General features: G+C 64.0%; 44 protein-coding genes and 2 pseudogenes (2 of these 46 running past the window's edge). 23 read left to right on the top strand and 23 right to left on the bottom strand.

The annotated features are described in order from the left end of the window. A protein-coding gene (locus PPA02S_RS06945; protein WP_028633808.1) for a LysR family transcriptional regulator crosses the window boundary here: on the bottom strand, positions 1–232 show its 5' portion. 677 nt of this gene lie to the left of the window's left edge; 232 of the gene's 909 nt are visible here — the first part of the coding sequence; its start codon is at positions 230–232; its stop codon lies off the left edge, out of view. 147 nt (positions 233–379) lie between these two features. Here PPA02S_RS06945 and PPA02S_RS06940 point away from each other — a divergent pair. Next, positions 380–1550, top strand: a pseudogene (locus tag PPA02S_RS06940) (YeeE/YedE family protein). Positions 1551–1661: 111 nt separating this feature from the next. On the opposite strand, the gene PPA02S_RS06935 reads toward PPA02S_RS06940, so the two are convergent. Continuing rightward, entirely contained in the window at positions 1662–1991 is a 330-nt protein-coding gene (locus PPA02S_RS06935; protein ID WP_028633809.1) for a hypothetical protein, read from the bottom strand. A 40-nt stretch (positions 1992–2031) separates the two neighbouring features. After that, the gene (locus tag PPA02S_RS06930; RefSeq protein WP_028633810.1) at positions 2032–2685 is read right to left on the bottom strand and encodes a DUF998 domain-containing protein; all 654 of its coding nucleotides are present in this window, start codon (positions 2683–2685) and stop codon (positions 2032–2034) included. Positions 2686–2828: 143 nt separating this feature from the next. Between PPA02S_RS06930 and PPA02S_RS06925 the strand changes: the two genes are divergently transcribed. Further along, positions 2829–3578, top strand: coding sequence for a FadR/GntR family transcriptional regulator (locus PPA02S_RS06925; RefSeq protein ID WP_028633811.1), 750 nt, complete (start codon positions 2829–2831; stop codon positions 3576–3578). A 58-nt stretch (positions 3579–3636) separates the two neighbouring features. Here PPA02S_RS06925 and PPA02S_RS06920 read toward each other — a convergent pair whose 3' ends face one another. The 5 genes from PPA02S_RS06920 to PPA02S_RS06900 all read right to left on the bottom strand — a co-directional run bounded on the left by PPA02S_RS06920 (position 3637) and on the right by PPA02S_RS06900 (position 10348). Continuing rightward, positions 3637–5223, bottom strand: coding sequence for an aldehyde dehydrogenase (NADP(+)) (locus PPA02S_RS06920; RefSeq protein ID WP_028633812.1), 1587 nt, complete (start codon positions 5221–5223; stop codon positions 3637–3639). A 23-nt stretch (positions 5224–5246) separates the two neighbouring features. Continuing rightward, on the bottom strand, positions 5247–6800 hold the full coding sequence (garD, locus tag PPA02S_RS06915) for a galactarate dehydratase (protein WP_028633813.1): 1554 nt from the start codon (positions 6798–6800) through the stop codon (positions 5247–5249). 78 nt (positions 6801–6878) lie between these two features. Beyond that, positions 6879–8243, bottom strand: coding sequence for an MFS transporter (locus PPA02S_RS06910; protein WP_028633814.1), 1365 nt, complete (start codon positions 8241–8243; stop codon positions 6879–6881). Between the two features lie 101 nt (positions 8244–8344). Next, positions 8345–9256 (bottom strand): 5-dehydro-4-deoxyglucarate dehydratase, encoded by a 912-nt coding sequence (gene kdgD, locus PPA02S_RS06905; protein WP_028633815.1) that lies wholly within the window; start codon positions 9254–9256, stop codon positions 8345–8347. A gap of 282 nt (positions 9257–9538) precedes the next feature. After that, on the bottom strand, positions 9539–10348 hold the full coding sequence (locus PPA02S_RS06900) for a gamma-glutamyl-gamma-aminobutyrate hydrolase family protein (RefSeq protein WP_028633816.1): 810 nt from the start codon (positions 10346–10348) through the stop codon (positions 9539–9541). 373 nt (positions 10349–10721) lie between these two features. Between PPA02S_RS06900 and PPA02S_RS06895 the strand changes: the two genes are divergently transcribed. From PPA02S_RS06895 to PPA02S_RS06855, 9 genes are all read left to right on the top strand, one after another. Beyond that, entirely contained in the window at positions 10722–11747 is a 1026-nt protein-coding gene (locus PPA02S_RS06895; RefSeq protein ID WP_028633817.1) for an Ldh family oxidoreductase, read from the top strand. 146 nt (positions 11748–11893) lie between these two features. Further along, positions 11894–13090: an amino acid aminotransferase gene (locus tag PPA02S_RS06890; protein WP_028633818.1), complete on the top strand. Its 1197-nt coding sequence runs from the start codon at positions 11894–11896 to the stop codon at positions 13088–13090. Positions 13091–13299: 209 nt separating this feature from the next. Next, positions 13300–14580 carry a serine/threonine transporter gene (locus PPA02S_RS06885; RefSeq protein WP_028633819.1) on the top strand — a complete coding sequence of 427 codons (1281 nt, stop codon included), beginning with the start codon at positions 13300–13302 and terminating at the stop codon, positions 14578–14580. Between the two features lie 164 nt (positions 14581–14744). Further along, positions 14745–15245: a thiol peroxidase gene (gene tpx / locus PPA02S_RS06880; protein WP_028633820.1), complete on the top strand. Its 501-nt coding sequence runs from the start codon at positions 14745–14747 to the stop codon at positions 15243–15245. Between the two features lie 221 nt (positions 15246–15466). Further along, positions 15467–16732 carry an MdtA/MuxA family multidrug efflux RND transporter periplasmic adaptor subunit gene (locus PPA02S_RS06875; protein ID WP_028633821.1) on the top strand — a complete coding sequence of 422 codons (1266 nt, stop codon included), beginning with the start codon at positions 15467–15469 and terminating at the stop codon, positions 16730–16732. Continuing rightward, positions 16729–19824: an MdtB/MuxB family multidrug efflux RND transporter permease subunit gene (locus PPA02S_RS06870; protein WP_028633822.1), complete on the top strand. Its 3096-nt coding sequence runs from the start codon at positions 16729–16731 to the stop codon at positions 19822–19824. Before PPA02S_RS06875 ends, PPA02S_RS06870 begins: the two co-directional genes overlap by 4 nt. Positions 19825–19855: 31 nt before the next feature. Further along, positions 19856–22963 carry an efflux RND transporter permease subunit gene (locus PPA02S_RS06865; RefSeq protein WP_028633823.1) on the top strand — a complete coding sequence of 1036 codons (3108 nt, stop codon included), beginning with the start codon at positions 19856–19858 and terminating at the stop codon, positions 22961–22963. Beyond that, positions 22960–24447: an efflux transporter outer membrane subunit gene (locus tag PPA02S_RS06860; protein WP_028633824.1), complete on the top strand. Its 1488-nt coding sequence runs from the start codon at positions 22960–22962 to the stop codon at positions 24445–24447. The genes PPA02S_RS06865 and PPA02S_RS06860 overlap by 4 nt, the downstream gene beginning before the upstream one ends. Before the next feature lie 109 nt (positions 24448–24556). Next, positions 24557–26644, top strand: coding sequence for a putative bifunctional diguanylate cyclase/phosphodiesterase (locus tag PPA02S_RS06855; RefSeq protein WP_028633825.1), 2088 nt, complete (start codon positions 24557–24559; stop codon positions 26642–26644). Here PPA02S_RS06855 and PPA02S_RS06850 read toward each other — a convergent pair. Together PPA02S_RS06850 and PPA02S_RS06845 are read right to left on the bottom strand one after the other, a co-directional pair. Continuing rightward, complete coding sequence (locus PPA02S_RS06850) at positions 26641–26901, bottom strand: DUF1652 domain-containing protein (protein WP_028633826.1); 261 nt, start codon at positions 26899–26901, stop codon at positions 26641–26643. The two genes, PPA02S_RS06855 and PPA02S_RS06850, sit on opposite strands and share 4 nt — an antisense overlap. A gap of 272 nt (positions 26902–27173) precedes the next feature. Then, entirely contained in the window at positions 27174–27821 is a 648-nt protein-coding gene (locus PPA02S_RS06845; protein ID WP_028633827.1) for a DUF1345 domain-containing protein, read from the bottom strand. 158 nt (positions 27822–27979) lie between these two features. Between PPA02S_RS06845 and pgm the strand changes: the two genes are divergently transcribed. The 4 genes from pgm (at position 27980) to PPA02S_RS06825 (ending at position 33637) form a co-directional block, all read left to right on the top strand. Then, positions 27980–29617, top strand: a complete 1638-nt coding sequence (gene pgm, locus PPA02S_RS06840) for a phosphoglucomutase (alpha-D-glucose-1,6-bisphosphate-dependent) (RefSeq protein WP_028633828.1) — start codon at positions 27980–27982, stop codon at positions 29615–29617. Positions 29618–29696: 79 nt separating this feature from the next. Further along, positions 29697–30209 (top strand): sigma-70 family RNA polymerase sigma factor, encoded by a 513-nt coding sequence (locus PPA02S_RS06835; protein WP_028633829.1) that lies wholly within the window; start codon positions 29697–29699, stop codon positions 30207–30209. Continuing rightward, complete coding sequence (locus PPA02S_RS06830; RefSeq protein ID WP_028633830.1) at positions 30206–31165, top strand: FecR domain-containing protein; 960 nt, start codon at positions 30206–30208, stop codon at positions 31163–31165. Before PPA02S_RS06835 ends, PPA02S_RS06830 begins: the two co-directional genes overlap by 4 nt. A gap of 66 nt (positions 31166–31231) precedes the next feature. After that, the gene (locus PPA02S_RS06825; protein ID WP_028633831.1) at positions 31232–33637 is read left to right on the top strand and encodes a TonB-dependent receptor; all 2406 of its coding nucleotides are present in this window, start codon (positions 31232–31234) and stop codon (positions 33635–33637) included. A gap of 13 nt (positions 33638–33650) precedes the next feature. On the opposite strand, the gene PPA02S_RS06820 is transcribed toward PPA02S_RS06825, so the two are convergent. Together PPA02S_RS06820 and PPA02S_RS06815 are read right to left on the bottom strand one after the other, a co-directional pair. Beyond that, on the bottom strand, positions 33651–34067 hold the full coding sequence (locus tag PPA02S_RS06820; protein WP_028633832.1) for a RidA family protein: 417 nt from the start codon (positions 34065–34067) through the stop codon (positions 33651–33653). Then, positions 34067–35386, bottom strand: a complete 1320-nt coding sequence (locus PPA02S_RS06815; RefSeq protein WP_028633833.1) for a flavin-containing monooxygenase — start codon at positions 35384–35386, stop codon at positions 34067–34069. Before PPA02S_RS06815 ends, PPA02S_RS06820 begins: the two co-directional genes overlap by 1 nt. Before the next feature lie 299 nt (positions 35387–35685). Between PPA02S_RS06815 and PPA02S_RS06810 the strand changes: the two genes are divergently transcribed. Beyond that, the gene (locus PPA02S_RS06810; protein ID WP_028633834.1) at positions 35686–36363 is read left to right on the top strand and encodes a DUF1028 domain-containing protein; all 678 of its coding nucleotides are present in this window, start codon (positions 35686–35688) and stop codon (positions 36361–36363) included. Next, positions 36356–37534: an acetylornithine deacetylase gene (gene argE, locus PPA02S_RS06805; RefSeq protein ID WP_028633835.1), complete on the top strand. Its 1179-nt coding sequence runs from the start codon at positions 36356–36358 to the stop codon at positions 37532–37534. The genes PPA02S_RS06810 and argE overlap by 8 nt, the downstream gene beginning before the upstream one ends. On the opposite strand, the gene PPA02S_RS06800 is transcribed toward argE, so the two are convergent. From PPA02S_RS06800 to PPA02S_RS06790, 3 genes are all read right to left on the bottom strand, one after another. Then, a complete protein-coding gene (locus PPA02S_RS06800; RefSeq protein ID WP_028633836.1) occupies positions 37518–38786 on the bottom strand; it encodes a carbohydrate porin in 1269 nt (422 codons plus the stop codon). The genes argE and PPA02S_RS06800 overlap by 17 nt on opposite strands. A 167-nt stretch (positions 38787–38953) precedes the next feature. After that, positions 38954–41371 (bottom strand): glucose/quinate/shikimate family membrane-bound PQQ-dependent dehydrogenase, encoded by a 2418-nt coding sequence (locus tag PPA02S_RS06795; protein WP_028633837.1) that lies wholly within the window; start codon positions 41369–41371, stop codon positions 38954–38956. Between the two features lie 211 nt (positions 41372–41582). Beyond that, a complete protein-coding gene (locus PPA02S_RS06790; protein ID WP_028633838.1) occupies positions 41583–42194 on the bottom strand; it encodes a LysE family translocator in 612 nt (203 codons plus the stop codon). Positions 42195–42296: 102 nt separating this feature from the next. Between PPA02S_RS06790 and PPA02S_RS06785 the strand changes: the two genes are divergently transcribed. Continuing rightward, complete coding sequence (locus PPA02S_RS06785) at positions 42297–43265, top strand: GlxA family transcriptional regulator (RefSeq protein WP_028633839.1); 969 nt, start codon at positions 42297–42299, stop codon at positions 43263–43265. 31 nt (positions 43266–43296) lie between these two features. On the opposite strand, the gene PPA02S_RS06780 is transcribed toward PPA02S_RS06785, so the two are convergent. The 6 genes and pseudogenes from PPA02S_RS06780 to PPA02S_RS23600 all read right to left on the bottom strand — a co-directional run. Further along, the gene (locus PPA02S_RS06780) at positions 43297–44148 is read right to left on the bottom strand and encodes a CAP domain-containing protein (protein ID WP_028633840.1); all 852 of its coding nucleotides are present in this window, start codon (positions 44146–44148) and stop codon (positions 43297–43299) included. 246 nt (positions 44149–44394) lie between these two features. Then, a complete protein-coding gene (locus PPA02S_RS06775) occupies positions 44395–45312 on the bottom strand; it encodes an AEC family transporter (RefSeq protein WP_028633841.1) in 918 nt (305 codons plus the stop codon). 86 nt (positions 45313–45398) lie between these two features. Further along, the gene (locus PPA02S_RS06770) at positions 45399–46247 is read right to left on the bottom strand and encodes an ABC transporter permease (RefSeq protein WP_028633842.1); all 849 of its coding nucleotides are present in this window, start codon (positions 46245–46247) and stop codon (positions 45399–45401) included. Beyond that, entirely contained in the window at positions 46244–47260 is a 1017-nt protein-coding gene (locus PPA02S_RS06765; RefSeq protein WP_028633843.1) for an ABC transporter substrate-binding protein, read from the bottom strand. The genes PPA02S_RS06770 and PPA02S_RS06765 overlap by 4 nt, the downstream gene beginning before the upstream one ends. Before the next feature lie 72 nt (positions 47261–47332). Next, complete coding sequence (locus tag PPA02S_RS23605; RefSeq protein WP_371262495.1) at positions 47333–48088, bottom strand: methyl-accepting chemotaxis protein; 756 nt, start codon at positions 48086–48088, stop codon at positions 47333–47335. Positions 48089–48190: 102 nt separating this feature from the next. Continuing rightward, positions 48191–49156 (bottom strand): annotated as a pseudogene (locus tag PPA02S_RS23600) (methyl-accepting chemotaxis protein); the annotation flags it as partial. A 535-nt stretch (positions 49157–49691) separates the two neighbouring features. On the opposite strand from PPA02S_RS23600, the gene PPA02S_RS06755 reads away from it, so the two are divergent. Further along, entirely contained in the window at positions 49692–51011 is a 1320-nt protein-coding gene (locus tag PPA02S_RS06755; RefSeq protein ID WP_028633845.1) for a Na+/H+ antiporter family protein, read from the top strand. A gap of 9 nt (positions 51012–51020) precedes the next feature. On the opposite strand, the gene PPA02S_RS06750 is transcribed toward PPA02S_RS06755, so the two are convergent. Further along, on the bottom strand, positions 51021–52025 hold the full coding sequence (locus PPA02S_RS06750; RefSeq protein WP_028633846.1) for a FecR family protein: 1005 nt from the start codon (positions 52023–52025) through the stop codon (positions 51021–51023). Between the two features lie 277 nt (positions 52026–52302). Here PPA02S_RS06750 and PPA02S_RS06745 point away from each other — a divergent pair, with 277 nt between their 5' ends. The 4 genes from PPA02S_RS06745 (at position 52303) to PPA02S_RS06730 (ending at position 56376) form a co-directional block, all read left to right on the top strand. Next, positions 52303–52776 (top strand): MarR family winged helix-turn-helix transcriptional regulator, encoded by a 474-nt coding sequence (locus PPA02S_RS06745; RefSeq protein WP_028633847.1) that lies wholly within the window; start codon positions 52303–52305, stop codon positions 52774–52776. A gap of 30 nt (positions 52777–52806) precedes the next feature. Beyond that, positions 52807–54000 (top strand): HlyD family secretion protein, encoded by a 1194-nt coding sequence (locus PPA02S_RS06740; protein WP_028633848.1) that lies wholly within the window; start codon positions 52807–52809, stop codon positions 53998–54000. After that, positions 53997–55532 carry a DHA2 family efflux MFS transporter permease subunit gene (locus PPA02S_RS06735; protein ID WP_028633849.1) on the top strand — a complete coding sequence of 512 codons (1536 nt, stop codon included), beginning with the start codon at positions 53997–53999 and terminating at the stop codon, positions 55530–55532. The genes PPA02S_RS06740 and PPA02S_RS06735 overlap by 4 nt, the downstream gene beginning before the upstream one ends. A gap of 97 nt (positions 55533–55629) precedes the next feature. After that, the gene (locus PPA02S_RS06730; protein WP_028633850.1) at positions 55630–56376 is read left to right on the top strand and encodes an SDR family oxidoreductase; all 747 of its coding nucleotides are present in this window, start codon (positions 55630–55632) and stop codon (positions 56374–56376) included. On the opposite strand, the gene PPA02S_RS06725 is transcribed toward PPA02S_RS06730, so the two are convergent. Continuing rightward, a protein-coding gene (locus PPA02S_RS06725; protein ID WP_028633851.1) for a PAS domain-containing hybrid sensor histidine kinase/response regulator family protein crosses the window boundary here: on the bottom strand, positions 56360–57671 show its 3' portion. The gene runs 305 nt beyond the window's last position; the window shows 1312 of its 1617 coding nt (coding positions 306–1617); the start codon falls outside the window, past its right edge; its stop codon occupies positions 56360–56362. The two genes, PPA02S_RS06730 and PPA02S_RS06725, sit on opposite strands and share 17 nt — an antisense overlap.

Genomic DNA, 57671 nt, shown 5'->3' with positions numbered 1-57671 from the left:
AGGCGTCTTCCAGCGGTTGCTCAAGGGTCTGCGCCAGGGACGTGAGCACCATCTTGCCCTGTTGGCGTATCAGCAGCGGGTCATTGAAGTGTTTGCGCAGTTGGGCGAGGGCGTGGCTGACTGCCGGTTGGCTGCGGTGCAGGCGCAGGGCTGCGCGCGTCACATGCTTTTCGCTCAGCAGGGCGTGCAAGGCCAGCAGCAGGTTGAGGTCGATTCTGCGAAGTTCATCCATGGGGCGAATAGCCATCGGCTGTGAAGGTGGCGCCCATCAGCTTAACAAATACGGGTTGCGGGGGTAGCGCTACGCCACTGCGGCCGCGACCTGTCGGCCGCTTGAAGGTATACTCACCGGCCGTTTGACTGTTATCCGAGTATTTCGATGGGTCTTTCTGCAACCGCTTCACCTGAACCGCGCCGCCTGGGCGCACCCCTTGTTGCGCTCGGGCTGCTGGTAGCCGGCGCCTGGTTCCTTGATTTGAACGCAGGGTTCAAGCAGGTACTGTTGCTGCTGGTTGGCGCTGCCTTGGGCCTGACCTTGTACCACGCCGCCTTTGGCTTTACCTCAGCGTGGCGGGTGTTCATCAATGAACGCCGTGGTGCTGTTCTTCCCGGCGCTGTCGGCGGGCACCCTGTTTGGCAACCCTGTCAATGGGCTGGTAGCGCCTGCGGGCGTTTCGGTCGTGTTCGGGGCGTTCATCTTCGGTATCGGCATGCAGCTCGGCGGCGGATGTGCCTCGGGCACACTGTTCACCGTAGGGGGTGGCAACGCGCGCATGCTGGTCACGCTGCTGTTCTTCATCATCGGTTCGGTGACGGCTACCCACCACGCGGATTGGTGGTTCGCCCTGCCATCGTTCCCGGCCACGTCGATCGTGCAGGCCTGGGGGCTCGTGCCCGCCCTGGTGGTGAGCGTGGCCGTGTTTGCGCTGATTGCATGGGCCACGGTGGTGCTGGAAAAACGCCGGCACGGTGCGCTTGAAAAGCCCGTGCCCAGCGAGCATGAAGGCTTGCGGCGGTTCCTGCGAGGCCCGTGGCCTTTGCTGTGGGGGGCCATTGCCCTGGCGCTGCTCAACTATGCCACGCTGGCGCTTGCAGGCCGGCCCTGGGGTATTACATCTGCCTTCGCCCTGTGGGGGGCCAAGGTACTGGACGCGGCAGGCGTGCAGGTGGGTACCTGGGTGTTCTGGCAAGCGCCTGCCAACGCCAAGGCCCTGGCCTCCCCACTGTGGCAGGACATCACCACGGTCATGGACCTGGGCATCGTGCTGGGGGCACTGCTGGCAGCAGGGCTGGCGGGGCGGTTCGCACCTAGCCTGAAAATCCCATTGCCTTCACTGGTAGCAGCAGTGATCGGCGGGCTGTTGCTCGGCTACGGTTCGCGGCTGGCCTATGGCTGCAACATCGGCGCCTACTTCAGCGGCATTGCCTCGGGTAGCCTGCACGGCTGGCTCTGGCTGGTCGCCGCTTACCTGGGGAACGTGATTGGCGTGCGCCTTCGCCCGATTTTTTTCGCCGGGGAACGCCGCCCGGTAACGCTGACCGGCTGCTGAAAGATTATCAATGCGCGGGGCGACCGATGGGCGCCCCAAGACAGCGCTCAACGCTGATTCCTAAAATGATAATCGGCATTAACTTCTAGCCATAACCCTATGATTAGGAAGTTATTTTCTGGCAGCAGCATGCTGCACGCACTGCTCATAGTAGGTTTGCCCGATGGCCGCAGGCTTGAGCCTGGAGCGGCTGTTGAACGTCTGCTCCGTAATCCCGAAGGCGGTCATGCGCATCCAGGGCTTGGCAAACCTACGCACCTGCAGCTTTTTGCGCGAGGCATACAGCGTTACCCCTGAAAGCTTCGCCTTCTGCGCCTCGGCTGCAATCTGCGCACCCCATTTGCAAGTGTGGCGATCATTCTGGGTCAACGGCCGAGCCTGCGCGCCCATGGTAGCTGAGGCCAACAGGCACCCTGCCGCCATTGCTAGAAATACTCGCATGTTGCTGTCCTAAGCATCTGAAGAGAAAAGAAGTTTGCCTTCAGATAATTCGTACAGGGGCCAGCACTTTGCCCTCAGTTGCGTTCAGGCTGGCGATAGCTAGGCCCGCCACCCAGAGCACCGCCACACCATAGTTGAGCCGCTGATAGAGCCCGAACAGCTCACCCTGCTGAGCGGCCTGGCCCATCAAAACCACAGTGAAAACTGCCAGCACGGTGCACGCCAGTGAGAACCAGGCGAGGGTGCGCAAGCCTGCCAAGCGCATGCCTAGCCAGGCCCAGAGCGCGCTAGCCAGCGTCAGGCTGACGAACATCATCAGCCCGGAGAGGTTATGCAGTTGTTGCGCGGTGGACGGCTGTGCTGGTGTGCAGCCTTGGTCGCAGGGGAATACCCCCGTGCCGAAACTGCCCAGGCCGTGCAGCAATACCAATGCGGCGCTCAGCAGCGCCAGTTTCGAATACTGCCAGCGTCGCGCCAGGCCCCAGGCGAACAACATGAACAGTAGGCCCAATGGGAAGTTGTTAAGCAGAGGTGACCACTGCTGGGTGGGCGCCCCGGTTGCGCCCAGCTGGCTCATGGCCATTTGCAGGTGGCTGTACCCGGGGTACCCCTTGGCGGTCAGCCATACGCCGATGGCCAGCCAAAACGGGATGAGCAGGCCGCAGGTGAGCAGTGATCGATCGAGCAGTTTCATGCAGTACACTTCCGTCCGTGGAAACCTGGGACCCTAGCAAAATGCGCAGGTACAGTGCCAGCGCCGATAGCGTGTCAGGCGTATGTGATCGTACAACTGCCTGCGCTATCATGGCGGCTGTCATTCAAGGTGAAGTACAGGGCATGTCAGAGCAACAGCCACAGGCACGGGCCCGGCGCAAGCCGCGTAGCCTGGCGCAGGAACTGGTCACGGTATTGACCGAGCGCATCCGCAGTGGCCAGCTGAAGCGCGGGGATAAGTTACCGACCGAGTCGCAGATCATGGCCGAGGAGGGCGTAAGCCGCACCGTCGTGCGTGAAGCTATCTCGCGCCTGCAGGCTGCCGGCCAGGTCGAGACCCGTCATGGTATCGGCACCTTCGTGCTGGACGCCTCGCCTGCCGCGGGCTTGCGTATCGACCCGGCCACGGTGGTCACACTGCGCGAGGTGCTGGCAGTGCTGGAGTTGCGTATTGCCCTGGAAGTGGAGTCGGCCAGCCTGGCAGCGCAGCGGCGTAGTGACGAGCAACTGGCCGGCATGCGTGCGGCGCTGGACGAGCTGAATGAGGGCGCGGCCCATGCCCTGGATGCGGTGTCAGCGGACTTCCAGTTCCACCTGCGCATCGCCCAGGCCAGCGGCAACCACTATTTTGCCGACATCATCCATCACCTGGGCACCAGCATCATCCCGCGCACGCGCCTGAACTCCGCGCGCCTGGCCCACGATGACCAGCCCCATTACATGAGCCGGTTGATGCATGAGCACGAGGCGATCTTTGAGGCGATTGCGCGGCAGGACAGCGAGGGGGCGAAGATGGCCATGCGCATGCACCTGAGCAACAGCCGCGAGCGGCTGCGCCAGGTGCATGAACGGGTGCAGGGGAACGAGGGGTAAAGGGGGCGGCGCTCGATCTACCGGGCGGCGCAATTTCACCCGCCCCCAACGGCCTCAGTTATTGCTCAAGGCCTCCCTCACACCACTCCCCATTCACCAGCCGACGCAACCCCAGTGGGTTGTCGTCACGCAGCGCCTCGGGCAGCAGCGCCTGCGGGTAGTTCTGGTAACATACAGGCCGCAGGAACCGGTCGATTGCCAAGGTCCCCACGGACGTACCCCGGGCATCCGAGGTGGCCGGGTATGGCCCACCGTGCACCATGGCGTCGCAGACTTCGACGCCGGTGGGGTAGCCGTTGACCAGAATGCGCCCGACCTTTTCCTCAAGTAGCGGCACCAGCCAGGCAAACGCGGCAAAATCCTCTGGCTCGCCGATCAACGTCGCGGTCAACTGACCCCGCAGGCCGTGCAGGGCACTGCGCAACTGCTCATTGTCACGCGCCTCTACCGCCACCGTCGTCGGGCCGAACACTTCTTCCTGCAGCAGCGGGTCCGCCTCCACCAGCAGGCCGGCTTCGGCCTTGAACAACTGCGCCCGCGCCTGGTTGCCCGCCTGCGGCTGGCCGGCCAGGTGTTCGATACCGGCATGGGCGTGAAGGTGTTCCAGGCCACTGACGTAACTGCGCAAGCCCCCGGCATTGAGCATGGTCTGGCCAGCCTGTTGCTGAAGGTGGCCGCCAAGGTCCGCAAGCAGCTGGCTGTAGGCAGGCGATTGCAGGCCTATCACCAACCCCGGGTTGGTACAGAACTGCCCAGCCCCCATGCACACCGACCCGGCCAGCTCGCGCGCAATGGCTTCGCCACGCTTGGCCAGCGCACCTGGCAGGATGATCACCGGGTTGATGCTGGACATCTCGGCAAACACCGGGATCGGTTGCGGGCGTTCGGCGGCCATTCGGCACAGGGCATCGCCACCCTTGAGCGAGCCGGTGAAGCCCACCGCCTGAATGGCGGGGTGCTTGACCAGCGGTTCACCCACGCCAGCCCCGAACACCATGTTGAACACGCCCTTGGGCATACCGGTGCGGGCCGCCGCGCGCTCAATGGCGCAGCCGACCAGGTCGGCAGTGGCCATATGGCCGCTGTGCGCCTTGAACACCACGGGGCAGCCTGCCGCGAGCGCAGCGGCCGTGTCACCCCCTGCGGTAGAGAATGCCAGCGGGAAGTTGCTGGCGCCGAACACGGCTACAGGGCCTACGCCGATGCGCATCTGCCGCAGGTCCACGCGCGGCAGTGGCTGGCGATCTGGCAGGGCCAGGTCGATACGCGCGCCGAGAAAGTCGCCCCGGCGCAGCACCTGGGCAAACAGGCGCATCTGCCCGCTGGTGCGGCTCCGTTCGCCCTGGATGCGGGCAGGTGGTAACGCCGTTTCACGGCACACGATGGTGACGAAGGCGTCATCCAGCGCGTCCAGCTCTGCGGCGATGGCGTCGAGAAATTCGGCGCGGCGGGCAGGCGCCAGCTGGCGGAACGTTACGAATGCGGCCTGTGCGGCCTTGGCCGCCTGGTCCACCTCGGCGTCCGTGGCTTGGGCAAAGCTGTAGGGCAGGGGCTCGCCCGTTGTGGCGTCCAGGCTCTGCAGGCGCTGTAGGCCGGCGGCGCTGCGCTGCCCGGCGATGAAGTTGTGGCCAAGAATGTCCGGCATCTGGAACTCCTAGAGGGGAAGGGTCAGGTAATGGGTGCGGGGTTGAACAGGGTGATGTCGTTGTGCAGGCGGTGCTGTTCAGCCCAGGTGCGCTTGCGCCCGCTGGCGACGTCCAGGTAGTAGTGGAACAGCTCCCAGCCCAGCGCTTCGATGCTGCTGCGCCCCGTGGCGATGCGCCCGGCGTCGATGTCGATCAGGTCCGGCCAGCGCTGCGCCAGCTCGGTGCGGGTGCACACCTTCACCACCGGCGCCATGGCCAGGCCATAGGGCGTGCCGCGGCCTGTGGTGAACACATGCAGGTTCATGCCGGCAGCCAGTTGCAGGGTGCCGCAAACAAAGTCGCTGGCTGGGGTGGCGCAGAAGATCAGGCCCTTGCCATTGACGCGCTCACCGGGGCCGAGTACCCCCTGGATCGCGCCGCTGCCAGACTTGACGATCGAGCCGAGTGCTTTCTCGACGATATTCGACAAGCCACCCTTCTTGTTGCCCGGTGTGGTGTTGGCGCTGCGGTCGGCTGCCCCTTGTTGCAGGTAGCGGTCGTACCAGTCCATTTCGCGCACCAGGGCATCGGCAACCTCAGGGTCTTGGGCCCGGGAAGTCAGCATGTAGATCGCGTCACGTACTTCGGTCACCTCCGAAAACAGCACGGTAGCGCCGGCCCGCACCAGCAGGTCTGCCGCGTAGCCTAGCGCCGGGTTGGCGGTGATGCCCGAGAATGCATCACTGCCACCGCACTGCATGCCCAGAATCAACTCACTGGCCGGTACAGCCTGGCGCCGGCGTTGGTCGAGTTTTTTCAGGCGGGTTTCGGCCAGCGCCATGATCTGCTCGATCATTTCGGTAAAGCCCAGGCTTGCGTCCTGCAGGCGGTACAGCCAGGGCTCGCTCAGGTCGACGGAAGGGTCGTTGTCGTGCATCACCTGCCCGGCCTGGAGCTTTTCACACCCCAGGCTGATGACCAGCGCTTCGCCACCCAGGTTGGGGTTGCGCGCAAGGTTGCGCACCGTGCGGATAGGGATGTAGGCATCGCGGGCATTGATCGCCACGCCGCAGCCGTAGCTGTGGGTGAGGGCGACCACGTCGTCCACGTTGGGGTAGCGGGGCAGCAACTCGTCGCGGATACGCTTCACCGCATGCTCCAGCACCCCGGTGACGCACTGCACGGTGGTGGTGATGCCGAGGATGTTACGGGTACCGACCGTGCCGTCGGCGTTGCGGTAGCCTTCGAAGGTATAGCCTTCCAGGGGCGGCTGCGGCTGGGGTACGGCGTCGCAGCGGGGCAGGCTGGCCAGCTCGGGCGCGGCCGGCATGGCCAGCTGGCTTTCCTGCACCCAGCTACCCTGGCGCAGGTCCTCCAGGGCATAGCCAATGACCTGGCCATAGCGCCGCACCGCTTCGCCCCGGGCAATCGGCACGGTGGCCACTTTGTGGCTCTGCGGCACGGCTTCGACCAGGGTCAGGCCATCGGCAAAGCGTGCGCCTTCGCCCAGGCCACCGTCGTTGACCACCACCACGACATTGTCGTCGTCGTGCAGGCGTACGTAGCGGGGCGATTCGGAGTGTTCGATCAGCTGCATGTTCGGGCCCTACTGTTCAGGTTCTCAGGCTTTTGTACATCCGCCCGCGCCGGCATTGGCCGGCCCGGGCGTGTTCACTCAGTGCGGCGGGCTGGCCAGTTGCGGATTGGCCGCAGGCTCTGGGCGTGGCTTGGGTGGATCTTCGCGCAGCTCGATGCGCTTGATGGGGCCGACGATCACCAGGTAGCTGAATACCGCCACCAGTGCATTGGCCCCTACGTACACCAGTGCCCACTTGAACGAGCCGGTGGCGCTGATGATGTAGCCGATAACGATGGGGGTGGTGATCGAAGCGATGTTGCCAAAGGTGTTGAACAGCCCGCCGGACAGCCCGGCGATCTGCTTGGGCGAGGTATCCGCCACCACCGCCCAGCCCAGTGCGCCAATGCCTTTGCCGAAGAAGGCGAGGGTCATGAAGCCCACCACCATCCATTCGGCGTCAACGTAATTGCAGAACACCATGGTGGTCGACAGCAGCAGGCCACAGACAATGGGCAGTTTGCGTGAGAAGGTGAGCGAGTTGCCGCGGCGCAGCAGCCAGTCCGAGATTACCCCGCCCAGTACCCCGCCAATGAACCCGCAGATGGCCGGCAACGACGCGATGAAGCCCGCCTTCAGAATGGTCATGCCGCGCTCCTGCACCAGGTACACCGGGAACCAGGTCAGGAAGAAGTAAGTGATGGCGTTGATGCAGTACTGGCCCAGGTACACACCCAGCAGCATGCGGCTGGTGAGCAGTTGCTTTACGTAACCCCATTTAGGGCCGTCATTGCCACGCTTCTGGTCCATGTCCACCAGGCCGCCGTTCTGCTCGATGTGCTCCAGTTCGGCAGGGCTGATACGCGGGTGCTGGCGCGGGTTGTAGATGGTCTTGAGCCACACCATGGAAAACACGATGCCCAGGGCGCCCATGACCACGAACACGTGCTCCCAGCCGAAACTGAATACGATCCAGCCCATCAATGGCGCGAACAGTGCAGTGGCAAAATACTGCGCCGAGTTGAAGATCGCCGAGGCGGTGCCTCGTTCCTGGGTCGGGAACCAGGCCGCGACGATCCGCGCATTGCCCGGAAACGACGGCGCTTCGGCAAAGCCCACCAGAAAGCGCAGGGTGAACAGGGTGACCACGGCCCAGGCCACCGGCAAGCCGCCGACAAACCCCTGCAGCAGGGTGAACAGTGACCAGGTGAAGATACTGAAGGCATAGACGTTCTTCGAGCCGAAGCGGTCCAGCAGCCATCCCCCCGGGATCTGCCCGGCCACGTAGGCCCAGCCGAATGCGGAGAAAATATAACCCAGGGTAACGGCGTCGATGCCGAGGTCTTTCTGCAGGCTGGAGCCTGCGATGGCAATGGTGGCGCGGTCTGCGTAATTGATCGTGGTCACCAGAAACAGCATGAACAGGATCAGGTAGCGCACATGCGTCTTCTTCGTCGCTTGCATGCGGTTGTACTCCCACTAGTTATTGTTGTGCGGGGTATTGAGATGTAGCCGGAGCGGGGCGTGCTCGCTCCTGGTGCGGCGCTGGCAGGCCGCTAACGGGGTTACTGTGGCCCCATCTTGTCCATCAAGGCTGCCAGCATTTCATACTCGTCGGCGCTCAGGTCGGTCAGCGGTGTACGCACCGGGCCTGCGTCGTAACCGGCAATACGGGCGCCTGCCTTGACGATGCTCACGGCATAGCCGGCCTTGCGGTTGCGGATGTCGAGGTAAGGCAGGAAGAAGTCGTCGATCAGCCTGGCGACGGTGGCGTGATCTTCGCGGGCGATGGCGTGGTAGAAGTCCATCGCGGTTCTGGGGATGAAGTTGAACACCGCCGATGAATACACCGGTACGCCCAGCGCCTTGTAGGCTGCGGCGTACACTTCGGCGGTAGGCAGGCCGCCGAGGTAGCTGAAACGCTCACCCAGGCGACGGCGAATCGACACCATCAACTCGATATCACCCAGGCCGTCCTTGTAACCGATCAGGTTGGGGCAACGCTCGGCCAGTTGCTCGAGCAGTGTGGCATTGAGGCGGCAGACGTTGCGGTTATAGACCACCACGCCGATATTGACCGATTTGCACACGGCTTCAACATGGGCGGCTACCCCATCCTGGCTGGCCTCGGTGAGGTAATGCGGCAGCAGCAGCAGGCCCTTGGCCCCCAGGCGCTCGGCTTCCTGTGCGTATTCGATGGCCTGGCGGGTGGCACCACCCACGCCAGCCAGAATAGGTACGGACGTGGCGCAGGTGTCCACGGCAGTTTTGATGACCTGGCTGTATTCACTGGCCGCCAGGGAGAAGAATTCCCCAGTACCACCCGCGGCGAACAGCGCGCTGGCGCCATACGGGGCCAGCCATTCCAGGCGCTTGACATAGCCGGCCTGGTTGAAGTCGCCATTGGCGTTGAAGTCGGTGACGGGGAAGGAGAGCAAGCCGTGGGAGAGGATGGATTTCAGTTCTTGTGGGTTCATTGTTATTGGCATCCAGACGCTTGGGTGAAAGGGGTGCTGTTTGTGAGAGGTAAGTTATCGTACAACCTAAACGATGACCAGTCCTTCGTTTAGATTTTCTGAGGCGGGGAGCGCGCGTCTTTTAGAACGCTCGGTGAATCTGCGCGGGATGGATGGGAGTAACTGGATCACGCGGCTTCACCTGTGGTCAGGTGATCGTATGTCTATCGGCGGGGAAGAGAATCAAATGAAAGGGACGGCATTGCGCCGCCCCTTGGTCATGTCCGAGCAGGATGCAAGTACTCAGGCAGCCTGCTGACGCTTGCCTTGTGCTTTGCGTACCTGGGCGCGGCATGCATCACCGAACGCCTGGAAGATCTTGATCGAATCAGGGTTTTTCGCCGCCTGCCATTCCGGGTGCCATTGCACGGCGAACAGGAAGGGCGACAGGCTCGGTGCATGGATGGCCTCCACCAGGCCGTCTTCAGCCTGGGCAATGGCTTCTATACCCTCACCCAAATTGCGCAGGCCCTGGCCGTGCAGAGAGTTCACGCGAATTTCATCGGTGCCCAAGGTGTGCTGCAGCCAGCTGCCTGGCTGAATCTTCACCCCGTGTACCTGGGCGTATTGCACTTCAACCGGGTCTTCCGGGTTTTCCCGGTGATCGTTGAAACCGGGTTCGGCGTACACCTTCTGGTAGATGTCCCCACCCAGGGCGACGTTGATTTCCTGCATGCCACGGCAGATGCCGAAGATGGGCAGCCCGCGCTTGATGGCGGCTTTGACCAGGGGGATATCGAACAGGTCACGGTTCGGGTCCTGGCCTTTGCCCGGTGTTTCGTTCTGCTGGCCATATAGCGCCGGGTCGATGTTGCTGCCCGCGCCAGTCAGATAGACGCCGTCGGCCATGTCCAGGTAGGTGTCCAGGGCATCGGTACCGCAGCAGGTAGGTACCAGCACGGGGACGCAGCCTGCGAACTCGACCAGCGGGGTGATGTATTTATGGGTCATGACCTGATAGTCATGGCCTTTGCGCTCTTGGGTACCCATGGTCATCAGGACGACGGGCTTGCGCAGGGAGGGTTGCTTGTTGCCAATGTTGCTGTTGGACATATGTCACCTTGGGACAGGCTGAACCTGTCGTTGTTGTGCAGGCGCACGGCGCGGGGCCCTGGGTGCAGCCTGTGGCCCCGAGCACTGCCGGCTCGTCATGGGCGACGATGCCGGTCGGGGCCTGTGGCTAGAGTGCCAGAGCCGTTCAATATGTCAAACGACCGTTAAGGCGCGTGCCGCCCGTAATCACGGGTCCAAGCGGTGTGAAAACGATCGTAACCCTGTGCCTGTGAGGGTTTGCCAGCTATGGTGGTCAATAATATTTAACGATGCAGTCGGCTCATTGCAGCCGTGCAAAGAAGCCATGCCGGTGCATTGACCCACGCGCTGCGCCGCGCCAGCATGGCCTGACAATACCTACCAGGAGGTTCTGATGTCCGCACCCTCAGGCGGCGCCGTTGCGCGCATTCCGTTTACCGAGCTGCAGGCACTGCTGCAGGGCATTTTCGAACGCCACGGGTGCAGCCAGGCGGTGGCGCAGGTACTGGCCAGCAACTGCGCCAGCGCCCAGCGTGATGGCGCCCATAGCCATGGCATCTTCCGCATGCCCGGGTACGTATCGACCCTGGCCAGCGGCTGGGTGAACGGCCGCGCCACGCCTCAGGTCAGCGACCTGGCAGCTGGGTACGTCAGCGTCGATGCCGGGGGCGGCTTCGCGCAACCGGCGCTTGCCGCTGCGCGGGAACTGCTGGTGAAAAAAGCGCAGACGGCCGGTATCGCCGTGCTTGCCATCCACAACTCCCACCATTTTGCAGCGCTGTGGCCTGATGTAGAGCCGTTCGCCGAACAGGGCCTGATCGCCCTGAGCGTGGTCAACAGCATGACCTGCGTGGTGCCCCATGGTGGGCGCAAGCCGCTGTTCGGCACCAACCCCATCGCGTTCGCCGCGCCCTGCGCGGGGCATCCGCCCATCGTCTTCGACATGGCCACCAGCGCCATGGCCCATGGTGATATCCAGCTTGCCGCCGCCGCAAGGCAGCCGTTGGCCTCGGGGATCGGCGTAGACAGCCAGGGCGCCCCTACAGCCGATGCCGAGGCAGTACTGAACGGGGGCGCCTTGCTGCCCTTTGGCGAGCACAAGGGCTCGGCCCTGTCGATGATGGTGGAGTTGCTCGCTGCGGGCCTGACCGGTGGGCATTTTTCGTGGGAATTCGACTGGGCAGGGCATCCGGGCGCCAAGACCCCTTGGACTGGCCAGTTGATTATCGTCATCAACCCAGGCCTGGGCGCAGGCCGACCGTTTGCCGAGCGCAGCCGGGTGCTGGTGGAGCAGATGCAGGCGGCGGGCTTGACGCGCATGCCGGGCGAGCGGCGCTACCGTGAGCGCGAAGTGGCCGAGCGGGAAGGGGTGGCCATGACCAAGCAGGAGTTGCAGGGGCTGAAAACCCTGCTTGGCTGACCCGACCTCCTCGCGAGCGAAAGCGCAGCGAAAACATGCAGGGGTGCACACACAACCGTGCACGATAGTGGATGTTCCTGAGCACGCACTCCGGGTATGCTCAGGCCTGCCTTTTCGAACTGTCCTGATCCAAGGAGCTGCACGCTGTGTTCAAACATGTCGATGCCTACGCCGGCGACCCGATTCTCTCGTTGATGGAAACCTTCAAGGCCGACCCCCGCGCCGACAAGGTCAACCTGAGCATTGGCCTTTATTACGACGAGGCCGGCGTGGTGCCGCAGCTGGCTGCCGTGGATACCGTCGAAAAGCGCCTGGCCGGGCAGGACCATGAAGCATCGCTTTACCTGCCGATGGAAGGCCTGGCCAGTTATCGCCAGGCGATCCAGGCACTGCTGTTCGGTGCCGACCACCCGGCGGTCACGGGCGGGCGCGTGGCTACCGTGCAGACCGTCGGGGGCTCCGGCGCACTGAAGGTTGGCGCCGACTTCCTCAAGCGCTATTTCCCCGAGGCCGAAGTGTGGGTCAGCAACCCTACCTGGGATAACCACCGCGCCATCTTCGAGGGTGCGGGTTTCAAGGTGAACAGCTACCCGTACTTCGACCAGAACACCCGCGGCGTCGATTTCGACGGCATGCTGGCCACCCTTCAGGGCCTGCCGGCCCACAGCATCGTCCTGCTGCACCCGTGCTGCCACAACCCGACCGGTGCTGACCTCGATCAGCGCCAATGGCAGCAGGTGGTTGAAGCGGTCAAGGCGCGGCAACTGATCGCGTTTCTCGACATTGCCTACCAAGGCTTTGCCGAAGGCCTGGTAGAAGACGCCTACGCCATCCGTGAAATGGCCAGCGCCGGTGTACCGTGCCTGGTCAGCAATTCGTTTTCGAAGATCTTCTCGCTGTATGGCGAACGCGTAGGCGGGCTGTCGGTGGTCTGCGAAGACCAGGCCACCACCCAGCGCGTGCTTGGCCAGCTCAAGGCCACGGTTCGCCGCAACTATTCCAGCCCGCCCAGCTTCGGCGCCCAACTGGTGGCCGGCGTGCTCGGTGATACCGCGCTCAATGCCCAGTGGGTGGCCGAAGTAGAGGTCATGCGCAAGCGTATCCTCGACATGCGTCAGGCCCTGGTGGATGCCTTGGCCGTGCTGTTGCCCGGCCAGGACTTCCAGTTCTTCCTGCGCCAGCGTGGCATGTTCAGTTACACCGGCTTCAGCGTCGAGCAGGTACGAAGGCTGCGTGACGAGTTCGGTGTCTACCTGATCGACAGCGGCCGCGTGTGCATGTCTGGCCTGCGCCCGGCGAACCTGCAGCGCGTTGCCGAGGCGTTTGCTGCCGTGCAGAAGTAACGTTGCGGCGGGCGGCTCTGAAGTCTGCACGATCAGAGCCGCTCGCTACTGCGCTTGTACAGACAAGTGCAACCGCCCCTCCGAAAAAGGCTTCGCAAGTGCAACCTTTCAGTGCACAATCGCGCCCCTCTTTTCCGGTTGAGTTGGGCGGAGCCGACATTTCGCCATTCTCAGCCTGTTACAGTCTTGCGAGTGGAGCTTCACCCGGAATGAATGAGCAGGCCCAAGGCGTTCAGCAACGCCATGCAGAATCGACCGCCGCCACCCTTGGCAACTGGTCGCGTCACGACACTACCTGGATGCTGGGCCTGTTCGGCACAGCCATTGGCGCTGGAACCCTGTTCCTGCCCATCAATGCCGGTTTGGGCGGCTTCTGGCCGCTGCTTGTGCTGGCCGCACTGGCCTTCCCGATGACCTATTACGCCCACCGCGGGCTGACCCGTTTCGTGCTGTCCGGGCGCAACGGCGGGGACATCACCGAGGTGGTCGAAGAACACTTCGGGATCAAGGCCGGTGCCTTGATCACCGTGCTGTACTTCTTCGCCATTTTCCCCATTCTGCTCATCTACAGTGTTGCCCTGACCAACACCGTCAGCAGCTTCATGGAGCACCAACTGCACATGGCGCCACCGCCCCGCGCCGTGCTCTCGCTGGTGCTGATCCTCGGCCTGCTGGCCATTGTGCGCTGCGGCGAGCAAGCCACGGTCCGTATCATGAGCCTGCTGGTGTACCCCTTCATCGTCGCCCTGGCGCTGCTGGGCCTGTACCTGGTGCCGCACTGGACGGGCGGCATCCTCGACAGCGCCCACCAGGTCCCAAGCGGGTCGGCGTTCTTGCACACCGTTTGGCTGGCAATCCCGGTGATGGTGTTCTCGTTCAACCACTCACCGATCATCTCGGCCTTCGCCGTCGACCAGAAGCGCCGTTACGGTGAGCATGCCGACGCCCGCAGCGGTCAGATCCTGGCGCGTGCTCACCTGCTGATGGTGGCGATGGTGCTGTTCTTCGTATTCAGCTGCGTATTAACCCTCGACAGCGCACAGTTGGCTGAAGCCAAGGCCCAGAACCTGTCTATTCTGTCGTACCTGGCCAACCACTTCAGCAACCCGACCATTGCGTTCGCGGCACCACTGATTGCCTTCATTGCCATCGCCAAGTCGTTCCTGGGGCACTACATCGGCGCCAGCGAAGGCCTGAAAGGCATCTTCGCCAAGTCGGGTGCGCGCCTGGGCAGCAAGGCGCTGGACCGTGTGGTGGCCGCACTGATGCTGGTGGTGTGCTGGATCGTTGCCACGCTCAACCCGAGCATTCTCGGCATGATCGAGTCGTGGGGCGGCCCGGTGATCGCCGTGCTGCTGTTCCTGATGCCGATGTACGCCATCCGCCGCGTGCCTTCCATGCGCAAGTACAGTGGGGCGTTGTCCAACGTGTTTGTCACGGTCATCGGCCTGGTGGCGCTGACCTCGGTTGTGTACGGCCTGCTGGGCTAACCAGCACGCTGTAACCGTGCCTGGGCTGCTACAAGCGGCCCGGGCATTTTTTTGCCCGTACCCTTTGTGCGGCTATCGAACATTTTCAAGCCAACCCATAGGCACTCGGCTGCCTTCATGCTTAACTCACTGTCCTTTACACACCCTCCATAAAGGATTTCGTCATGGCTCAAGTGACTCTCAAAGGCAACCCGGTCCAAGTCAACGGCAACCTGCCACAAACTGGTGCCCAGGCGCCGGCGTTCTCCCTGGTCGGCGAAGGCCTGGCTGACAAGTCGCTGAAAGACTACGCTGGCCAGCGCAAGGTGCTGAACATCTTCCCAAGCGTTGACACGCCAACCTGCGCTACCTCGGTGCGCAAGTTCAACCAACAGGCCAATGACCTGAACAACACCGTTGTGCTGTGCATCTCCGCCGACCTGCCATTCGCCCAGGCGCGCTTCTGCGGTGCCGAGGGCCTGGAAAACGTGAAGAACCTGTCGACCTTGCGTGGCCGCGAGTTCCTCGAGCAGTACGGCGTAGCCATTGCTGACGGCCCGCTGGCCGGCCTGGCCGCCCGCGCTGTGGTGGTGCTGGATGAAAATGACAAGGTGCTGCACAGCGAGCTGGTTGCCGAAATCGGCAACGAACCCAACTACGAGGCCGCGCTGGCTGCCCTGAAGTAAGGGGGCAGGGCAGGGTGGCTGCGCTTGTGCTGCCACCCTGCGCCACACGCAACACCCTGTAACGGCCCGGAACGCTTTCCGGGCCGTTTTCATTTAAAGTTCAGGGCCTTGCCAACGTCAGGCAAAGGTAAACCTCTGGTAAAGGCCCTTTGCTTAGCCGTCGATAGTGCTTATCGTTCATCCTCTCCAAGTCGTCACTCCGAACAAGGCTCGTTCAACCCATGCAAGCGCCCAAATCCCGCTCCTCCCGTCGCTGGCTCGTCGGCCTGTTGATCGTGTTGCTGATCGCAGCCCTGGCCTGGTGGCTCTGGCCAGCCTCGAGCGCGCCCGGTAAAGACGCCGGTCGGCAGGGTGGGCGCCCTGGCTTCGGTGCTTCCAGCGACCCGGTACCGGTCCGTGTCGAACCCGTCAAAGTGGGTGATTTCCCGCTGTACTACAAAGCGTTGGGCACGGTAACGGCCACGAATACGGTCAACGTGCGCAGCCGCGTGGCCGGGGAGCTGGTGAAGATTCACTTCAAGGAAGGGCAGCACGTCAAGGCAGGCGACCTGCTGGCCGAGATCGACCCGCGCCCCTATCGCATCGCCCTGCAGCAAGCCGAAGGTACGCTGGCGCAAAACCAGGCCCAGTTGCAAAACGCCCAGGTTGACCTGGCCCGCTACAAGGGCCTGTTCGCCGAAGACAGCATCGCCAAGCAGACGCTCGACACCGCCCAGGCACAAGTGGCGCAGTTCCAGGGCTTGGTCAAGACCAACCAGGCGCAGGTCAATGATGCCCGGCTGAACCTCGACTTCACCCAGATTCGCGCGCCCATCAGTGGCCGCGTCGGCCTGCGCCAGCTCGACCTCGGCAACCTCGTGGCGGCCAACGACTCCACCGCGTTGGTCATCATCACCCAGACCGAACCGATCAACGTCGCGTTCACCTTGCCTGAAACCGAGCTGGGCACGGTGCTGGAGCGCTACCGCAGCGGCGCCAGCCTGCCCGTGGAGGCTTGGGACCGCAGTGACAGCAAGCTGCAGGCTACCGGTGTGCTGGGCAGCATCGACAACCAGATCGACACCACCACTGGCACCTTGAAGTTCAAGGGCCGCTTCCAGAACAAGGACATGGCCCTGTTCCCCAACCAGTTCGTCAACGTGCGCTTGCTGGCCGACACACTCAAGCAAGTGGTAATGGCGCCTGCTGCGGCCATTCAGTTTGGCACCGACGGCACGTTTGCCTATGTGGTCAACGCCGAGAACACCGTGAACATCCGCAAGCTGAAAGTGGGCCCCAGCGACGGGGAGAACAGCGTGGTGCTCGAAGGCCTCGCCGCCGGGGACCGGTTGGTGCTGGAGGGCACCGACCGCCTGCGTGAAGGCACCAAGGTGGATGTGGTCGACGACAGCGCCCAGGTACCGGCCACGCCTGGCCAGCACCTGCAGGGCCAGGACACCAAGGGTTCGGCGCAGTCCGCTGACACGGCAGGCAAGGCGGGCGCATGAACCTCTCGCGCCTGTTCATCCTGCGGCCGGTCGCCACCACCCTGAGCATGCTGGCCATCGTGCTGGCCGGTTTGATTGCCTACCGCCTGCTGCCGGTGTCTGCCTTGCCGCAAGTGGATTACCCCACCATCAGGGTCATGACGCTGTACCCTGGCGCCAGCCCACAGGTGATGACCAGCGCGGTCACCGCACCGCTGGAACGGCAGTTCGGCCAGATGCCGGGCCTTGAGCAAATGGCGTCGACCAGCTCCGGTGGCGCCTCGGTGCTTACCCTGCGCTTCAACCTCGATATGAACATGGACGTCGCCGAGCAACAGGTGCAGGCGGCCATCAACGCGGCCAGCAACCTGCTGCCGAGCGACCTGCCGGCACCGCCGGTGTACAACAAGGTCAACCCCGCCGACACCCCGGTGCTGACCCTGGCCATTTCCAGCAAGACCATGCCGCTGCCCAAGCTGAACGACCTGGTCGATACCCGCGTCGCGCAAAAGCTGGCGCAGATCAGCGGGGTGGGCATGGTGAGCATCGCCGGTGGCCAGCGCCAGGCCGTGCGCATCAAGGTCAACGTCGATGCCCTGGCTGCCAACGGGCTCAACCTGGAAGACGTGCGCACCCTCATTGGCGCCTCCAACGTCAACCAGCCCAAAGGCAACTTTGACGGCCCTACGCGGGTGTCCATGCTCGACGCCAACGACCAGCTGCGCTCGCCCGCGGAATACGCCAACCTTATCCTCACGTACAAGAACGGCGCACCCCTGCGCCTGAAAGACGTCGCCGAAATCGTCGACGGCGCCGAAAACGAGCGCCTGGCCGCCTGGGCCAACGAAAACCACGCGGTGCTGCTGAACATTCAGCGCCAGCCCGGTGCCAACGTGATCGAGGTGGTGGACCGCATCAAGGGCCTGCTGCCGTCGATCACCGACAACCTGCCTGCCGGCCTGGACGTGTCAGTGCTCACCGACCGCACCCAGACGATCCGCGCCGCCGTGCGCGACGTGCAGCATGAACTGCTGATCGCCATCGCCCTGGTGGTGATGGTGACGTTCCTGTTTCTGCGCCGGGTCAGCGCAACCCTCATCCCGTCGATTGCAGTGCCGTTGTCGCTGGTCGGCACCTTCGGGGTCATGTACCTGGCAGGGTTCTCGGTGAACAACCTCACCCTGATGGCCCTGACCATCGCCACCGGCTTTGTGGTGGATGATGCCATCGTCATGCTGGAGAACATTTCCCGGCACATCGAAGAAGGCGAAACGCCGATGCAGGCGGCCCTGAAGGGTGCGCGGCAGATCGGCTTCACCCTCATTTCCCTGACCTTCTCGCTGATTGCCGTGCTCATCCCGCTGCTGTTCATGGCCGATGTGGTGGGCCGCCTGTTCCGGGAATTCGCCATCACCCTGGCAGTGGCGATCCTGATTTCCCTGGTGGTGTCGCTAACCCTCACCCCGATGATGTGCGCACGGCTGCTCAAGCGCGAGCCCACGCCCGAGGAGAAGGGGCGCTTCTACCGTGCCAGCGGCGCCTGGATCGACTGGCTGATCAAGCACTACGGCAATGCCCTGCAATGGGTGCTCAAGCGCCAGCCGCTGACCCTGCTGGTGGCCGTGGCGAGCCTGGCGCTCACCGTGATCCTGTATATGGTGGTGCCCAAGGGCTTCTTCCCGGTGCAGGACACCGGCGTTATCCAGGGTATCTCCGAGGCGCCACAGTCCACCTCGTTCGCCGCCATGAGCGAGCGGCAGCAAGCCTTGAGCCGGGTTATCCTGCAGGACCCTGCGGTGCAGAGCCTGTCGTCCTACATTGGCGTGGACGGCGACAACGCCACCCTCAACAGCGGCCGCTTGCTGATCAACCTCAAGCCCCACGGTGACCGTGACGTTACCGCCAGCGAGGTGATCAGCCGCCTGCAGCCCAAGCTCGACAAGCTGGTGGGCATCCGCCTGTTCATGCAGCCGGTGCAGGACCTGAGCATCGAGGACCGGGTCAGCCGTACCCAGTACCAGTTCACCCTGTCTTCACCGGATGCCGACCTGCTGGGCCAGTGGAGCGGCAAGCTGGTGCAGGCCTTGCAGCAACGCCCGGAACTGGCCGACGTGGCCAGCGACCTGCAGGACCAAGGCCTGCAGGTGTACCTGGTCATAGACCGGGACCTGGCCAGCCGCCTGGGCGTAAGCGTGTCGCAGATCACCAACGCACTGTATGACGCTTTCGGCCAGCGGCAGATCTCCACCATCTACACCCAGGCCAGCCAGTACCGGGTGGTGTTGCAGGCCGAGGACGCCGCGGTGATCGGCCCGCAGGCCCTGGAGTCGATTCACGTGAAGGCCAGCGAGGGTGGCCAGGTGCGGCTCTCGGCGCTGGCGCGCATCGAGCAACGCCAGGCACAGCTGGCCATTTCCCATATTGGCCAGTTCCCGGCGGTGACCCTGTCGTTCAACCTGGCCCATGGCGCCTCGCTAGGCGAAGCGGTGCAGGTGATCGAGCAGGTGCAACAGGCCATCGGCATGCCCTTGGGCGTGCAAACCCGTTTCCAGGGCGCCGCGCAGGCGTTCCAGGCTTCGCTGTCCAGCACCTTGCTGCTGATTCTGGCGGCGGTGGTGACCATGTACATCGTGCTGGGCGTGCTGTACGAGAGTTACATCCACCCGGTGACCATTCTTTCAACCTTGCCCTCTGCGGCGGTTGGGGCCCTGTTGGCCTTGCTGATCAGTGGCAACGACCTGGGCATGATCGCCATCATCGGCATCATCCTGCTGATCGGGATCGTCAAGAAAAACGCCATCATGATGATCGACTTCGCCCTGGAGGCGGAGCGGCATCAGGGCATGGCCCCACGGGACGCTATCTATCAAGCGGCGCTGCTGCGTTTCCGGCCCATTCTGATGACCACCCTGGCCGCGCTGTTCGGCGCAGTGCCGCTGATGCTGGCCACAGGCTCCGGCGCTGAATTGCGCCAGCCGCTGGGCCTGGTGATGGTCGGCGGGTTGCTGGTCAGCCAGGTGCTGACACTGTTCACCACGCCAGTCATCTACCTGTACTTCGACCGCCTGGCACGCCGTTTCGGCAGGCAGCGCCCGGTGCAGGAGCCGGTATGAGGGCCCTGACACCAGTGCCAGGGAGTGGCCGATGAACCTCTCTGGTCCTTTCATTCGCCGGCCAGTGGCGACCATGCTGCTGAGCCTGGCCATCATGCTGCTGGGCGCCGTGAGCTTCGGCCTGCTACCAGTGTCGCCGTTGCCGCAGATGGACTTCCCGGTAATCGTCGTGTCGGCCAACCTGCCCGGTGCCAGCCCGGAGGTCATGGCATCCACGGTCGCGACGCCGCTGGAGCGCAAGCTGGGCAGTATCGCGGGCGTCACCACGCTCACCAGCAGCTCCAACCAGGGCTCTACCCGGGTGATCATCGGTTTCGAGCTTGGGCGCGACATCGATGGCGCGGCCCGCGAAGTGCAGGCGGCCATCAACGCCACCCGTAACCTGTTGCCCAGTGGCATGCGCAGCATGCCCACCTACAAGAAGATCAACCCGTCCCAGGCACCGGTCATGGTGTTGTCGCTGACCTCGGATGTGTTGCAGAAAGGCCAGCTGTACGACTTGGCCGACACGATCCTGTCCCAGAGCCTGGCCCAGGTGCCTGGGGTAGGGGAGGTGCAGATTGGCGGCAGCTCGTTGCCGGCCGTGCGTATTTCTGTGGAGCCACAGTTGCTCAGCCAGTACGGCCTGTCGCTGGACGAGGTGCGTACTGCGGTCGCCAACGCCAACCAGCGCCGGCCCATGGGCTTCGTTGAGGATGCCGAGCGCAGTTGGCAGGTGCGCGCCAACGACCAACTGGAGCGTGCGCAGGATTACGGGCCGGTGGTGATCCGCCAGCAGAATGGCACCCTCCTGCGGCTGTCCGATGTGGCGACCATCACCGATGGCGTGGAAAACCGCTACAACAGTGGCTTCTTCAACGATCAGAGCGCGGTACTGCTGGTGGTCAACCGCCAGGCCGGCGCGAACATCATCCAGACCGTGGACCAGATCAAGGCGCAACTGCCCGCCTTGCAGTCGCTGCTGCCGGCAAGCGTGCAACTGAACGTGGCCATGGACCGTTCACCGGTGATCAAGGCCACCCTCAAGGAGGCCGAACACACCCTGCTGATTGCCGTGGTACTGGTAATCCTTGTGGTGTACCTGTTCCTGGGTAGCCTGCGCGCTTCGCTGATCCCCAGCCTGGCGGTGCCGGTGTCCCTGGTAGGTACCTTCGCGGTGATGTACCTGTGCGGGTTCTCGCTCAACAACCTGTCACTGATGGCGCTGATCCTGGCCACTGGCCTGGTGGTGGACGATGCCATCGTGGTGCTGGAGAACATTTCCCGCCACATCGAGGGCGGCCAGCCACCGATGAAAGCGGCGTTTCTGGGGGCCAAGGAAGTCGGCTTCACGCTGCTGTCGATGAACGTGTCGCTGGTAGCCGTGTTCGTGTCCATCCTGTTCATGGGTGGCATCGTGCGCAACCTGTTCCAGGAGTTCTCGATCACCCTGGCGGCGGCGATCATGGTCTCGCTGCTGGTGTCGCTGACCCTCACCCCCATGCTCTGCGCCCGCTGGCTCAAGCCGCACCAGGCCGAGCAAACCCGCCTGCAGCGCTGGAGCGAGGCGGTGCACCAGCGCATGGTCGGCGCCTACGACCGCAGCCTGGGTTGGGCCCTGCGCCATCGCCGCCTGACCTTGCTCAGCCTGCTGGCCACCATCGGCGTGAACATCGCGCTGTACGTGGTGGTGCCCAAGACCCTGATGCCGCAACAGGACACCGGTCAGCTGATGGGCTTCATCCGGGGGGATGACGGCCTGTCGTTCAGCGTGATGCAGCCAAAGATGGAAACCTATCGCCGCGCCTTGCTCGCCGACCCGGCGGTGCAGAGCGTAGCCGGCTTTATCGGCGGCAACAGTGGCACCAACAACGCCATGGTGCTGGTGCGCCTGAAGCCCATCGGCGAGCGCAAGCTCGATGCGCAAAAGGTCATCGAGCGGCTGCGCAAGGAAATGCCCAAGGTGCCGGGCGGGCGGTTGTTCCTGATGGCCGACCAAGACCTGCAACTGGGCGGGGGCGGCAGGGACCAGAGCTCTTCCCAGTACCTGTACACCTTGCAGAGCGGCGACCTGGCTGCCCTGCGCCTGTGGTTCCCGAAGGTTGTCGCGGCGCTGCGCGCCTTGCCTGAACTGACGGCGATCGACGCCCACGACGGTGCCGGCACCCAGCAGGTGACCCTGGTGGTCGACCGGGACCAGGCCAAGCGCCTGGGCATCGACATGCAGATGGTCACCACGGTGCTGAACAACGCCTACAGCCAGCGGCAGATCTCGACCATCTACGACAGCCTCAACCAGTATCAGGTGGTGCTGGAAATAAACCCCAAGTATGCCTGGGACCCCAGCACCCTGGAGCAGGTGCAGGTCATCACTGCAGACGGCGCGCGGGTGCCGCTGTCGACCATTGCGCATTACGAGAACAGCCTGGCCAACGACCGTGTCAGCCACGAAGACCAGTTCGCCTCCGAGGACATCGCCTTCGACGTGGCCGAAGGGTTCAGCCCCGACCAGGCGCTGGCCGCCGTGGAGCGTGCCGTGGCGAAACTGGGGCTGCCAGAGGGTGTGATCGCCAAGCTGGGTGGCACGGCTGATGCCTTTGCCAAAACGCAGGAAGGCCAGCCCTTCATGATTCTCGGTGCGCTGGTGCTGGTGTATCTGGTGCTGGGCATTCTCTACGAAAGCTACATTCACCCGCTGACGATCCTGTCGACCTTGCCGTCGGCCGGCGTCGGCGCGCTGCTGGCGCTGTACCTGACCGGTGGCGAGTTCAGCCTGATCTCGCTGCTGGGGTTGTTCCTGCTGATCGGCGTGGTGAAAAAGAACGCCATCCTGATGATCGACCTGGCGCTGCAACTGGAGCGGCACCAGGGCCTGTCGCCCGAAGAGTCGATCCGCCGGGCCTGCCTGCTGCGCCTAAGGCCAATCCTCATGACCACGCTGGCCGCCATACTCGGTGCGCTGCCGTTGCTGCTGAGCCAGGCCGAAGGCGCGGAAATGCGCCAGCCCCTGGGGCTGACCATCATCGGCGGCCTGGTGTTCAGCCAGATTCTGACCCTTTACACGACGCCGGTGGTCTACCTGTACCTGGACCGCCTGCGCCACCGCTTCAACCGTTGGCGCGGTGTGCGCACCGACGCGGCACTGGAAACCCCGCTATGACTTTTGCCAAGACTCCACTGCACCGTGCCTTGCAGGTGCTGACCCGCGGGCGCGGCTCGCGCCTGCTGGGTGCCGCGTTCAGCGTGGCGCTGCTCAGCGCCTGCACCCTGGCGCCCGACTACCATCGCCCTGAACTTGCCGGCACGGCGCAATTCAAGCATGCCGACGGCTGGACCCTTGCCAAGCCTGGCGATGCCATCGCCCGGGGCGCTTGGTGGGAGATCTACGGCGACACCCGGCTCAATGCGCTGGTGGCGGAACTCAACAGCAATAACCAGAGCGTTGCCCAGGCCGAAGCCCAGTATCGCCAGGCCCAGGCGTTGGTGCGCAGCAGCCGTGCCGGCTTGTTCCCCAGCCTGAACCTGAGCGTTAACAAGAACCGCTCGGCCCAGGGCACCGGCAGTTCCAGTTCCAGCTTGTCTACCAACAGCAGCGGCATCCGCAATACCTACAACGCCCAGTTGGGTGTCAGTTGGGAGATCGACCTGTGGGGCAAACTGCGCGAAACGCTCAATGCCAACGAAGCCAGCGCCGACGCCAGCCTGGCTGACCTTGCGGCCATGCGCCTGAGCCAGCAGTCCGAGCTGGTGCAGAACTACCTGCAACTGCGGGTGATCGACGAACAGAAACGCTTGCTGGAGGCCACCGTCGCCGCCTACGAGCGGTCGCTGCGCATGAACCAGAACCAGTACCGTGCTGGTATTGCCGGCCCCGATGCCGTAGCCCAGGCGCGTACCCAGCTCAAGAGCACTGAGGCCGACCTGATCGACCTGGCGTGGCAGCGTGCCCAGTTCGAGAACGCCATCGCTGTGTTGCTGGGCAAGACGCCAGCGCAGTTTGCCTTGGCCGATAGCAAGGACATCCCGGCCTTGCCGCAGATACCCGTGGCGTTGCCGTCACAGCTGCTCGAAAGGCGCCCCGACATCGCAGCCGCCGAGCGCAACGTGATGGCGGCCAACGCCAATATCGGCGTTTCCCGTGCCGCGTACTTCCCAGACCTGAGCCTGAGCATGAACGGCGGGTACTCCAGCAGCAGCTTCAGCAACTGGATCGAATTGCCCAACCGTTACTGGTCCGTGGGGCCGCAACTGGCGCTCACACTGTTCGATGCCGGCAAGCGCAGCGCCGAGGTAGACCGTACCGTGGCGGTGTATGACCAGACCGTGGCGCAGTACCGGCAGACGGTGCTGGACGGCTTCAAGGAGGTGGAAAACCTGCTGGTGCAGTTGAAGGTGTATGGTGACGAAGCGGTAGTGCGCCAGGAAGCCCTGGAAGCGGCCCGCGAATCCCTGCGCCTGACCGAGAACCAGTACCGCGCGGGGCTGATCGGCTACCTGGATGTGGTCAACGTGCAGGCTACCGCCCTGAGCAACGAACGCAGTGCGCTGAACCTGCTGCAAGGGCGCCTGGTGGCCAGTGTGCAACTGGTGGCGGCACTGGGGGGCGGTTGGCAGGCGCAGCAGGCGTTCAGCGAGCAGGAATGACCCACCGGGCGGCCCATTTTCGTTAGCAAAAACCCCGTGCGTTTCGCCAAAGCTTGAGTACAATCGTCAGCTTTTTCCGGGCCGCCCCGGCCCGTCTCCGGAAACTCAAATGCTGACCGCTAGCTATTCCTCTTCGCTGGTGTTGATTTCGCTGTGCGTGGCAATCCTGGCGTCCTACACCGCCCTTGACCTCACCGGCCGCATCGCCACGGCCAAAGGCCGTGCGGCTGCCGTGTGGACGGCGGGCGGCGCGCTGGCCATGGGGACCGGGGTGTGGTCCATGCATTTTGTGGGCATGCTTGCCCTGAGCCTTCCGGTCGACCTGGGGTATGACCTGCCCCTGACCGCGCTGTCGCTGCTGATTGCCGTGCTGTCCTCAGGCTTTGCCCTGTGGCTGGTCAGCCAGCCACACCTGCCCTGGCTACAGCTGGCGTTCGGGGCGCTGATCATGGGCGGCGGCATTGCCAGCATGCATTACACCGGCATGGCGGCGCTGCGCATGCTGCCGGGGATCGACTACGACCCCTCACTGTTCATGGCATCGCTGCTGATTGCCGTGGTGGCGTCGGCGGCCGCGTTGTGGATCGCCTTCCGGCTGCGCAGGCAAACGCCGTATGTCAGGCAGGTTCGGGGCCTGGCGGCGGTGGTGATGGGCCTGGCGATCGTCGGCATGCACTACACCGGCATGGCCGCGGCAAGTTTCCCGGTGGGTAGCTATTGTGGCGCCTTGCCTGGTGGGCTGCAGGGCGACGGGTTGGTCTACCTGGTATTGATCCCCACCCTGGCTGTGCTGGCGGTCGCCTTGCTGACGTCGGTGCTGGATGCCCGCCTTGAAGTACGTACCGCGGAGCTGGCCAGGTCGCTGACCCTGGCCAACCAGGAGCTCACCCAACTGGCGCTGCACGACACCCTTACCGCGTTGCCTAACCGCAGTCTGTTGGCGGACCGGATCGAGCAGGCGATTGCCAAGGTGGCGGAGCAGGGCGGGTGCTTTGCGCTGATGTTCATCGACCTGGACGGTTTCAAACCGGTGAACGATGCCTTTGGCCACCACATTGGCGACTTGTTGCTCAAGGCGGTGGCCGCTCGCCTGCGCGGTCACTTGCACAGCCAGGACACCCTGGCGCGTATCGGCGGCGACGAGTTCGTGCTGCTGGTGGAGCTGCAGACTCCAGCCGATGCCATGGATGTGGCAGTCAAGCAGGTCAACCTGGTGTCCCGACCCTTCCAGGTGGCCGACCACGAGCTGCAATTGTCGGCCAGCCTGGGCATTGTGCTTTACCCGGGCAATGGCCTTGACCAACACGAACTGCTGCGCAATGCGGACGCTGCCATGTACCACGCCAAGAGCGCGGGCAAGAACGGCTACAGTTTTTTCGACGTGTCGATGAACAGCAACGCCCGCCAGCAGTTGCAACTGCTGCAGGACCTGCGCCATGCCTTGGAGCGCCGGCAGTTGCGCCTGCATTATCAGCCCAAGTTCGAGGCCAGGGCCTGCCAGCCGATCGGTGCCGAAGCCTTGTTGCGCTGGGAACACCCTCAACACGGCCTGCTGTTGCCCGACCGCTTCATTGGCCTTGCGGAAAAGACCGGGCTGATCTTGCCCATTGGTGAGTGGGTGCTGAATGAGGCCTGCCGTCAGATGCGCCAGTGGTTGAACGAAGGGCATGTCGGCTGGCGTATTGCGGTGAACCTGTCGGCGATCCAGTTCTGCCATGCGGGGTTGGTTGACAGCGTGGCCAGCGCCCTGGCGCGCAACCACCTGCCGGCCAACTGCCTGACCCTGGAAGTGACGGAAACCACCGCCATGCACGATGCTGACGTCAGCCTAGCCGTGCTGCGACGGCTTTCCGAGATGGGGGTCGACCTGTCTATCGACGACTTTGGTACGGGCTACTCCAGTTTGCTGTACCTCAAGCGGCTACCGGCTAACGAATTGAAGATCGACCGTGGCTTTGTTCGTGAACTGGAGCAGGACAGCGAGGATGCGGCCATCGTTTCTGCCATTGTGGCGTTGGGCCAGGCATTAGGCCTGCGCATCGTTGCAGAAGGGGTAGAGACCGGGGGGCAGCAGGCGTTTCTCACGCGCCTGGGCTGTGATTCGCTGCAAGGGTACCTGCTGGGCCAGCCGGTGCCGGCCGAGCAGTTCATGAGCGGTTTGCAGGCCATGGGCCCGGCGCTGGCTGCAGTCGGCTAGCCTGCGTCGCGCAGTGTGAAGGCTGGCTGGAACGCATCGATTTCGGCTTCGACCGCCTCGATGATGCGCTCGACGTCCGCTGCCGCCATGATGGCCGTGCAGGGGATGCCGGCAATGGCCAGCAGTGTTACACCGGTGCCACGGTCGAACAGCCGCGCGACCATGCTGCGAGGCGCATCCATGCTGGCTTCGAAGCCAAGCGGATGGAAGTGCCAGCGCATCACCTGGCAGGCGTTGGGGAACGTCATCTTGTTCATGCCAGCCTCCTTGTCCTTGCCTGGACGATGGTGATGGGCGGCCGCGTCATGCGACCGCTGGGAAGGTAACCATAGCACTTGCACCGAGCGATTCTCGTTCACAAATATGACAAATGTATCAATGGATGACCCAGGTCACAGATGGGGATGCCGACGGCTTGAACAGCCGGCGCGGGGCAAACGTTTTCCTCGCCCAGATGCCTCGAATTCTGGGCGCCATGAGGCAGCGCTCCATTCCTCGCCCGCATGAGGTTTTCGGACAGGCGGTAGCCTCAATTCAACAGCCCTGCCGCGATGTTGATGGTGAACCCCAGGATGGCCGTGTTGAACACGAACCCCACCAACGAGTGGGCCAGCACCACCCGGCGCAGGTTGCGCCCGGCCACGCCCACGTCCGATGTTTGCACCGCCACGCTGATGGTGAAAGAGAAGTAATGGAAGTCCCAGTAGTCAGGCCTGCATTCGTTGTCGGCGAACCGCAGCGGCGGCTCGGGGTGCTGCCCGGCATAGAACAGCCGCGCATAGTGCAGGCTGAAGATGCAGCCGATCAGCAGCCAGGAGCCGGCAATCGTCAGCCCGGTGTACAGGTAGTGCACCGCCAGGGCGTCGCCGTGCAAGCCACGGCTCGAAACCAGCTGGAACGTCACTGCCACCAGGCTGGCAATGGCGGCCACGCACACGGTGAGCAACACCAGCCCGGCGTTTTCGTCCTCGGTGCGGGCCACCTTGCGTACTTTGTCCGGGCTGGCGTTCCAGCTCAACCACAGCACCAGTACCAAGTACAGCCATACCCCCAGGTTCCAGCCGGTCAGAATGCGCTGCACGCTGTCGCCGCCTGGGATCAACCAGCCACCCAGCAGGCCGACGATGGCGGCGATGGTCAGCCTGGGGTGGGTACGGGTAAGACGATGAAATGCCATGGGGCCTCGCAGGCAGTGGCTGATGAGCTTCACTCTAGACCGCCCAGAAGCTGGCGGGTTGCCAGGTTGTTTGTTGACTGGCCCCATCGCACCGCCATGCAACTCTCAGTACACTGCACGTTCCAACACCCACCATTCGTTGAACTCGAGGTTTATGCATGACGCTCAGTCCTTTGGCAGGCAAGCCGGCACCGGCCAGCGTGCTGGTTGATATCCCCCGCCTGCTCACGGCCTATTACACCGGCCGCCCGGATGCGGCCGTGGCGACCCAGCGGGTAGCCTTTGGCACCTCAGGGCACCGGGGCACCTCCTTCGAGTTGAGTTTCAACGAGTACCATGTGCTGGCGATCACCCAGGCCATCTGCCTGTATCGCCAGGAAAAGGGCATCGACGGCCCGTTGTTCATCGGCGCCGACACCCATGCCCTGTCGGCACCCGCTGCCGCCAGCGCCCTGGAGGTGCTGGCCGCCAACGGCGTGCAGGTGATGCTGTCCAAGGACGACGAGTACACCCCGACACCCGCCATCTCCCACGCCATCCTGTGCTATAACCGCGGGCGCGAGCAGGGCCTGGCCGACGGCATCGTCATTACCCCGTCGCACAACCCGCCCCAAAGCGGTGGGTTCAAGTACAACCCCACCAACGGTGGGCCCGCCGACAGCGACGTGACCAAGTGGATCGAAAACAAGGCCAACGAACTGCTGGCGGCGGACCTTGCTGGGGTCAAGCGCATTGATCATGCCCAGGCGCTGCTGGCGTCGACCACCCACCGCCACGACTACGTCAGCCATTACGTGGCCGACCTCGAGAACGTGATCGACTTCGACGTGATCCGGGCCGCCAAGCTGCGCCTGGGCGTCGACCCGCTGGGTGGGGCAGGGGTGCGCTACTGGTCGGCCATTGCCGAACACTACAAGCTCGACCTGGAAGTGGTGAACACCGAGGTAGACCCGACCTTCCGCTTCATGAGCGTGGACTGGGACGGCCAGATCCGCATGGACCCTTCCTCGCCTTACGCCATGCAGGGCCTGATCGGCCTGCGCGAGCGTTTTGACGTGGCTTTCGCCTGCGACCCGGACCACGACCGTCACGGTATCGTCACCCCTGAAGGGCTGCTGCAACCCAACAACTACCTGGCCGTGGCCATCGATTACCTGTATCGCCACCGCCCGCAATGGCGCAGCGACGCAGCGGTGGGCAAGACCGTGGTGTCCAGCGGTTTGATCGACCGTGTCACCGAACGGCTGGGCCGTGAGCTCTACGAAGTGCCGGTGGGCTTCAAATATTTCGCCCAGGGGCTGTTCGACGGCTCGTTGGGTTTCGGTGGCGAAGAAAGCGCCGGGGCATCGTTTCTGCGCCGCGATGGGTCGGTCTGGGCGACCGACAAGGATGGCCTGATCCCTGCGCTGCTGGCCGCTGAAATGACTGCCCGTACAGGCCGTAACCCAGGCCAGGCCTACGCGGACCTGACTGCAGCCCTTGGCAAACCTTACGCCACCCGGGTGGAGGCCAAGGCGGATGCCCGCCAGAAGGCGCTACTGAGCAAGCTGGCGCCCGAGCAAGTGAAGTCCACGGAACTGGCCGGCGAGCCGATCGTGCAGGTGCTGAGCCATGCGCCGGGCAACGGCCAGGCCATTGGTGGCCTGAAGGTGATGACCGCCAATGGCTGGTTTGCGGCACGGCCATCGGGCACTGAGGACATCTACAAGATCTACGCCGAAAGCTTCATCGATGAAGCGCATCTGCAGCGCCTGGTACAAGAAGCCCAGGTGCTGGTGGACGCCGCCATTGCCTGACAGGTGATAAAGGGGTTGGTCCTGCTGTGCGATGTAAATTAGAATTAATCCTATTTACGTCCACTGCAGGGCCATCCCCATGATCGATGCCGCGCCGCCGCCCCCACCCAGCCTGCCTGCGTTCTACCGCGAGCATCGCGGCTGGCTGGAAAACTGGCTGCGCCGGCGCATGGGCAATGCCTGGGATGCTGCCGACCTCAGCCAGGACACCTTCCTGCGCGTACTGGCCAGTGCTCAGCCGCTTGCCGACATTCACGAACCGCGTGCCTACCTGTTGACGGTGGGCAAGCGCCTGCTCAGCAACTTCTATCAGCGCCGCAGCCTTGAACAGGCCTACCTGGATGCCCTGGCGCAACTGCCCGAGCAACACGTGCCTTCGCCCGAGCAGCGCTGGGTATTGCTGGAAACCCTGCAGGCGCTGGACGAACTGCTCGATGGCTTGAAGCCTGCGGTGCGCAAGGCGTTTCTCTGGAGCCAGCTCGAAGGCTTGGGCTATGCCGAAATCGGCGTGCGCCTTGGCGTATGCGAGCGTTCGGTAAAGCGCTACATGGCTCAGGCCTACGAACATTGCCTGCTGGCCGAGCTGCAATGAACCCGCACCCCTCCGAAATGCGCGATGCCCTGCGTGGCGCTGCGCACTGGCTGTCGCTGCTGGACTCGGGCAGTGCCAGCGATGCGGACCTGTTGCGCCTTGAGCAGTGGCGGGCCAGTAACCTGGCCCATGAGCACGCCTGGCAGAAGGCACTGCTGCTGCGCCAGCGCTTTAGCAGCTTGCCCGGCAGCCTGGCTATGGCAACCCTGGACCGGCCGGATGCCGGTCGCCGGGCGGTGCTCAAGCAGGCAATTGGGGTGGCGGTGCTGTTACCGTCGGCCTGGTTGATCAGCCGCGAACTGCCTATCGACGCCTGGGCTGCGGACGTACGTACCGGGGTGGGCGAACGCCGCGAATTGCGGCTGGCCGATGGCACGTCGGTGCAGTTGAACACCGACAGCGCCGTGGATATCGACGGCCCAGGCCGGCGCATCACACTCAGGCGGGGAGAGGTGGCGGTGAAGACCCCTGGCCACCTCGACCTGCGGGTGCAGGTGCCTACCGGCCAGGTACAGCTGGGAGGCCAAGGGTCAGGCGCCGCCGATGTCTGTCTGCGCCTGCTGGATTCAGGTTGCCGAGTATCGGTGACGGGTGGCCGCGTGCGCCTGCAGCCCGGGAATGGCTCGCCCGTGGTCCTCGAAGCCGGCCAGCAGGCTAGCCTGCTCGGTAGCGGGGTGGATGCCGTGACCACTGTGGAACCCTGGCTGCTGGGCTGGCGCGAGGGCGTGCTGCGCCTGGATGATCGCCGCCTGGGCGAACTGCTGGCCGAGCTGCGCCGGTATCGCCCCGGCGTGCTGCGCTGGTCACCGGCCATCGACGGGTTGCGGGTCACCGGCACCTTCCGCCTGGACGACACGGACCAGGTACTGGCCCTGCTCGCCGCCAGCCTGCCGGTGCAGGTGCAGGCCCGCACCCGTTATTGGGTCACCCTGGCCCCACGAGAAAATTCCGCATGAGGCTGTCCCCTTTTTTTCGCTCACCGGTCATTACCGGTAGAAGACCATGAAGGGGAGCTTTTTCAGATGCGTGCAGTAAAGTCCAACCGCGTGCGCCCGCTGGTGCGCGCCGTGCGTCCGTTGTTTGCCATGAGCCTGCTGCTGAGCCTGCCCACCTGGGCCGAGGAGCCCGTGCGGCGGGCTTACCAGGTCCCTGCCGCCAGCCTTGGCGCGGCCTTGACCCGCTTTGCCGACCAGGCTGGCGTGAGCCTTTCGCTGGACCCTGCGCTGGTGCGTGGTTTGAACAGCGAGGGGTTGTCTGGCCGCTACAGCGTGGATGAAGGCTTCATGCACCTGCTGCGCGGCAGTGGCCTGCAACTGCTGCCGGTCGGCGAGGGCGCCTTTACCCTCATGCCGGCACCGCAAGCGGGCGCTGCCCTGGAAATCGCCCCCACCAGCATCGTCAGTGGCCTGCCCGCCGGCAACGACGCACAGCCCTATGCCGGCGGCCAGGTGGCGCGGCAGGGTGCCCAGGGCCTGCTGGGGGCGCGGGACTTCATGGAAACGCCGTTCAGCATCACCAGCTACACCAGCGACCTGGTCAAGAACCAGCAGGCGCGCACCTTGGGTGAGCTGGTCGCCAGCGACCCTTCGGTACGTACCACCAACCCGGCGGGCGGGCGCTTCGAGCAGTTCACCATTCGCGGTTTCAGCCTGTTCAACAGCGACGTGGCCTACAACGGCCTGTACGGCCTGCTGCCGACCTATTCCATCGACATGGAAATGGCCGACCGGGTGGACATCATCAAGGGCCCCAGCCAGCTGATCAACGGCATCGCCCCGCGTGGCAGCGTAGGGGGCGGCATCAACGTGCAGCCCAAGCGCGCCACCGACAAGCCCATCACCGAGTTCACCGGCAGCTATGCCTCGGCAGGCCAGGCAGGCGGCGCGGTGGACATTGGCCGGCGCTTCGGTGAAGGGCAGCAGTTTGGCGTGCGCTTCAACGGTGTGAAGCAATCGGGTGACACCGAATGGGACCACCAGAGCGTCGACCGTGAAATGGCGGTGCTGGGCCTGGATTTTCGCGGCGACCGCCTGCGGCTGTCGGCCGACCTGGGCCATACCGAGCGCGATACCGACGCCCCGCAGGAGCGGGTGCTGGTGGGCGCGCGCGCCAAGGTGCCGAAGGCCAGCGATGTGCACCGCAACTACGCCCAGGCCTGGAGCAAGGCGCGTACCAACGACACTTTCGGTGCCGTGCATGCCGAATACGACATCAGCGAATCGTTGCTGGCCTACGGCGCTGTGGGCGCGCGCAAGAGCAACCATGACTTCCTGCGCCACAACGTGTCGATCATCAACGATGCGGGCGACTTCACTGTGCAGCCACGTGACTTTACCCGTGACGAGTCGGTGCGCACGGCCATGGCCGGGTTACGCAACTGGTTCCACACCGGCCCGGTCAGCCACGAGGTGAACCTGGCCGCCACCTACTACTACATGGACTTCACCAACGGTGGCGCACGCTATGCGTCGTCGCCCAGCAACCTGTACCACCCGGCCGCACTACCGGCCCCTGGCACACCCACCCGGCGCGACTCCAAGGACTACACCGAGAACCGCTTCTCGGGCGTGGCCCTGGCCGACACATTGGGCTTTTTCGACGACAACCTGCTGGTCACCCTGGGCCTGCGCTGGCAGCGCGTGCAGGTGGACGACTGGAGCGATGGTGTGAAAGGCGACACAGCCTACGACGAAGAAAAGGTCTCGCCGTCGGGCGGCGTGCTGTTGAAAGTCACCGACCAGTTGTCGTTGTACGCCAACTACATGGAGGGCTTGAGCCAGGGCAAGATCGCACCTTCGACCTCCATCAACGAAGATGAAATCTTCCCGCCGTTCACCAGCCGCCAGGTTGAAGTGGGCGCCAAATACGACCTGGGCAAGGTCGCGTTCACCGCCAGCGCGTTCCGTATCCGCCAGCCCGCTTACGAAACCAACCCCGGCTCCCGCGTGTTCGGTGCCAATGGCAAGCGCAACAACCGTGGCATCGAGCTGAGCGTGTTCGGCGAGCCGCTGGACGGGGTTCGGTTGCTGGGCGGTGTGATGTACATCGACAGCGAACTGACCGATACCGTGGGCGGCGCCTATGACGGCAACCGCGCCCCCGCCACTCCGGAATACAACGTCAACCTGGGCGCCGAATGGGACGTACCCGGGGTGGACGGCCTGACGCTGACAGCGCGCGGCACCCACTCCAGCTCCCAGTACCTGGACCAGAACAACAGCAAGAAGATCGACGGCTGGGAGCGCTACGACCTGGGTGCCCGCTATGCCTTCAAGGTGGACGCCACGCAGGTCACCCTGCGCGCCAGTGTCGAGAACGTGCTGGACGACCGCTACTGGAGCTCGGCCGGTGCGCCCGATGACGCCGAGCCGGGGCTCACCTTGTCCACCCCGCGCACCTACCTGCTGTCGGCCACCGTGGGCTTCTGAGCCCCGGCGGCTGCTATGCCGGGTCGGGAATGACGGCGATCACGTCGATCTCCATCAGCCACTCGGCCTGGGCAAGCCCGGCAACCACCAGGCCGGTAGAGATGGGGAACACCCCCTTCAGCCATTTGCCCACTTCCCTGTACACCGGCTCGCGGAAACGCGGGTCGGTGATGTAGGTGGTGGTCTTGACGATGTGCGACAGGTCGGAACCGGCTTCTTCCAGCAATTGCTTGACGTTCTTCATGGCTTGCTCGGCCTGCGCCCGGGGGTCGCCCAGGCCTACCAGGTTACCTTCGAAGTCGGTGCCTACCTGGCCGCGAACATAGACCGTGTTGCCGGCGCGCACCGCCTGGCACAGGTCGTTGTCCAGGGTCTGGTTGGGGTAGGTGACCTTGGTGTTGAACATGCGGATGCGGGTGTGGGTAGGCATCAGTGGGCTCCTAGGGTGCTGACGGTGCTGAGCTTGGGGTGTGGCTGGTCATCAGCGGCGCGCTGCTCGCGGTCGCGGTAGGCCAGGTAGGTGCGCTGGGTGGCGATGTGGCCAGCGACGTGCTTGGCGTCGTGCCATACGCCCCAGATGAACGAGGAGCCACGGCGCGACAACCAGGGCAGGCCGAGGAAGTACACGCCGGGCTCGCGGGCGACACCGCGCTGGTGCTGGGGCTTGCCGTTGGCATCGAAGGTGTCCACCTGCAGCCAGCTGAAGTCCACGCCGTAGCCGGTCGCCCAGATAATGGTGGCCACACCGGCCTCGGCCAGGTCCAGTTGGCGCAGCGGGGTGCGCATGCAGGCCGGGTCGGGCAGGCGTTTGCGGGCGTCGGGCTCTTCGGGCAGGTCCAGGCCGTTGCGCGCTACATAGGCATCGGCAGCGTCGAGCAGGGCCAGGTAATTCTCGTCGCCGCGGTTGATGTTTTCTACCAGGTTGTCCTGGAAGTGCGCTACGCCATCGCTGAACGACTGGGTCAGGCCGACCAGGGTCATGCCCTGGTGGGCAAGGGCGCGAAAATCGACGGTATGGCCGCCACGGGCACCACTTACCGCGATGGTGACGTGTTCGCGCCCAGGCTTGGCGATTTCGGCATCCCATTCGCCCAGCACCCCCAGCCACCAGCAGAAGTCGCGGTTGCGGTAGGCGCGCGGTGGGCGGTCATGGGCCCCCACCGACAGGTACACCTGGCGCCCGGCGCGCATCAGTTCTTCGGCAATCTGCACCCCGGACGACCCGGCGCCCACCACCAGCACGGCACCTTCAGGCAGTTGCTGCGGGTTGAAGTAGGCGGCCGAGTGGATCTGATGCAGGTTGGTGTCCTTGGGGGCGATGGCCGGGATCACAGGCTTCTGGAACGGCCCGGTGGCAGCCACCACCCGGTTGGCGCGGATCACGCCCTCGTTGGTTTCGATGGTGAAGCCGGGGCGGTCGCTGTTGCGCACTACCTTGCGCACCTCGATGCCGGTGCGCACCGGCAGGTTGTACTTGCGTACGTAGTGTTCGAAGTAGTCGGCTACCTGGTCCTTGCCGGCAAAGGCATCAGCGTCCATGTCGAACGCCAGGCCCGGGAAGCGGTCGTGCCATACCGGGCCGTTGGCCACCAGCGAATCCCAGCGGCCGGTGCGCCAGGCTTCGGCAATGCGGTTGCGTTCCAGTACCAAGTGCGGCACGCCCAGCTTGCTCAGGTGTTCGCTCATGGCCACACCGGCCTGGCCGGCGCCGACGACGAGGGTGTCGATTTCGAGGTTGTTCAGTGTCATGTCCGAGCCCTTGTTCAGGCGGTTTTTGTGAGGTCGGTTGGAAGACCGCCGTTTACCTGGGGCCAGACTAGGGATGCCCGGACAATGGCGAAAATAGTATTTAGCTGGTGCTTGCCGATAAATTGGCGAAGGCCCCGGCGGGCCGGGGGTGCACCGTGCATGGTGGCCGTTCGGGCGTGCCAGCGGGGGGCGAAGGGTTAGTTTTTTGTTGCTCAAGGCCTCGGAAAAAGGTGGTTTCCTGGGCCTCGGGCTTGCTCGCAGAATGCCTTCCAACCGCATAGCACAACAGGATCCATGCCATGACCTTCTCCATCATCGGGCGCTGCCAGGAAACCGGCCAGGTCGGTATCGCCATCAGTTCTTCCAGCATCGCGGTCGGTGCCCGCTGCCCCTGGGTCAGGGCTGGGGTAGGCGCGGTTGCTACGCAGAACGTCACCTTGCCGGCCCTCGGGCCGCAGATTCTCGACGCCCTTGAGCGCGGGCAATTGCCCCCGGCCACCGCCCTGGACCAGGTGCTGAGCGCCAATGGCTGGAGTGAGTATCGCCAGGTGACGGTGATCGACAGCCACGGCCAGGTGGCGCTGTTCACCGGGCGTGAAGCCCTTGGCACCCATCATGCCGTGGCCGGGGAGCAGTGCGCGGCAGCCGGTAACCTGTTGGCCTCGGCCGCCGTGATAGAGGCCATGGTGCAGGCATTCGAGCAGGCCAGCGGGCACCTGGCTGACCGCCTGCTGGCCGCCATGCACGCGGCGATGGCGGCAGGCGGTGAAGCCGGGCCGGTCCATTCTGCCGCGCTCAAGGTTGCCGGCGAGCTGACCTGGCCGCTGGTGGACCTGCGGGTAGACTGGGCCGACAACGACCCCATCGGCGCCCTGCAGGGCTTGTGGCAGGCCTATCGCCCGCAGATGCAAGACTATGTGACCCGCGCCCTGGACCCGACCGCAGCCCCCAGCTACGGGGTGGCGGGCGATGAGTGAGTTCGCCAGCCGCGCGCTGTTGGCCCGGTTGGTGGGCTTTGCCACGGTCAGCCGCGACTCCAACCTGGACCTGATTGGCTTCGTGCGCGACTACCTGGCCAGCCTGGGCGTTGCCAGTGAGCTGTTCCTCAACACAGAGGGCACCAAGGCTAACCTGTTCGCCACCATCGGCCCCACAGACGTCGCGGGTATCGTGCTGTCGGGGCATACCGACGTGGTGCCGGTCGATGGCCAGGCCTGGACGGTGGCACCGTTCGCGCTCAGCGAGCACGACGGCCGGCTTTATGGGCGGGGCACCGCCGACATGAAAGGCTTCATCGCCTCGGTGCTGGCGGCAGTCCCGGCATTGCTGGCCGAGCCGCTGCGCATGCCTGTGCACCTGGCGTTTTCCTATGACGAAGAGGTGGGCTGCCTGGGGGTGCGCTCCATGCTGGCCGCCCTTGAACAGCGCCCGCTCAAGCCCCGGCTCTGCCTGATCGGCGAGCCTACCGAACTCAAGCCGGTGCTTGGGCACAAGGGTAAGCTGGCCGTGCGCTGCCAGGTGCAGGGTGCAGCCTGCCACTCGGCGTACGCTCCGTACGGGGTCAATGCCATCGAATATGCGGCCAAGCTGATTGGCAAACTGGGTGACCTGGGTGAGGCGCTGGCCAGCCCCGAACGGCATGACTGCCGTTTCGACCCGCCGTTCTCCACGGTGCAGACCGGCGTGATCAAAGGGGGCACGGCGCTCAATATCGTGCCGGCGCATTGCGAGTTCGATTTCGAAGTGCGGGCCTTGCCAGGCTTCGATGCCGCCACGGTAGCCAGCGAGTTGCAGCAGTATGCCGACGCCGAGTTGCTGCCACGGATGCGCAAGGTCAACCGCGAGAGCGCTATCCGCTTGCAACCCTTGAGTGCCTACCCTGGGCTGGCGACCCCGGCAGACAGCGAGGCGGCGCAGTTGCTGGCGTTGCTCAGTGGCTCGGAGGCTTTCGGTACGGTGGCGTTTGGCACGGAAGGAGGGCTGTTCGACCAGGCCGGTATCCCGACCGTGGTGTGTGGCCCTGGTAGCATGGACCAGGGCCACAAGCCCGACGAGTTCGTCAGCGTCGAGCAGTTGCGGGCGTGTGACGCGATGTTGGCCAGGCTGGTGGCCTACCTGCGCCAGATGCCTGTCAGAAGCTGGCCTTGACCTGCAGCCCGACCACCAGGGCGTTGTCGATGGCTTTGCCAGAGAACGCGCCTGGCTCGATGATGTACTGCACATCCGGCCGCAGGTTCAGCCACGGTGTGGCCTGGTAGCCGTAACTCAGTTCGATCAACTGCTCGGCGCTGTCGATGTCCGGGTAGGGGCGCCCGGCATCGAAGGCAGCCGCTTGCTGGACGTCCCGGCTGCGTGGGTTGGGCACCGCACGGCCGTAGCCCAGGGCCACGGTATCCCGCGGCCGCCCCTGGAACGGTTGATACAACACCACGCCTGCGCCATACCACTTGGTGAAAGGCGAAGCCGCCTTGCTGGACGCCGAGTACTGGCCAAAAGCATGCAGGCTGCGCCCTGGCAGGCCAGGGTCGTTCCACACGGCCTGGTCAATCAGCAGGTAGTGGCCGCCGCGGCCCGCCACCTGCTTGTCGCTGCCGATACGCTTGGCGTCGGAGCTGTCGTAGTAGTAACCCAGCTTGTACTCGCCGGGCAGCTCGCCCTGAAGCTTGTAGACCAGCTCAACCGGCACCACGGTGCCAGTAGTGTGCTTGGGCCCCAGGTGCCAGGCCCGGCTGGAATTGCCGTTGCTTTCCGGGTCGACGTTGAAGGCGGCAACCCGCAGTTGCCAGGCGGGCGACAGGTCATACTTCACGCGCACGCCAAGGCGGGCGTTGGGGTAGTTGGTCCAGCCGCTGCCACCGGACATGTTCAGCGGGTGGCCGCAGAAACCGGCATTCATGAAGTTGCACAAAATGCCACTGTCCAGGCCGCCCAGGTCGTTGCCCATGGCCATGTAGCCGAGCTTCACGTTCAGCGCCGGGGTAAACAGGGTGCGCTCGTAGCTCAGTTCGGTCAGGCGGGTGTAGAGGCCGCCGTAGTTTTCCTGAATCGGCAGTCGGTTGCCTACCAGGTCTTCGGAGGCGCTGTTGCCCCGGCGATCGTTGATGGTCAGCTGCACCTTACCGCCATTGTCCAGGCCATACAGCTTGGACAGGTCAAACTGGACGCCCAGTTTGACGTTTTGCGAGTAACGCGCCGAGCGGTGCAGGCCGCCGTGAGCGTTGTAGGCGGTTTCACCGCTGTAGTCGGCGGTGAAGCGGATGCCGTCTGCCTCAAGCTGATGGCGCAGGCCGCCCCAGTCGCCTGTCAGCGTGCTGCGGGTCATCAGGTCGCCGTCGGCGAGGGCAGGGGTGCTGGCCAGGGCCAGCAGCAAAGCAGGAGTCATGCGGGTTGCGGATAGCATTGCGGGGGTCTCGGGGAGTCTTTCGGGGCCTCTTGGCGGGTAAAACCGCCCTCACACAGGCGGGTAGCACACCCGCCTGCACAAGCCGGCGCACCGGGCCGGCTGTGGGGTTGGGTGCGCCTGCTCCTTGTAGGAGCAGGCTCACCCGCGCCAAGGGCGACACGGTCTCAAGGCAGGGCGTAAGCGATCACATAGTCGCCCCGGTCAGTCGACTGGCGTGCGCCGCCGGCGGTGATCACCACGTACTGCTTGCCGGTCTTGGGCGACACATAGGTCATCGGGCCACCCTGGCTACCCACCGGCAGGCGTGCTTTCCAGATCTCGTTACCGTTACTGCTGTCATAGGCGCGCAGGTAGAAGTCCTGGGTGCCGGCAATGAATACCAGCCCGCCTTGGGTCGACAGGGTGCCACCGAGTGTCGGCAGGCCGATCTTGATGGGCAGGTGCATGCGGATGCCCAGTGGGCCGGTGTCTTCCACGGTGCCAACCGGAACCTGCCAGGCCACCTGGCGGGTTTTCATGTCGATGGCGGTGAGGGTGCCGAACGGGGGAGCCTGGCACGGAATGCCGGCCACCGACAGGAAGCGGTTCTTGTTCACCGCATACGGCGTGCCTTTGAGCGGTACCGCGCCCATGCCGGTGTTCAACGACTCGCCACCGGAAGCTGCCTTGCCCTGGTTCTGCGACGGGATCATCTGGATCCACAGGCCCAGGCGCATGTCGTTGACGAAGATGAAACCATGCACCGGGTCGGTGGAAATACTGCCCCAGTTCATGCCGCCCAGCGAACCGGGGAAGCTCAGCGACAGGTCCGTGCCTGGCGCGGTGTACAGGCCGTCGTAGCGCATTTTCTTGAAGTCGATGCGGCACAGCAGCTGATCGTACGGGGTAGCCCCCCACATGTCCGACTCGGTCAGGGTCTGCGCACCGATCTGCGGCATGCCCACCGATTTAGGCTGGGTTGGCGAGTAAGGCTCGTTGGGGATGTTGCTCGGCTTGACCGGTACTTCGTCGACCTGGGTCAGCGGCTTGCCGGTGGCGCGGTCCAGCACGTAGATCTGCCCAGCCTTGGTGCCGATCACAACCGCAGGCACCGACTGGCCGTCGTCCTTGGTGAAGTCGATCAGGCTTGGCTGCATCGGCAGGTCGAAGTCCCACAGGTCGTTGTGGACAGTCTGGTAGACCCACTTCTGGTTGCCGGTAGTCGCGTCCAGGGCCAGGACCGAAGCGCCATAAGTGTGGTCCAGCTTGTTGCGCTCCACACCGTAGATGTCGGTGGAGGACGACCCCATGGGCAGGAACACGGTGTTCATCGCCGGGTCGTAGGACATCGGCGCCCAGCTGTTGGGGGTGCTGCGCACGTAGGTGTTGTCACCCTGTGGCGCCTGACGGTCTTGCGGGTTGCCCGGGTCGAACGCCCAGCGCATGGCCCCGGTATACACGTCGAAGCCACGGATCACACCGCCTGGCATGTCGGTCTGTACGTTGTCGGCAACACGCCCGCCAACCACCACCGTGGTGCCGGCCATCAGCGGCGCCGAGGACAGCTGGTAGTAGGAGTCCGGTACATCGCCCAGGCCAGCCTTGAGGTCGACTTGGCCATTGTTGCCAAAGCCCTGGCAGAACTCACCGTTGTCGGCATCCACGGCAATCAGGCGGCCGTCGATGGTATTGGTGAGCAGGCGGCGCTGGCAGTTGGCACCCGCAGGCACGCTGGCGACGCTGACCGGGGTGCTGTTGGGCTGGGTCGGCTGGGCCACGGCCGTGGTGGCGTCGAAGTAAGCCATGCCACGGCAGCGCTGCCAGACCTTGGACTGGGCGTTGATGGCGTTCTTCCACAGCTCCTTGCCGGTGTCGGCATCCAGCGCGATCAGGTTATTGTGTGGGGTGCAGATGAACACCTTGTTGCCAATCTGCAACGGGGTGAGCTGGTCTTCGGCACCGTTGCCGTCACTGATGGCCACGTCGCCGGTGTGGTAGGTCCACGCCACCTTCAGTTTGTCGACGTTGTCACGGCGGATCTGGTCCAGCGCTGCGAAGCGGCTGCCACCTTCGGTATTGCCATAGTGGGCCCAGTCTTTCTGTGCGGTGCCGGGCTCCACCGGGGTCAGGCCAGGGCCGTTGCCAGTGGGCGCAACGCTGGGGTGGGCGACGAACATGTTACCGGCGGCAATCGCCAGCACTACACCCATGGCCGCCGCCACGCCGTAGGCGCTGCGCCCTGCGCTGGCACCGCTGGCCCGTGCCAGCATCGGGTAGGCAAGGGCGACGACCGCGCCGATGGCGCCGAACATGAACAGGCGCGAGAACAGCGGCCAGAACACCAGGCCGGCGTCCGCCACGGCCCACAGCACGGTCCCCAGCAGGAACACGGCATACAGCCAGGCCCCGGCCCGCTTGCGCCGTGCGATGAGGATGCCGGCCAGGGCCATGGCCAGGCCGCCGATCAGGAAGTACCAGGAACCGCCCAGGCCGGCGAGCTTGAAGCCGCCGGCGGCCAGCAGAAGGCCAAGCAGGGCAATGATGATGCCCAGCCCGCCCAGGACGAAGGTTGAGGCGCCAGAAGTGCGCGGAGTGTGTGTCATGCCAGGGATCTCAGCAGGTGGAATGCGCTGAGTTTAAACGCTTAGCTTGCTAATTAACAAGTTGGTACAAAATATTCTGAGGCTGATTGTCGCAGGCCTGGAACTTATAAAATGCTGCCAAATATCGGCAAATGGCTCGCAAATACAAGTGAACTTGCGGCTAAAAACGTTATTGAATCCAGGTGTAGACTTTCGTAGAACCCGTTGATAGCTAGGCGCCAAGCGGCAGCAGTAAACCAATCACCACGAACAGCCCACCGCAACAGCGGTTGAACCCGGCGCCGCCCTGGTTCAGCCACGGCCGGATGCGAAACGCCAAGCGGGCCAACAGGTACTCTACCGCAAGCTCGACACTGGCAAAGGTGGCTGCCATCACCGCGAACTGCACGGACAGGCCGCGCTGCGGGTCGATGAACTGTGGCAAGAAGGCGCCGTAGAATAGGAGTACCTTGGGGTTGGCCAGGGCCGACAGCAGGCCTTGGCGAAACAGGCTGCCATTGCCTTGTACTGCCCCATGCCCGGCTGCTGCGAGGTGAAGCCCCGGGCTGCGCCACAGCTGAATGCCCAGCCACACCAGGTAGGCACCGCCCGCCCATTTCAGCCCGCTCAACGCTGACGGATATGCCTGCAACAGCGCACCGATGCCGAACATTGCCAGGGCAATCAGCGCAACGAACCCCACCACGCCGCCGAGAATGGTGAACAGGGTGCGACGTGCGCCATAGAGTGCGCCGTGGGTGAGGGCCAGCAGGCTGTTTGGCCCAGGGGTAACGGCCAGCCCAGCACTGGCCAGCAGGTAGATAAGCCAAGTTTCGATTGCCATGCTGCGAGCACCAGTTGCCGGAGAGAGCGTCAGTTTAGGAGGCCTTGTTGACGGGTGCAGGGTAGTATCTGGTCATTCCATGGTCATATCTGGACAGCCTGTATGCACCCCGACATTCGCTTGCTGATCGTACCGATGCCCGATTTTGCCCTGCTTCCTTTCGGTGCTCTGCTCGACAAGCTGCGTTTCAGCGCTGACGACGAGGATTACAGCCGCCAGCGTTATTGCGCCTGGACAGTAGCCGGGCTGACGGCAGAGCCGGTCGCCTCCAGCTGCGGTGCGGTGGTGCAGGTGGAGGCTGCAGTCGATCAGCTGGAAGTGTCTGGTTTTGACTACCTGGTGCTGCTGGGTGGTCGAGGCGCAATGGCAACGGCGGCCAAGGCGCCAGACTACGAAGGCCTGCTGAAAAAAGCCGCCAGGGCAGGGGTGAAGTTGGTGGGCGTGGACAACGCAGCTTTTTTGCTGGCAGCGTGCGGCCTTCTGCGAGGACACAGGGCGGTGATTCACTGGCGCCATCAAGCTGAATTTCGCGCTGCGTTCCCTCACCTGCAGATGCTCCCGGAGCAGCTGTTCTGCATTGATGGCGACCGCATCACCTGCCCGGGGGGTACCGCGGTTGTCGACCTGGTTGTGGCCTTGCTGGCAAAAGCGTGTGGGCGAGCCCGAGCGCTGAAAGGGCTGGCAGACATGCTGATGGACGAACCCCGAGACAGCCACCACGCACTGCGAACGCTGCAGCCTGGGCCCGGCGCAGGTCGGCTGGTGGCACGCGCGCAGGCGCTGATGCGCCATCACCTGGGCACGCCATTGCCTGTGGAGCATCTGGCGGCTGAACTGGGGATCAGCAGGCGGCAACTGGACCGGCAGTTCCAGGCCAGCCAGGGCATGAGTGCCAAGGCCTGGTGGCACGAGATGCGTCTGCAACAGGCGCGCTGGCGCCTGCTCAACTCAAGCCACAGCCTGGCGCAGATCGCCTATGAGGTGGGGTTGGGGGACGCCAGCCACCTGGGCAAATGCGTGCGCAAGCGTTTTGCTTGTACGGCGCAGCAGTTGCGCGCAGGAGGCGGGTAGGCCTGACGCCTGTCTGGCCGGCCTGGCTCGGCTACTGGGGGGTGCCGAACAGGCCGGTCCAATAAATGCCAGCATCGCTTTTCGGGTCGGTGGCATAGGCGGCGCCCAGGTCGCGGAAGTCCGGGTTCATCAGGGTTGCGCAATGCCCAGGGCTGTCGAGCCAGCCTTGAACCACCTTTTGCGCAGTGTCGCGGCCAGCGGTGATGTTCTCGCCAATCTGCTGGTACAGGTACCCGGCCAGTTCGGCGCGATCACCCGGTGTGCGGCCATCCTTGTCGATATGGTCGAAGAAGTTCTGGTTGGCCATGGCCCGCGTATGGTTGGCAGCCACCCCAGCCAGCACGGCGTTCCAGGTAAGTGGCGGCGCGGCGGCGAACGGCTGGCCACCGCACTGGCGCGGTTGCTGGCGTGCTGCATTGATTGCCTGCAGTACCTTCTGCCCTTCGGCCTGCCAGTCGCCAAGGCGGCCGCTTAGCAGGGGGCGCGCCAACACGATCCGCCAGTCTCGCCCTTCCTGGCTGACGCCGATGTCCACGAACTGCGGGTCGAGCACCACCTGGCAAAAGCTTTCTTCGATGGCATGCATGGCCGCACGGGCATCGCGCGGGCCGGACAGGCTGATGGCCTGCACGTTGACCATGGGGTAGGCGGCGCGCGTCATGGCTTGCTGCAGGTCGCGGGTGCCCTCAGGCGACAACGCCAGGCGTGTATCGCTGTTGAGCGGGGGAAGCTCCAGCGAAGCTTCCGCGCCACAGGACTGTGCCGTGCTGCGGTAGACATTGATCGAGTCGATCAGTTGCGCCTCTTCGCCGGTTACCGCCAGCGCTCCAGTCGAGATAAGCAGGCCCAGCGAAAAGGCAGCAACGGATGGCAGGACGCGCATGTGGATCTCCCTGTAACTGGCAGCGTCGTGGTTCGCGCTGCTCATCCTACACAAGCCCGGTGGTTTACGCCCGAGCCTGTGCAACCCAGTGAACGGGTTGGCATGCACCGATGTGCCGTGCGTTTTACCCTAAGCGGCAATGGACCGCAGCCAGAGGCAAAAGTGCGATTGGGTGATCTGAAGGCGGCCGAGCTTGCGCAACGATTCAGCGTGGTAGCACGTTCCCTTAAGCGTCGGCCCAGCGGTTTAGTCCAGCGTCAGCATCAACACCAAAGGCAGGGTCGCTGCAGCCGTTACTGTCTGCAGCGCAATGATGGTTGCCATCAGCGGTGCGTTGCCGCCCATCTGCCTGGCCATGACGTAGGAGGACGATGCGGTGGGTAGCGCCTGGAACAGCACCGCGACCACCGCCGCCTGGCCACTGAGGCCAAGCAGCCGGCACAACGCCCACGCCAAGGTCGGCATGACCAGGAACTTGAAGCCCGACGCGGCCATTACAGGCCGCACCTGCTGGCCCACGCGCGCGCCGCCCAGCGCCGCGCCCACGCACAACAGCCCGAGTGGCAGCGCGGCCTGGCCCAGCGCCTTGACCGTCGGCTCGATGCCGGCGGGCAGGCCCAGGCCGGTAACCCGCAGTAGCAGCCCGCCAGCGCAGCCGATGATCAGCGGGTTGGCGAAGATCGCGCGCAACACCGTAAGGGGCGAGCTGTGGCGCGCGCTGAAGCGTGCGAACACCAGCACACAAAGCAAGTTGACCAGGGGCACGATGGCCGCGTTGGCTACCGCCGCCAAGGCAATGCCGGCCGTGCCGTAAATGCCGGCGGCCAGGGTGGCCCCAATGTAGTTGTTGAAGCGCACCCCGCCCTGGAAGACTGACGTGAAGTCAGCGCCGTCGTGCTGGCTGATGCCCTGGTACAGCATCAGCAGCACTGCGCCGGCCACGGTCGAGAGCATCAACACCGCTACCATGCCCAACACTGGCACGCCATCAAGGTTGGCGGTGGCCAGCCCATGTAGAAACAGCGAGGGCAGCAGTACGTAGTAGCTCAGGCGTTCGGCACCCGGCCAGAAACCGTCGGCCAGGAACCCCCTGATGCGCAGAAAGGTGCCCAAGGCGATCAACAGGATGATCGGCAACAGCGTGGTCAGCAGCAAGTGCAGCATGTTCGGTGATCCGTGGCCGGGTACGGCGCATAGCGTACCGGTTGCGCGCAGGCTTTAGAAACGCCAAGAACGCTTTGGTCGCTGCGTCAGCGCCGCCCGCGGCCGTAAGCCTGGCTGATGCGGTCGATCACCATGGCCAGCGCCACAATGGCCAGCCCCGCTTCCATGCCCTGGCCAACGTTCAGCGTCTGGATGCCCGCCAGCACGTCCTCGCCCAGCCCCCGTGCACCGATCATCGAGGCCACCACCACCATCGACAGGGCCATCATCACCGACTGGTTGAGGCCGGCCATGATGCTCGGCAGTGCCAACGGCAATGCGATGCGCCGCAACCGCTGCCAGCGGCTGGCGCCCAGCCCGTGTGCGGCTTGCAACAGCGAAGGGTCGATCTGTGCCAGGCCTAGTTCGGTCAGGCGCACCAGCGGTGGCAGGGCGTAGATCAGGGTGGCGAACACCGCAGGCACTTTGCCCAGGCCGAACAGCATCAGCACCGGGATCAGGTAGACGAACGCCGGCAGTGTCTGCATCACGTCCAGCACCGGCATGATCAGCCGCCGGGCCAGTGGGCGTGCGGCCAGCAGAATACCGAGCGGTACACCGATCAGTACGCACAGCCCGGTGCTTACCAGCACCAGGGCAAGGGTTTGCAGCAGCTTGTCCCACAGCCCGAGCATGCCGATGAGCGCCAGCAACCCCACAAGCACCAGGCTTCGCACACCGCTGCGGGTGGCGTGCCATGCCACCAAGCCCACCAGTAACAGCAGCAGCCACCAGGGCACCAAACGCAGCAGGTTTTCCAACCCGACCAGCACCTGCAGCAGTTGGTCGGACACCGCGCGCAGGTGGTCGCCATAGTTCAGTACCAGCCAGTCCACCAGCCTGTTGATGCCGTCGGCAAATGAGAACTGCAACGCTTGTGGAAAGCCCTCACTCACAGGCTGGCCTCGACCTTGGCCGCGATGTCCGCGGGCAGCCACGCTTTCCACACTGCCGGGTTGTCGCGTATGAACGCCAGTGCAGCTTCTCGTGGGGGTGTGCGTTTCTCGCTCATGCTTGCCAGGGTGCGGTTAAGCAGGTCAATGGGCAAATCGACCTGCTCGAACACCTTCACCAGGTCGGGGTAGTTGTCACGGAACGCCTTGGACACCCCGATCGACAGTTTGGCCGGCAATGAACTGCTGCCCTTGGGCGCCGGGTTGGCGGCATCGGTGAGCGTTGCCCAGGCCTGGGCGTCGAAGGGCGGTTCCTGGAGCCGAATGAGCTTGTACCGGCCCATCAACGGGGTAGGGTTCCAGTAATAGAACAGCACCGGCTGGCCACGGCGGATCGCCGAGCCGATTTCGGCATCCATTGCTGCGCCCGAGCCGCTGCGGAAATTGCTGTACAGGTCGTTCAGGCCGTAGGCCTTGAGCTTCTGGCTGTTGACGGTTTCAGACGTCCAGCCGCTGGGGCTGTTGAGGAAGCGCCCCTTGCCTGGCGCCTCGGGGTCGCGGAACACCTGAGGGTACTGTTTCAGATCCTCGACACTGCGCAACTGTGGCGCCAGGGGTTTGATATTGCGAGCGGTGTCACCTTCGACCACATAGGCCGGTACCCACCAGCCTTCCTCGGCATGCTTCACGGTGTCGCCCAGTGCGAACACCTGCCCGGCCTGCTCAGCCTTGACCCAGGCCGGGCTACGGCCAGCCCATTCTTCGGCGATTACTTGCAGGTCATTGCGGGCCAGGGCCACTTCCATGCTGACGGTACTGCCGGGCAGGGTGTCGGTGGCATGGCCGTAACCGCGCTCGGCGATCACGCGCAGCAATTCGGTAGTGAACGCGCCGCTTTCCCAGCCAATGGCGCCGAAGTGGATCGGCGCTTGCGGTTGCGCTGCCGCTGCACTGTCTGCACTGGCCAGCCCCAGCGCCAGCAGCGCCCCCAATAGCAGCGTTGGGCCTTTCTTCATGAACACCTCGTCGTCTACGGCACCTTGGGAATGGGGCAAGTGTAGACGACGGGATGAACAGCCCTGGCAGGCTTAGACGCGGAACTGGTCCATCAGCGCCTGCTGCTGGTTGGCCAGGCTGTTGAGCGATTGGCTCACGCGCGCTGATTCGTTGGCCTGGCCAGACAGCGATTCGGTGACGTCGCGAATGGTTGCCACGTTGCTGTTGATTTCCTCGGCCACCGCGCTTTGCTCTTCAGCGGCCGAGGCAATCTGCAGGTTCATGTCGGTGATCACCGTGACCGCCTGGCCAATGCGCTGCAGCGCGGTGACCGCCTGGCCCACCTGCTGCACACCGCTTTGGGCCTGGCGATGGCTATTGTCCATGGCGCCTACCACCTCACGGGTGCCGTCCTGCAGCGCTTCGATCACCTGGCGGGTTTCCTCCACCGACTGCTGGGTGCGCTGGGCGAGGTTGCGCACTTCGTCGGCGACTACGGCAAAGCCACGCCCGGCCTCGCCGGCGCGCGCGGCTTCAATGGCGGCGTTGAGCGCCAGCAGGTTGGTCTGTTCGGCAATGGAGCGGATCACTTCCAGCACCGAGCCAATCTTCTCGCTGTTCTGCGCCAGGCCTTGCACCTCGGCCATGGCGCCGCTCATGTCCGATGCCAGGGCATCGATGCTGTGGGTGGTGCGCTCGATCACCGCCAGGCCTTCGCGGGTGGCCTGGTCGGCCTCGCGTGCAGCCTGGGCGGCCTGCGCAGCGCTGCGCGCCACATCCTGGGCGGTTGCGCTCATCTCGTGGGAGGCGGTGGCCACCTGATCGACCTGGCGATACTGCTGCTCCATCCCGGCGCTGGTTTCAGTGGCGATGGCCGACGACTGGTCGGCGGTGGAACGGGCAGCATGCACCGACTCCTTCACCTCGGCGATGGTCGGCTGCAACTTGTCCAGGAACCGGTTGAACCAGCCGGCCAGCTCCCCCAGTTCATCCTGCTTCTGGTAGGTCAGGCGGCGGGTCAGGTCACCCTCGCCGCTGGCGATGTCCTTGAGCATCGCGGCCACGCCCAGAATCGGCCGGGTCACCCCGCGAGCCATCAGCCACACCAGCAGCAACCCCAGAATCGCGGCGGCAAGGCCCAGGCCGAGTTCCAGCAGGGTGCCGCTGGTATTCAGCGCATCCAGTTCCTGCTGCAGGGCTTCGGCGGGGCCGGTCAGGGCGTTCTCCGGCACATCCAGCAGCACACCCCAGGGCTTGGCGTCGGGGATGGGGCGGAAGGCCGCCAGCACCTTGAGGCGCTGGCGGTCGTTGAGAATGACCATCTTGCCATCGGCCAGCTTGCGTACCAGTTCGGCGCCCTTGGCGGTATCCACCTGGTCGAAGCGCTGGGCCAGTTTGCTGGCGTCGGCGCTGTAGCCGGCCAGCAAGCCCACCGGGCTGAGGATGCCCACCGTGGTACGGCCTTCATAGAGGCTGGCACTGGCTTCCTGGCTCAGCGCCTGCAAGCTGTTCAGGTTGATGTCGGCCGAGAGCGTGGCGATGATCTTGCCGTCTACGGTAAGCGGGAACACGATGCTGGTCATCAACACCTGCTGGCCGTCGATGTCGTAGAAGTAGGGCTCCACCACGCAGACCTTGCCAGTGGTGCGCGGGCACACCCACCAGGTATTGGCGGGCTGGCCGCTGGGGCCGATGTCGGTGTCGGCCATGTCGTGCTCCGGGAGCGCCATGGACGTCAGTTGACCGGCGCGCGGCTGCGACCAGTAAAGGGCAAAGCGCCCGGTTTCGTTGCTGCCCAGCTCCGGCTTGCCGGCAAACAGGCTGTCCTTGTTGTCCAGCGCATTGGGCTCGAACACCAGTGACAGCCCGAGCAGTTCAGGGTTTGCCTGCAGCGCGGCGCGTACCTGGCGGGTCATGTCCTCACGCAGGTCGAACGCATCAAGGAAGCGCTTTTCCGCCTGCTCGCGCAGGAACAGCACCTGGCGGGCAAACCCGGCGCCGTATTGGTAGGCATCCATGAACTGGCGGCGGATGTTCAGTGCCTGTACTTCACCCTGGGATTCGATGCGCGATTGGGCCGACTCGGTCAGCATCTGCATGCTGCTGGCCTTCACCAGGTCGGAGCTGTGGTCCATGCGGTACAGCGACAGGCCGACGAGCAGGGTGACGATGCCTGCCAGGCACAGGCCGGCAAGCAGGGTGATCTTCCACTGGATGGAAAGTTGTCGCAAAGGCATGGGGCGTTTCCCTTTTCTAGGAGTAAGGGTTATGGCTTCGAAGGGGCGCTTCGCAGCCCCACAGGGCTATCGGCGTCAATAGTGCTTTCTTTATTCAAACGTTCAATTTAACCGAAGGGCCGCGGGTAAAACGCCGCAACATGGCGTTTTTGACATCTGCGGCTCACTGCTTCAGAGTGCGCGCTTTTTTTCCGTCGTTATGAGGTAAGCCAACATGAATGCAGTGATCGCCGCGGTCGGCATCATGCTGATACTCAGCCTATCCCGCGTGCACGTGGTCATCGCCCTGATCATCGGTGCCCTGGTGGGCGGGCTGGTCGGTGGCCTGGGCATCGACGGCACCCTCAAGGCCTTCAACGGTGGCCTGGGGGGAGGGGCCACGGTGGCGTTGTCGTATGCCTTGCTCGGCGCCTTTGCCGTGGCCATTGCCAAATCCGGGCTGGCCCACGCACTGGCCGACCGGGCACTGGCCATGATCGACCGGCAGGGGCATGCCAATGGCGGCAAGGTAAAGTGGCTGATGATCGGCCTGATGCTGGTGGTTGCCGTGTGTTCGCAGAACATCCTGCCCATTCATATTGCCTTCATCCCCCTGCTGGTGCCGCCGCTGCTGTATGTGCTTACCCGCCTGCGCATCGACCGTCGGCTGATTGCCTGCGTCATCACCTTTGGCCTTATTACCCCTTACATCTTCCTGCCCGTGGGGTTTGGCAACATCTTCCTCAACCAGATTCTGCTGGCCAACGTGGCCCGCGCGGGCGTGGACATCACGGGCCTCAACGTCACCCACGCGATGGCCATACCTGCGGCAGGCATGCTGGTAGGCCTGTTGACGGCAGTGTTCATCAGCTATCGAAAGAAGCGTGACTACGACCTGGCGCGCATCGAGCAGGTGGAGCAGGTGAGCGTGCAGTACAACCCCATGACGCTGCTGGTCGCCGGGGTGGCGATCGTCGCCGCCTTCATCGTGCAACTGGTGCTGGACTCGATGATCATCGGGGCCATGGCCGGCTTCCTGATTTTCTCGCTGTCGGGCATCGTCAAATGGCGGGATACCGATGACCTGTTCACTGAAGGCATGAAGATGATGGCCATGATTGGTTTCATCATGATTACGGCGTCGGGCTTTGCCGAGGTGATGAAGGCCACCGGGGAAGTGAAGAGCCTGGTGGAAGCGGCGGCGCAGTGGATCGATCACAGCAAGGGTATCGGTGCCCTGCTGATGCTGTTGGTTGGCCTGTTGGTCACCATGGGCATTGGCTCGTCGTTTTCCACCGTGCCGATCCTGGCAGCGATCTTCGTGCCGCTGTGTGTGCAGTTGGGGTTCGACCCACTGGCCACGGTGTGCATCGTGGGCACCGCCGGGGCCTTGGGGGATGCTGGCTCGCCGGCCTCCGACTCGACCCTGGGCCCAACCTCGGGGCTGAATGTGGACGGGCAGCACCATCATATCTGGGACACGGTGGTACCGACCTTCATCCACTACAACTTGCCGCTGCTGGCATTCGGCTGGCTCGCGGCAATGACGTTGTAGGGGAGGGCGTCAGCCCTTGCGCGGGGGTGGCGAAATGCGGTTGAGCACGGTGCTGCCATCCTTGCTGCGGGTCAGGTAAACCGGCAGCACTTTGGGCAGGTTATTGACCAGTTGCCCGACTTCGCGGGTGTTGTAGACGCCGCTGATGCGGATGTGCCCCGTACCGGCATCGGCAAGGCGCAAGGGTTTGTCCAGGTAGCGGTTGATCATGGGCAGCGCCTGCTCCAGGCTGATGCTGTCCAGTACCAGCTTGCCGCTGCGCCAGGCCAGGGTGTTGGCAAAGTCATCAGGCTGCTCCAGTTGCGGCTCGAAGTCGCCCTGGCGGTAATTGGCCTGCATGCCTGGGCCCAGGCGGTAGCCGCCGCTGCCGTCGCTGGATACCAGCACCGAACCTTCCACCAAGGTCACCTTCACGTGATCCTGATACTTCCATACATTGAATTGAGTGCCGGTGACGCGAGTCTGGCCGTTCCCCGCACGTACGATGAACGGGTGGCTGGTGTCGTGTTGCACGCTGAAGAACGCCTCACCACGCTTGAGGGTGACTTGACGCTGGTCCTTGAAGTTGAGGTAGGTCAGTTCGGTGTTGAGGTTGAGCTGCACCGTGCTGCCGTCGCTCAACTGCACGGTCTGCATGTGATCGCCAGCCTCGAGGTGCTGGTAATGGTTGGGCAGCCAGCCTTGTTCCCAGCCCATCCACCCGGCCAGCGGCAGCACCGCCAGCGCGATAGCCGCCGCGCAGGCCTGGGTTCGCCAGCGACGTACGCGGGCTGGCCGGCCTGACCGGTTGGGTGATGCCGCTACTTCTTGGCTGCGGGGCAGCAGGTCGGCGGTTTCCCAGATCTCCAGCATTGCCTGGTATTCCACAGCGTGCCGTGGGTCTGCCGCCAGCCAGTGTGCGAATGCCTCCCGCTCGGCGGCCTGGCAATCATCGGCATGCAGGCGCATACACCAGTGCGCCGCGGCATCGGTGATGGCGTCATCAGGGCGTTTATTGGGGAGGTCTTGGTTCATTGCAGCTCCGGGTTTTGCGCATTCTAACCTTGCGCTGGGCTAGACGAGAACCGGAGTAATGGCGAATCAAAATCATTTATTTCGATTTTTCGCCGAATCTGACGATATTTACCGCGTTTGAGAACCCTTCGCGTGGAAAAAGCCCATCGCAGGCAGGGGTATAAGAAGCTATCCGAGCGCACCCGCAAAGATGAACTTTACGTAGCTCGCTAATCAAGGCTTTGACATTAACTGCCTAGGCAGTAATATTTTCACATAATTGCCCGAGCGATCACCCATGGCTCATTTTTCACCAGAAAACTTCCAGACCTGTGCCATCGGCATGCTGCTGGGCCGATCGGCCATTCTCAAGGACCGCATCCTCGACTGGCACCTCGAGTCGGAAGGCGTCACGGCTGCACAGTTCAAGGTGCTGATCATCGTGACCCAGTATCAGGTCGATACCCCGGCTGAGTTGTGCCGCTACCTGGGGCTGGACAGCGGGTCGATGACCCGCATGCTCGACCGGCTGGAGCAGAAGGAGCTGCTGATGCGCACGCGCTGCCCGGACGATCGTCGCCAGGTGCGCATCGCCCTGACCGAAGACGGCCAGCGCCTGGCCGACCGCCTGCCGGAAATTGGCGCCGCGGCCATGAACGAGCTGTGCGGCGTGCTGGCGCCCAACGAGCTGAAAACGCTCGAAAGCCTGCTGGCCAAGATTCTGCTGAACGCTGGCGACCCATTGACGGTCCGTCGCTTTGGCGACCGTTGAAACCTGCCACCTCTTCTTCAAGGTACCGTCATGGAAACCTCCACAGACACCCAGAACCCTCCCGAAGCGCCCCAGTCGTCGCGCAAGCGCAAGGTCTGGCTATTGGGCCTGTTGCTGTTAGTCATAGTGGCTGGCCTGGGGACCTGGGCGTGGTACAGCCTGGTTGGCCGCTGGTACGAGAGCACCGATGACGCCTACGTCAACGGCAACGTGGTGGAGATCACACCACTGGTCACAGGCACTGTCACCAGCATCGGGGCCGATGACGGTGACCTGGTGCACGCCGGCCAGGTGTTGCTGCAGTTCGACCCGTCCGACAGCGAGGTCGCGTTGCAGTCTGCTCAGGCCAACCTGGCGCGCACCGTTCGCCAGGTGCGCGGCCTGTACAGCAACGTCGATTCGCTCAAGGCCCAACTGGACACCCGCCAGGCCGAACTGCGCAAGGCCCAACAGGATTTCAACCGGCGCAAGGTGCTGGCTGACAGCGGCGCCATCGCCGCTGAAGAGCTGTCCCATGCCCGCGACGACCTGAGCGTGGCCCAGGCCGCGGTCAGCAGTGCCCGCCAGCAGCTCAGCACCAGCACGGCGCTGGTGGACGACACCGAGGTGGCTTCGCACCCCGAGGTCATGGCCGCCGCCGCCGACCTGCGCAAGGCCTACCTGGACCATGCCCGTACCACACTGGTGGCGCCGGTCACCGGCTATGTGGCCAAGCGCACCGTGCAGTTGGGGCAGCGCCTGCAGCCGGGCACCGCCACCATGGCGGTGATACCGCTGGACCAGGTATGGATCGATGCCAACTTCAAGGAAACCCAGCTGCGCCAGATGCGCATTGGCCAGCCGGTGGAAATCAGCGCCGACCTGTATGGTGGCGCGGTCACCTACACAGGCACTGTGGACAGCCTGGGCGCTGGCACCGGCAGCGCCTTTGCGCTGCTGCCCGCACAAAACGCCACGGGCAACTGGATCAAGATCGTTCAGCGTGTGCCGGTGCGCATTCACATCAACCCCGAACAACTCAGGGATCACCCGCTGCGCATCGGCCTGTCCACGGTCGCCGAGGTCGATCTGCATGACCAGAGCGGCCCCGCCCTGGCCCAGCAACCGCCGCAGCAGGCCAGCTACACCACGCAAGTCTACGATCGCCAGTTGGGAGAGGCAGACAAGCTGATCGCCCAACTGATCCGTGACAACAGCGCACCTGGCAAGACGGCCCAGCGATGAGCAATAACGCCGCGGCCCAGTTCACCCCGCCCAGCCTGTTGCTGACCACGATCGGGCTGTCGCTGGCAACGTTCATGCAGGTGCTTGACACCACCATCGCCAACGTTGCCTTGCCGACCATTTCCGGCAACCTGGGGGTCAGTTACGAGCAGGGCACCTGGGTCATCACCTCGTTTGCGGTGAGCAATGCGATTGCCCTGCCACTCACCGGCTGGCTGAGCCGCCGGTTCGGCGAGGTGAAGCTGTTCCTGTGGGCGACGCTGCTGTTCGTGCTGGCGTCATTTCTGTGCGGCATTGCCCAGTCGATGCCTGAGCTGGTGGGCTTCCGGGTGCTGCAGGGGGTAGTGGCGGGGCCGTTGTATCCGATGACCCAGACGTTGCTGATTGCAGTGTACCCACCGGCCAAACGGGGGATGGCACTGGCCCTGCTGGCGATGGTCACGGTGGTGGCGCCCATCGCCGGGCCCATACTGGGGGGCTGGATCACCGACAGTTACAGCTGGCCGTGGATCTTTTTCATCAATATACCTATTGGCCTGTTCGCGGCGGCAGTGGTGCGCCAGCAAATGCGCACCCGGCCGGTGGTGACCAGCCGGCAACCGATGGACTATATCGGCCTGCTGACGTTGATCGTAGGTGTCGGGGCGTTGCAGGTGGTGCTGGACAAAGGCAATGACCTGGACTGGTTCGAGTCATCGTTCATCATCATCGGCAGCCTGATTTCGGTGGTGTTCCTGGCGATTTTCGTCATCTGGGAGCTCACCGACCGGCATCCGGTGGTCAACCTGCGCCTGTTTGTGCACCGCAACTTCCGGGTGGGCACTATCGTGCTGGTGGGGGGGTATGCGGGGTTCTTCGGTATCAACCTGATCTTGCCGCAATGGTTGCAGACGCAGATGGGCTACACCGCGACCTGGGCGGGCCTGGCGGTGGCGCCTATTGGCCTGTTGCCGGTGATCATGTCGCCGTTCGTGGGCAAGTATGCGCACCGTTTTGATTTGCGGGTACTGGCGGGGCTGGCGTTTCTGGCCATCGGTGCCAGCTGTTACATGCGGGCGGGGTTCACCAGCGAGGTGGACTTCCAGCACGTGGCGCTGGTGCAGCTGTTCATGGGGATTGGGGTGGCGTTGTTCTTCATGCCGACGTTGAGCATTTTGTTGTCTGACCTGCCGCCGCACCAGATCGCCGATGGGTCGGGCCTGGCGACGTTCCTGCGCACGCTGGGGGGGAGCTTCGCGGCGTCGTTGACCACCTGGATATGGATCCGTCGGGCGGACCAGCACCATGCTTATCTGAGTGAGCACATCAGCCAGTTCGACCCGGCCACGCGGCATGCGCTCGAGCGGTTGGGAGGGGCGGATTTGCACAGCTATGCCCAGTTGGAGCAAATTCTCAATGGCCAGGCTTACATGATGTCGACGGTGGATTACTTTACGTTGATGACGTGGGTGTTTGCGGGCCTGATCTTGTTGGTATGGTTCGCCAAGCCGCCGTTTACGGCGAAAGCGGGGCCGGGGGCTGGTGGGCATTGACGGGCCTGAGGCCTCCCAGGAGCCCGCCGCCCCAACCCACATCGAATATGCTTGAAGCTTGAAGCTTTCCCCCCCCCCTCAACCCTACGGTGATCTCATGGACAACGTCATCGTCATCACCGGCGCCAGCCGCGGCATAGGCGCTGCCACCGCGCTGCTTGCCGCTCGGCACGGCTACCGCATCTGCATCAACTACCATGCCGACGATCAGGCCGCCGAAACCATCCTTGGCCAGGTCCTTGCCCTGGGCGCCAAGGCCATTGCCGTGCGCGCCGATGCCAGCGTCGAAGACGAAATCATCCAGCTGTTCAGGCGTGTCGACCATGAACTCGGCCCGGTCACCGCATTGGTCAACAATGCTGGCACCATTGCCCAGCAGAGCCGCGTGGAGGACATGTCGGAATTCCGCCTGCTCAAAATAATGAAAACCAACGTGGTCGGCCCCATGCTGTGTGCCAAGCACGCGGTCCTGCGCATGGCGCACCGCCATGGCGGGCACGGGGGCGCGATCGTCAATGTGTCGTCCATGGCAGCGCGCCTGGGCTCCCCAAACGAATACGTGGATTACGCCACCTCCAAGGGTGCGCTGGACACCTTCACCATTGGCCTGGCCAAGGAACTCGCGGGGGAGGGGGTGAGGGTGAACGGGGTTAGGCCGGGTTATATACACACCGGCTTTCACGCGCTGTCTGGCGACCCCCAGCGGGTCAGCAAACTTGAGCACAGCCTGCCCATGGGCCGCGGTGGGCAGCCTGAGGAGGTTGCAGAGGCAATCCTCTGGCTGCTGTCAGACAAGGCCTCCTACTCGACAGGCACTTTCGTGGACCTCAGTGGCGGCCGCTGATTGGCCTCCGGTCTGCCAGTAGCAGCCTGACCTGTTCGCTAAGCGCCGTCAGGGCGAAAGGTTTGCACAATATGGCGGCGCGCTGCGAAGGCGGAAGGTTGACCTGCTCGCTGGTGTAGCCCGTGATGTACAGCACGGCTGCATCACCGGGCATCGCCATCGCCAGCTGCTTACCGTCTACGCCGCCGGGCAAGCCGATGTCGGTAATCAGCAAGGCTGGCTGCAGCCCACCCTGCAGGGCGGCCAGCGCATCCCGCCCGCTGGAGTAGGTATAGACCGTATGCCCCTGGTGATCGAGCAATTCCTCGATCACCAGGCGCAACGTGTGCTCGTCCTCCACCAACATGATCAGGTGGGTAGGGGCAGGGCAAAGGGGTTGCGCAGGTACAGGCGCAACCGCCATTGCCAGGGTCGCCTCGTTGTCCTTGGGCAGGTAGATGTCGATGCAGGTACCGGACCCCACCACACTCTTGATGTTCATCTGGCCGCCGGACTGGCGGATGAAGCCATACACCATCGACAGCCCAAGCCCAGAACCCTGGCCCAGCGGCTTGGTGGTGAAAAACGGCTCCATAGCGCGTTCGAGCACTTCATTGGGCATCCCGATACCACTGTCGCTGACCCGTATCTGCACGTAATCGCCGGCGGGTAGGTGCAGGCGTTGGGCTTGCAGTGCATCGACCGCCGTATTGGTGCTGCGGATGGATAACCGGCCACCCAGCGGCATGGCATCGCGGGCGTTGATGCACAGGTTGAGCAATGCGTTTTCCAACTGCGGCGGGTCGATGGAAATCAACCACTGGCCTGGGCAGGTGCTGTCCTCGAAATCGATGTTGGCGTGCAGCGAGCTTTTGATCAGGTCGTGCATGCCAACGACCAGTTGGTGCACGTCCACAGGTTGCGGCATCAGGGTTTGCTGGCGTGCAAAGGTCAACAGCCGTTGCACAAGGGCCGCAGCGCGCTGGGTGTCCTGCCTGGCCAGGCCGATGAGCCGCGAGGCGTCGGGGTAACGGCCTTCATCCTGACGCTGTGCGGCAATTTCCAGCGCGCCGGTAATACTGCCCAGCAAGTTGTTGAAATCATGGGAAATACCCCCGGTCAACTGGCCGACTGCCTCAAGCTTCTGTGAATGGCGCAGGGTTTCTTCGACCTGGCGCAGGCGCGCCTGCTCGGCAACGCGCTCGGTGATGTCATAGGCAAACAAAAAACCGCCCTGGATGGCGTTGTCGGCGTCACGCAGCGGGTTGTAGCGCACCTCGTAATAGCGCTGGGCGTCGGGCTGCCCTATGGCGACC

The sequence above is a fragment of the Pseudomonas parafulva NBRC 16636 = DSM 17004 genome, from assembly GCF_000730645.1.
GTDB lineage: Bacteria > Pseudomonadota > Gammaproteobacteria > Pseudomonadales > Pseudomonadaceae > Aquipseudomonas > Aquipseudomonas parafulva.
This window is presented reverse-complemented; position numbering and strand designations above follow the sequence as displayed.

Excerpts from the sequence above, each read along its gene's own strand:
- PPA02S_RS06755 (WP_028633845.1), top strand. The coding sequence starts at position 49,692 with ATGAATGCAGTGATCGCCGCGGTCGGCATCATGCTGATACTCAGCCTA.
- PPA02S_RS06830 (WP_028633830.1), top strand. The coding sequence starts at position 30,206 with ATGAACCCGCACCCCTCCGAAATGCGCGATGCCCTGCGTGGCGCTGCG.
- PPA02S_RS06815 (WP_028633833.1), bottom strand. The coding sequence starts at position 35,386 with ATGACACTGAACAACCTCGAAATCGACACCCTCGTCGTCGGCGCCGGC.
- PPA02S_RS06925 (WP_028633811.1), top strand. The coding sequence starts at position 2,829 with ATGTCAGAGCAACAGCCACAGGCACGGGCCCGGCGCAAGCCGCGTAGC.
- PPA02S_RS06790 (WP_028633838.1), bottom strand. The coding sequence starts at position 42,194 with ATGGCAATCGAAACTTGGCTTATCTACCTGCTGGCCAGTGCTGGGCTG.
- PPA02S_RS06865 (WP_028633823.1), top strand. The coding sequence starts at position 19,856 with ATGAACCTCTCTGGTCCTTTCATTCGCCGGCCAGTGGCGACCATGCTG.
- PPA02S_RS06910 (WP_028633814.1), bottom strand. The coding sequence starts at position 8,243 with ATGCAAGCGACGAAGAAGACGCATGTGCGCTACCTGATCCTGTTCATG.
- PPA02S_RS06745 (WP_028633847.1), top strand. The coding sequence starts at position 52,303 with ATGGCTCATTTTTCACCAGAAAACTTCCAGACCTGTGCCATCGGCATG.
- PPA02S_RS06900 (WP_028633816.1), bottom strand. The coding sequence starts at position 10,348 with ATGTCCAACAGCAACATTGGCAACAAGCAACCCTCCCTGCGCAAGCCC.
- PPA02S_RS06860 (WP_028633824.1), top strand. The coding sequence starts at position 22,960 with ATGACTTTTGCCAAGACTCCACTGCACCGTGCCTTGCAGGTGCTGACC.
- PPA02S_RS06870 (WP_028633822.1), top strand. The coding sequence starts at position 16,729 with ATGAACCTCTCGCGCCTGTTCATCCTGCGGCCGGTCGCCACCACCCTG.
- pgm (WP_028633828.1), top strand. The coding sequence starts at position 27,980 with ATGACGCTCAGTCCTTTGGCAGGCAAGCCGGCACCGGCCAGCGTGCTG.
- PPA02S_RS06855 (WP_028633825.1), top strand. The coding sequence starts at position 24,557 with ATGCTGACCGCTAGCTATTCCTCTTCGCTGGTGTTGATTTCGCTGTGC.
- PPA02S_RS06765 (WP_028633843.1), bottom strand. The coding sequence starts at position 47,260 with ATGAAGAAAGGCCCAACGCTGCTATTGGGGGCGCTGCTGGCGCTGGGG.
- PPA02S_RS23605 (WP_371262495.1), bottom strand. The coding sequence starts at position 48,088 with ATGGAGCAGCAGTATCGCCAGGTCGATCAGGTGGCCACCGCCTCCCAC.
- PPA02S_RS06820 (WP_028633832.1), bottom strand. The coding sequence starts at position 34,067 with ATGCCTACCCACACCCGCATCCGCATGTTCAACACCAAGGTCACCTAC.
- PPA02S_RS06735 (WP_028633849.1), top strand. The coding sequence starts at position 53,997 with ATGAGCAATAACGCCGCGGCCCAGTTCACCCCGCCCAGCCTGTTGCTG.
- PPA02S_RS06750 (WP_028633846.1), bottom strand. The coding sequence starts at position 52,025 with ATGAACCAAGACCTCCCCAATAAACGCCCTGATGACGCCATCACCGAT.
- PPA02S_RS06785 (WP_028633839.1), top strand. The coding sequence starts at position 42,297 with ATGCACCCCGACATTCGCTTGCTGATCGTACCGATGCCCGATTTTGCC.
- kdgD (WP_028633815.1), bottom strand. The coding sequence starts at position 9,256 with ATGAACCCACAAGAACTGAAATCCATCCTCTCCCACGGCTTGCTCTCC.
- PPA02S_RS06740 (WP_028633848.1), top strand. The coding sequence starts at position 52,807 with ATGGAAACCTCCACAGACACCCAGAACCCTCCCGAAGCGCCCCAGTCG.
- PPA02S_RS06795 (WP_028633837.1), bottom strand. The coding sequence starts at position 41,371 with ATGACACACACTCCGCGCACTTCTGGCGCCTCAACCTTCGTCCTGGGC.
- tpx (WP_028633820.1), top strand. The coding sequence starts at position 14,745 with ATGGCTCAAGTGACTCTCAAAGGCAACCCGGTCCAAGTCAACGGCAAC.
- PPA02S_RS06930 (WP_028633810.1), bottom strand. The coding sequence starts at position 2,685 with ATGAAACTGCTCGATCGATCACTGCTCACCTGCGGCCTGCTCATCCCG.
- PPA02S_RS06780 (WP_028633840.1), bottom strand. The coding sequence starts at position 44,148 with ATGCGCGTCCTGCCATCCGTTGCTGCCTTTTCGCTGGGCCTGCTTATC.
- PPA02S_RS06730 (WP_028633850.1), top strand. The coding sequence starts at position 55,630 with ATGGACAACGTCATCGTCATCACCGGCGCCAGCCGCGGCATAGGCGCT.
- PPA02S_RS06850 (WP_028633826.1), bottom strand. The coding sequence starts at position 26,901 with ATGAACAAGATGACGTTCCCCAACGCCTGCCAGGTGATGCGCTGGCAC.
- PPA02S_RS06935 (WP_028633809.1), bottom strand. The coding sequence starts at position 1,991 with ATGCGAGTATTTCTAGCAATGGCGGCAGGGTGCCTGTTGGCCTCAGCT.
- PPA02S_RS06895 (WP_028633817.1), top strand. The coding sequence starts at position 10,722 with ATGTCCGCACCCTCAGGCGGCGCCGTTGCGCGCATTCCGTTTACCGAG.
- PPA02S_RS06835 (WP_028633829.1), top strand. The coding sequence starts at position 29,697 with ATGATCGATGCCGCGCCGCCGCCCCCACCCAGCCTGCCTGCGTTCTAC.
- PPA02S_RS06800 (WP_028633836.1), bottom strand. The coding sequence starts at position 38,786 with ATGCTATCCGCAACCCGCATGACTCCTGCTTTGCTGCTGGCCCTGGCC.
- PPA02S_RS06810 (WP_028633834.1), top strand. The coding sequence starts at position 35,686 with ATGACCTTCTCCATCATCGGGCGCTGCCAGGAAACCGGCCAGGTCGGT.
- PPA02S_RS06845 (WP_028633827.1), bottom strand. The coding sequence starts at position 27,821 with ATGGCATTTCATCGTCTTACCCGTACCCACCCCAGGCTGACCATCGCC.
- garD (WP_028633813.1), bottom strand. The coding sequence starts at position 6,800 with ATGCAGCTGATCGAACACTCCGAATCGCCCCGCTACGTACGCCTGCAC.
- PPA02S_RS06775 (WP_028633841.1), bottom strand. The coding sequence starts at position 45,312 with ATGCTGCACTTGCTGCTGACCACGCTGTTGCCGATCATCCTGTTGATC.
- PPA02S_RS06885 (WP_028633819.1), top strand. The coding sequence starts at position 13,300 with ATGAATGAGCAGGCCCAAGGCGTTCAGCAACGCCATGCAGAATCGACC.
- PPA02S_RS06875 (WP_028633821.1), top strand. The coding sequence starts at position 15,467 with ATGCAAGCGCCCAAATCCCGCTCCTCCCGTCGCTGGCTCGTCGGCCTG.
- PPA02S_RS06825 (WP_028633831.1), top strand. The coding sequence starts at position 31,232 with ATGCGTGCAGTAAAGTCCAACCGCGTGCGCCCGCTGGTGCGCGCCGTG.
- PPA02S_RS06920 (WP_028633812.1), bottom strand. The coding sequence starts at position 5,223 with ATGCCGGACATTCTTGGCCACAACTTCATCGCCGGGCAGCGCAGCGCC.
- argE (WP_028633835.1), top strand. The coding sequence starts at position 36,356 with ATGAGTGAGTTCGCCAGCCGCGCGCTGTTGGCCCGGTTGGTGGGCTTT.